Source organism: Escherichia sp. KTE31, assembly GCF_000407925.1.
Taxonomy (GTDB): domain Bacteria; phylum Pseudomonadota; class Gammaproteobacteria; order Enterobacterales; family Enterobacteriaceae; genus Escherichia; species Escherichia ruysiae.
This window is the reverse complement of record NZ_KE136726.1, coordinates 1014493-1057316: the sequence shown is the minus strand read 5'-3', so window position 1 is coordinate 1057316 and position 42824 is coordinate 1014493. Positions and strand designations below refer to the sequence as shown.

Annotated in this window: 41 protein-coding genes and 1 pseudogene (1 of these 42 running past the window's edge); 22 read left to right on the top strand and 20 right to left on the bottom strand. The window is 51.9% G+C overall.

Translation table 11 applies throughout. The features are described 5' to 3' along the window. Positions 1 to 3399 (bottom strand): RHS element core protein (locus tag WES_RS00800; protein ID WP_016235263.1); only part of this gene is annotated, 3399 nt, incomplete at its 3' end. Between the two features lie 228 nt (positions 3400 to 3627). Between WES_RS00800 and WES_RS00805 the strand changes: the two genes are divergently transcribed. The 5 genes from WES_RS00805 to aldB all read left to right on the top strand — a co-directional run bounded on the left by WES_RS00805 (position 3628) and on the right by aldB (position 10609). Then, a complete protein-coding gene (locus WES_RS00805; protein ID WP_016158845.1) occupies positions 3628 to 4236 on the top strand; it encodes a glutathione S-transferase in 609 nt (202 codons plus the stop codon). A gap of 97 nt (positions 4237 to 4333) precedes the next feature. Further along, positions 4334 to 5725: an L-seryl-tRNA(Sec) selenium transferase gene (gene selA / locus WES_RS00810; protein ID WP_000206250.1), complete on the top strand. Its 1392-nt coding sequence runs from the start codon at positions 4334 to 4336 to the stop codon at positions 5723 to 5725. Next, positions 5722 to 7566, top strand: coding sequence for a selenocysteine-specific translation elongation factor (selB, locus tag WES_RS00815; protein WP_016235262.1), 1845 nt, complete (start codon positions 5722 to 5724; stop codon positions 7564 to 7566). The genes selA and selB overlap by 4 nt, the downstream gene beginning before the upstream one ends. Positions 7567 to 7754: 188 nt before the next feature. Further along, the gene (gene yiaY, locus WES_RS00820; protein WP_000741515.1) at positions 7755 to 8906 is read left to right on the top strand and encodes an L-threonine dehydrogenase; all 1152 of its coding nucleotides are present in this window, start codon (positions 7755 to 7757) and stop codon (positions 8904 to 8906) included. A gap of 164 nt (positions 8907 to 9070) precedes the next feature. Further along, the gene (gene aldB, locus WES_RS00825; protein ID WP_016158842.1) at positions 9071 to 10609 is read left to right on the top strand and encodes an aldehyde dehydrogenase AldB; all 1539 of its coding nucleotides are present in this window, start codon (positions 9071 to 9073) and stop codon (positions 10607 to 10609) included. 40 nt (positions 10610 to 10649) lie between these two features. Here aldB and WES_RS00830 read toward each other — a convergent pair whose 3' ends face one another. Beyond that, a complete protein-coding gene (locus WES_RS00830; RefSeq protein ID WP_016158841.1) occupies positions 10650 to 11729 on the bottom strand; it encodes a type I restriction endonuclease in 1080 nt (359 codons plus the stop codon). A gap of 481 nt (positions 11730 to 12210) precedes the next feature. Here WES_RS00830 and WES_RS00835 point away from each other — a divergent pair, with 481 nt between their 5' ends. From WES_RS00835 to WES_RS24220, 3 genes and pseudogenes are all read left to right on the top strand, one after another. Then, entirely contained in the window at positions 12211 to 12396 is a 186-nt protein-coding gene (locus tag WES_RS00835) for a type II toxin-antitoxin system HicA family toxin (protein WP_000833473.1), read from the top strand. A gap of 16 nt (positions 12397 to 12412) precedes the next feature. After that, entirely contained in the window at positions 12413 to 12823 is a 411-nt protein-coding gene (locus WES_RS00840; RefSeq protein ID WP_016158840.1) for a type II toxin-antitoxin system HicB family antitoxin, read from the top strand. A gap of 6 nt (positions 12824 to 12829) precedes the next feature. Further along, positions 12830 to 12943 (top strand): annotated as a pseudogene (locus WES_RS24220) (MipA/OmpV family protein); the annotation flags it as partial. 94 nt (positions 12944 to 13037) lie between these two features. On the opposite strand, the gene rhaM reads toward WES_RS24220, so the two are convergent. The 5 genes from rhaM to rhaB all read right to left on the bottom strand — a co-directional run bounded on the left by rhaM (position 13038) and on the right by rhaB (position 18201). Next, complete coding sequence (rhaM, locus tag WES_RS00845) at positions 13038 to 13352, bottom strand: L-rhamnose mutarotase (RefSeq protein ID WP_016158839.1); 315 nt, start codon at positions 13350 to 13352, stop codon at positions 13038 to 13040. Beyond that, positions 13349 to 14497, bottom strand: a complete 1149-nt coding sequence (gene fucO, locus WES_RS00850; protein WP_016158838.1) for a lactaldehyde reductase — start codon at positions 14495 to 14497, stop codon at positions 13349 to 13351. The genes rhaM and fucO overlap by 4 nt, the downstream gene beginning before the upstream one ends. 71 nt (positions 14498 to 14568) lie before the next feature. Then, positions 14569 to 15393, bottom strand: coding sequence for a rhamnulose-1-phosphate aldolase (gene rhaD, locus WES_RS00855; protein ID WP_016158837.1), 825 nt, complete (start codon positions 15391 to 15393; stop codon positions 14569 to 14571). A gap of 82 nt (positions 15394 to 15475) precedes the next feature. Further along, positions 15476 to 16735: an L-rhamnose isomerase gene (rhaA, locus tag WES_RS00860; RefSeq protein ID WP_016158836.1), complete on the bottom strand. Its 1260-nt coding sequence runs from the start codon at positions 16733 to 16735 to the stop codon at positions 15476 to 15478. Further along, on the bottom strand, positions 16732 to 18201 hold the full coding sequence (gene rhaB, locus WES_RS00865; protein WP_016158835.1) for a rhamnulokinase: 1470 nt from the start codon (positions 18199 to 18201) through the stop codon (positions 16732 to 16734). Before rhaB ends, rhaA begins: the two co-directional genes overlap by 4 nt. Before the next feature lie 287 nt (positions 18202 to 18488). Between rhaB and rhaS the strand changes: the two genes are divergently transcribed. Both rhaS and rhaR read left to right on the top strand, forming a co-directional pair. Further along, the gene (gene rhaS, locus WES_RS00870) at positions 18489 to 19325 is read left to right on the top strand and encodes an HTH-type transcriptional activator RhaS (RefSeq protein ID WP_000382765.1); all 837 of its coding nucleotides are present in this window, start codon (positions 18489 to 18491) and stop codon (positions 19323 to 19325) included. A 72-nt stretch (positions 19326 to 19397) separates the two neighbouring features. Continuing rightward, entirely contained in the window at positions 19398 to 20246 is an 849-nt protein-coding gene (gene rhaR, locus WES_RS00875; protein ID WP_016158834.1) for an HTH-type transcriptional activator RhaR, read from the top strand. On the opposite strand, the gene rhaT is transcribed toward rhaR, so the two are convergent. Then, positions 20243 to 21277 carry an L-rhamnose/proton symporter RhaT gene (rhaT, locus tag WES_RS00880; protein ID WP_000063528.1) on the bottom strand — a complete coding sequence of 345 codons (1035 nt, stop codon included), beginning with the start codon at positions 21275 to 21277 and terminating at the stop codon, positions 20243 to 20245. The genes rhaR and rhaT overlap by 4 nt on opposite strands. Positions 21278 to 21561: 284 nt before the next feature. Between rhaT and sodA the strand changes: the two genes are divergently transcribed. After that, positions 21562 to 22182 (top strand): superoxide dismutase [Mn], encoded by a 621-nt coding sequence (gene sodA, locus WES_RS00885; RefSeq protein ID WP_016158833.1) that lies wholly within the window; start codon positions 21562 to 21564, stop codon positions 22180 to 22182. A 259-nt stretch (positions 22183 to 22441) separates the two neighbouring features. Beyond that, positions 22442 to 23425: a 2-keto-3-deoxygluconate transporter gene (kdgT, locus tag WES_RS00890; protein WP_024191187.1), complete on the top strand. Its 984-nt coding sequence runs from the start codon at positions 22442 to 22444 to the stop codon at positions 23423 to 23425. A gap of 56 nt (positions 23426 to 23481) precedes the next feature. On the opposite strand, the gene WES_RS00895 is transcribed toward kdgT, so the two are convergent. Beyond that, positions 23482 to 24372: a dihydrodipicolinate synthase family protein gene (locus tag WES_RS00895; protein ID WP_016158831.1), complete on the bottom strand. Its 891-nt coding sequence runs from the start codon at positions 24370 to 24372 to the stop codon at positions 23482 to 23484. A gap of 152 nt (positions 24373 to 24524) precedes the next feature. Between WES_RS00895 and yiiM the strand changes: the two genes are divergently transcribed. Next, on the top strand, positions 24525 to 25199 hold the full coding sequence (gene yiiM / locus WES_RS00900; RefSeq protein WP_001270282.1) for a 6-hydroxyaminopurine reductase: 675 nt from the start codon (positions 24525 to 24527) through the stop codon (positions 25197 to 25199). Between the two features lie 101 nt (positions 25200 to 25300). Here yiiM and cpxA read toward each other — a convergent pair whose 3' ends face one another. Both cpxA and cpxR read right to left on the bottom strand, forming a co-directional pair. Beyond that, a complete protein-coding gene (gene cpxA / locus WES_RS00905) occupies positions 25301 to 26674 on the bottom strand; it encodes an envelope stress sensor histidine kinase CpxA (RefSeq protein ID WP_000580416.1) in 1374 nt (457 codons plus the stop codon). Further along, a complete protein-coding gene (cpxR, locus tag WES_RS00910; RefSeq protein ID WP_001033722.1) occupies positions 26671 to 27369 on the bottom strand; it encodes an envelope stress response regulator transcription factor CpxR in 699 nt (232 codons plus the stop codon). The genes cpxA and cpxR overlap by 4 nt, the downstream gene beginning before the upstream one ends. 149 nt (positions 27370 to 27518) lie before the next feature. On the opposite strand from cpxR, the gene cpxP reads away from it, so the two are divergent. From cpxP to cdh, 5 genes are all read left to right on the top strand, one after another. Continuing rightward, the gene (cpxP, locus tag WES_RS00915) at positions 27519 to 28019 is read left to right on the top strand and encodes a cell-envelope stress modulator CpxP (protein ID WP_016158830.1); all 501 of its coding nucleotides are present in this window, start codon (positions 27519 to 27521) and stop codon (positions 28017 to 28019) included. 148 nt (positions 28020 to 28167) lie between these two features. Then, positions 28168 to 29070: a CDF family cation-efflux transporter FieF gene (gene fieF, locus WES_RS00920; RefSeq protein WP_001076752.1), complete on the top strand. Its 903-nt coding sequence runs from the start codon at positions 28168 to 28170 to the stop codon at positions 29068 to 29070. Positions 29071 to 29250: 180 nt separating this feature from the next. Next, the gene (gene pfkA, locus WES_RS00925) at positions 29251 to 30213 is read left to right on the top strand and encodes a 6-phosphofructokinase (RefSeq protein ID WP_001355350.1); all 963 of its coding nucleotides are present in this window, start codon (positions 29251 to 29253) and stop codon (positions 30211 to 30213) included. 312 nt (positions 30214 to 30525) lie between these two features. Continuing rightward, positions 30526 to 31515, top strand: coding sequence for a sulfate/thiosulfate ABC transporter substrate-binding protein Sbp (gene sbp / locus WES_RS00930; protein ID WP_001045694.1), 990 nt, complete (start codon positions 30526 to 30528; stop codon positions 31513 to 31515). A gap of 104 nt (positions 31516 to 31619) precedes the next feature. Next, the gene (gene cdh, locus WES_RS00935) at positions 31620 to 32369 is read left to right on the top strand and encodes a CDP-diacylglycerol diphosphatase (RefSeq protein ID WP_010349502.1); all 750 of its coding nucleotides are present in this window, start codon (positions 31620 to 31622) and stop codon (positions 32367 to 32369) included. Positions 32370 to 32424: 55 nt separating this feature from the next. Here the strand turns inward: cdh and tpiA are convergent, their stop codons facing one another. Next, the gene (gene tpiA / locus WES_RS00940; protein ID WP_016158829.1) at positions 32425 to 33192 is read right to left on the bottom strand and encodes a triose-phosphate isomerase; all 768 of its coding nucleotides are present in this window, start codon (positions 33190 to 33192) and stop codon (positions 32425 to 32427) included. A gap of 107 nt (positions 33193 to 33299) precedes the next feature. Then, entirely contained in the window at positions 33300 to 33899 is a 600-nt protein-coding gene (locus WES_RS00945; protein WP_016158828.1) for a YiiQ family protein, read from the bottom strand. 100 nt (positions 33900 to 33999) lie between these two features. On the opposite strand from WES_RS00945, the gene WES_RS00950 reads away from it, so the two are divergent. The 3 genes from WES_RS00950 (at position 34000) to uspD (ending at position 35391) form a co-directional block, all read left to right on the top strand. Continuing rightward, positions 34000 to 34440, top strand: coding sequence for a DUF805 domain-containing protein (locus tag WES_RS00950; protein ID WP_000155270.1), 441 nt, complete (start codon positions 34000 to 34002; stop codon positions 34438 to 34440). Positions 34441 to 34651: 211 nt separating this feature from the next. Further along, on the top strand, positions 34652 to 34951 hold the full coding sequence (locus tag WES_RS00955) for a DUF406 domain-containing protein (RefSeq protein WP_000655995.1): 300 nt from the start codon (positions 34652 to 34654) through the stop codon (positions 34949 to 34951). A gap of 11 nt (positions 34952 to 34962) precedes the next feature. Continuing rightward, entirely contained in the window at positions 34963 to 35391 is a 429-nt protein-coding gene (gene uspD, locus WES_RS00960; RefSeq protein WP_000323549.1) for a universal stress protein UspD, read from the top strand. A 4-nt stretch (positions 35392 to 35395) separates the two neighbouring features. Here uspD and fpr read toward each other — a convergent pair whose 3' ends face one another. The 4 genes from fpr to glpF all read right to left on the bottom strand — a co-directional run bounded on the left by fpr (position 35396) and on the right by glpF (position 39822). Next, positions 35396 to 36142, bottom strand: coding sequence for a ferredoxin--NADP(+) reductase (fpr, locus tag WES_RS00965; RefSeq protein WP_016158827.1), 747 nt, complete (start codon positions 36140 to 36142; stop codon positions 35396 to 35398). 96 nt (positions 36143 to 36238) lie between these two features. Further along, positions 36239 to 37249, bottom strand: coding sequence for a class II fructose-bisphosphatase (gene glpX / locus WES_RS00970; RefSeq protein WP_001250634.1), 1011 nt, complete (start codon positions 37247 to 37249; stop codon positions 36239 to 36241). Positions 37250 to 37445: 196 nt separating this feature from the next. Continuing rightward, complete coding sequence (gene glpK / locus WES_RS00975; protein WP_016158826.1) at positions 37446 to 38954, bottom strand: glycerol kinase GlpK; 1509 nt, start codon at positions 38952 to 38954, stop codon at positions 37446 to 37448. Positions 38955 to 38976: 22 nt separating this feature from the next. Then, positions 38977 to 39822, bottom strand: a complete 846-nt coding sequence (gene glpF, locus WES_RS00980; RefSeq protein WP_000084276.1) for a glycerol uptake facilitator protein GlpF — start codon at positions 39820 to 39822, stop codon at positions 38977 to 38979. A 424-nt stretch (positions 39823 to 40246) separates the two neighbouring features. Between glpF and zapB the strand changes: the two genes are divergently transcribed. Continuing rightward, positions 40247 to 40492, top strand: a complete 246-nt coding sequence (gene zapB, locus WES_RS00985; RefSeq protein ID WP_001296623.1) for a septal ring assembly protein ZapB — start codon at positions 40247 to 40249, stop codon at positions 40490 to 40492. 187 nt (positions 40493 to 40679) lie between these two features. Here the strand turns inward: zapB and rraA are convergent, their stop codons facing one another. The 3 genes from rraA to hslU form a co-directional block, all read right to left on the bottom strand. Continuing rightward, positions 40680 to 41165, bottom strand: a complete 486-nt coding sequence (gene rraA / locus WES_RS00990) for a ribonuclease E activity regulator RraA (RefSeq protein WP_000872908.1) — start codon at positions 41163 to 41165, stop codon at positions 40680 to 40682. A gap of 92 nt (positions 41166 to 41257) precedes the next feature. Continuing rightward, entirely contained in the window at positions 41258 to 42184 is a 927-nt protein-coding gene (menA, locus tag WES_RS00995; protein WP_010349503.1) for a 1,4-dihydroxy-2-naphthoate polyprenyltransferase, read from the bottom strand. 66 nt (positions 42185 to 42250) lie between these two features. Further along, positions 42251 to 42824: the 3' portion of an HslU--HslV peptidase ATPase subunit gene (gene hslU, locus WES_RS01000; protein ID WP_001293348.1), read on the bottom strand. 758 nt of this gene lie beyond the right edge of the window; the window shows 574 of its 1332 coding nt (coding positions 759–1332); its start codon lies beyond the right edge, outside the window; its stop codon occupies positions 42251 to 42253.

Here is a 42824-nt window from a genome sequence, read left to right as displayed (position 1 = left end):
CATCTGGTTTTGCATCTGCTCCACGGTCAGGCCGCACGATGCCAGCCAGCGGCGGCTTTCCTCGCTCACCCGGTCAGTAAGGATTTCACTTTCCAGCCGGTCGAGCATCTGCACCAGCGCCGGCGGGAACACCACATTGCCACCGTCTTCACCGCCGGACTGCTGAAGGGCGTCCGCCAGGCTGCGGCGCTGCGTTTTCGCCAGCTCACCGGTGGCAGTTTCAACTCTGATGAGTGGCGTGAAGCTTCCCGGCAGGTATACCGTCTGGATGCGGCTCCTGTCGTTCTGTATCGTGGTCAGCCGGTCGCCGTCCCAGCCGTACCAGGTCACTTCCGGTTTCCGTGACAGCGACATCCGGCCCGTCAGGTCCCGTTCACGCCGCCATACCCGTTTCGCCACCCTGCAGCCCAGCGGGTCGTAAAGATAACGGCTTTCGACCAGCGGCTCTTCGTATTGTGTCCGCGTGTAGTGCACCAGCCGGTGCTGACCGTCGTAATGGTACCGGTGAGTCCGCTCATCATCCGTGCGGATAACCCCTTCCGGGATGAGGTCGGTTTTCTCCGTCAGCCTGCCGTGACGGTCATACCGGTAAAGATAGTGAGCGTCACGGGCGATACGGTTATCCGGCCACATGCTGAGGGTGCTGTCCGGGTGCAGCTCCGGGTCGGGCAGGCGGTTACCTGCCGGGTCCGTGGCATACGGGATGCGGATATCCAGATTCGAGGCCGTGGTGTGGACGCCGGTCAGCCTGCCCGAGGCGCTGTAGCTGTAACCCCGCGTCTGGCGCGGGCTGCTGATGCGGATGAGTTCGCCGTTGTCGTTCCAGGTGTAATCGCGGTCAGACAGCAGGCTGTTCAGGTGCTGGCTCTGTAGCTGCCCGGTGAGGGTGTAAGCGGTGGTGAGTTCATAACGGCCGAAGGTGCGCAGCGTTTCCCGGTGCAGGCGGTCGCGGGTGAAATCCACCAGCGGTGTGTCGCCGAGTTTCATGCCTGCCAGCCAGCCGCTGCCGTAGGTCAGCCATTCCACGGCGGGCAGGCTGTCCGGTATACAGCGGTTTGCCAGCCCCTGCGCGTTGTACGCATGTCCGGTCTCATGCTGCCAGAGCAGTTCATTCGTCTGCGGGTGATGCACCGTCTGGCGCTCACCGGTCAGGCGGCCTTTCTCATCATACCCGTAATGCACCGCCACCCGGTGCCCTTCGCTGATATGGCTGATGTCTGTCAGCCAGCCGCGTTCGTCATACTGCCACTGCTCTGCGGTTTCACCATTCACCGTTCGCTGCGTGAGGCGGTCAGCATCATCGTAGTGCCGGAGGGTGACCAGCTCCTCGTCCTCGCTGCGGATAAGTTTACCGGTCAGGTCGTGGTGATAACGCTGTGTCCGGCCGTCAAAGCCGGTTTCCTGTATCAGCCGGTCGCGGACATCGTAACTGAAGGTGGTGTGGCTGCCGTTTTCACTGGTCAGGCGGATGACCCGTCCGGCAGCATCGTATTCCATACTGCGCGTCAGCCCGCCCTGCGTGGTGCGGACGGCCTTTCCCCACGCATCGTACTGTGTCTCGTTTCTGCTGCCGTCCGGGGCGATGACGGCGGTCAGGTCACCGGCGGTGTTGTATTCATACCGCGTTTCATGGCCCAGCGTGTCTTTCACCGCAATTAACTGTCCACGGCTGTCGTATGCGCGGTACTGGCTCAGGCCTTCCTCGCGGTGCACCGCCGTCACCTGCCCGAAGCGGTCATGGTCATAACGGGTTACATAACCGGAACAGTCGGTGACGGTCAGCAACTGACCGTAACGGCTCCACGTCATGGTTTTCCGGCTGCCGGTGGCATCTTCCGTTGCGCAGGGTAAGTCACTGTGTGGATTATCATAACGGTGGCGGGTGATATCGCCGTCAGGGGCTGTTTCCTGAATCAGACGTCCGTATTCATCATATTTGCGGCGCATTTCCAGTCCGTCAGGCCCGGTGGCTGACGTTAACTGGTTGTGGTGGTTATAGTAAAACACCCATTCTCTGCCATCCGGCGTGGTGATGTCTGTGACAAGCCCCGTCACCACATCCGGGCTGTACTCTGTCGTCCGGCCTGCGGCATCCGTCTGTGCCTTAAGCCTGCCCACCGCATCAAACCGGCTCTGCGTGACGCTGCCGTCAGCGAGCTCCTTTTTCACCACCCGCTTCAGACCGACTTCGCCTGCGGTATGCAGGACTTCACGGCGGTTCAGGCTGTCGGTGACGGTGATACGGTCTTTCTCATACTGATACGTGTAGCTTAAGCCCGCCGGGTTAAGCTGCTCCGTCACCCGCCCGTCGCTGTCGTAACGGTAACGGATTTCCGGTCGGCCTGCGTGACGGTGCGCCACCATCCGGCCCCGGTATTTATCATCGTAAGTAAAGCTGCGCACCTGTGTGCCGCTGCGGTCATACACCGCCGCCAGTTCGCCGCGCGGCGTCCAGCCATAGCGCACCAGCGGTGCGGCAGGTAAATTCTCCGGATATTCCGGGTCGTGCGTCAGCCACACGGCGGACAGGCGGATACCGTTATCCCGGCCATATTCGGTGCAGCCCGGCAGGGTGTCAGGAAAAGCGGCCTGTTCCGTCCCGCCGGAAGTAGACTGCTTTCTGGCCTCTTCTGCCCGCTGCGCCTGCGTGGTCAGTACCAGCCGGAAGTGACGGCCTGCGCCATCGGTCACGCCGGTGATTTCGCCGCTGAATTCACCGGCGGCTTCGCGGTGGAACGTCTGTGTACGCCCGAAGCGGTCCACCATCCCGGTCAGCACCCGGTACGGCGGCAGCGGCGCGGGCAGCACCTCATCCGCCTCCGGCACCCGTTCACACCAGCCGAGCAGCCACCACGGCCCCTGCGGGCTGTTCGTCGCCAGATAACTGTGCGGACTCAGGCGAAGCTCTTCCGGCAGCGCCTGCCAGAGTGCGGCCAGCCGGTGACCTTCATCCAGTCTCAGGACGCCGCCGCGCACCAGCCAGAGTGACTCGCTGCGGCTGTAACCATCCTCACCGGGGAACAGCGGCTCAAAATAAAGGCTCCTGCCGCCGTTATCACTGAGTATCAGTGTGTTATCGCGCAGCTGTAAGCGGATATCCGCAGGCATTTTCCAGCCGGGGCCGAGAATCCCCACCGGTGCGGGCGTTTTTGTCCGGTAACTGCTGTAGGTGCGGGAAAGAATGAACGGCAGCGGGCCGGGCAGGGCAAGGTCGGTTTCGCCGGGAAGGACTTTTGCACCGAGCAGCGGATTGACCGGATGACCGGACGTCACCCCGCCGGGGCACACCGAACAGGCCACACCGGTGGGGGCACCGATGCGCACCCCGGCTGAACCCTGAACAATGCCACCGCCATACTGCGTTATGTCGCCCTGACGCGCCGCCGGTTTTCCGCTCATCTGCTCATCCTTGTTTTATCGGGTTAGTTGTCTGCTTCCAGGCAAAACCCTACAGATTTATAAGAAAGCCTTAAGTGAGATATCCGTCAGATCACAGCAATTAGGAAAATATTTATATCACTATGATAAATATGCGTTTTCCTTAAAAATAACAAAATATCAACATTCCCTGCCTTTTTTCCCATCGCCAGGCCATACTGATATTTTTCCTCGCACAAAGGACATGGCATGAAACTTATCGGTAGCTACACCAGCCCGTTTGTACGCAAACTTTCTATTCTGTTGTTAGAAAAGGGCATAACTTTCGAATTTATTAATGAACTGCCCTATAACGCGGACAACGGCGTGGCGCAATTTAACCCGTTAGGGAAAGTGCCGGTGCTGGTGACCGAAGAGGGCGAATGCTGGTTTGATTCGCCAATCATTGCCGAATATATTGAATTAATGAATGTCGCTCCGGCGATGTTGCCACGCGATCCGCTGGAGTCGTTGCGAGTGCGTAAAATTGAGGCGCTGGCAGATGGCATTATGGATGCCGGGCTGGTGTCGGTGCGCGAACAGGCTCGTCCTGCGGCGCAGCAGTCTGAAGATGAATTGTTACGCCAGCGAGAGAAAATCAACCGTAGCCTGGATGTGCTGGAAGGATATCTGGTCGATGGCACGCTCAAAGTCGATACGGTCAATCTGGCGACTATCGCCATTGCCTGTGCCGTTGGATATCTCAATTTCCGCCGTGTTGCGCCGGGCTGGTGTGTCGACCGCCCACACTTAGTCAAACTGGTCGAAAACCTGTTTAGCCGCGAAAGTTTTGCCCGCACCGAACCACCAAAGGCTTGATGCGCGATATGTCCTCCTGACCCATCTCACGTTACAATCCGTGGTTATGTTAAACGCCCTTCTCCGTGTGAGAGGGCCTTGATCAGCCAGGTTTCCTATGACAACCGAAACGCGTTCCCTCTATAGTCAACTTCCGGCTATTGATCGCTTATTGCGCGATAGCTCCTTCCTTTCTTTGCGTGATACTTATGGTCACACCCGCGTGGTGGAATTGCTGCGTCAGATGCTTGATGAAGCGCGAGAAGTGATTCGTGACAGCCAGACGCTGCCCGCGTGGTGTGAGAACTGGGCGCAAGAAGTCGATGCCCGGCTGACGAAAGAGGCGCAGAGCGCGCTGCGTCCGGTGATCAACCTGACGGGAACCGTGCTGCATACCAACCTTGGGCGAGCTTTACAGGCGGAAGCAGCGGTGGAAGCCGTTGCGCAGGCTATGCGTTCGCCGGTGACGCTGGAGTACGATCTGGACGACGCCGGACGCGGGCATCGCGATCGCGCGCTGGCGCAACTGCTGTGCCGCATTACCGGCGCAGAAGATGCCTGTATCGTCAATAACAATGCGGCGGCGGTGCTGCTGATGTTGGCAGCCACTGCCAGCGGTAAAGAGGTGGTGGTGTCTCGTGGCGAACTGGTGGAGATTGGCGGCGCGTTTCGTATTCCTGACGTAATGCGTCAGGCAGGCTGCACCCTGCACGAAGTGGGGACGACCAACCGTACCCACGCCAGTGATTATCGTCAGGCAGTAAATGAAAATACCGCGCTGTTGATGAAAGTACATACCAGTAACTACAGCATTCAGGGATTCACCAAAGCGATAGACGAAGCGGAACTGGTGGCGCTCGGCAAAGAGCTGGATGTTCCCGTGGTGACTGATTTAGGCAGTGGTTCGCTGGTCGATCTTAGCCAGTACGGTTTGCCGAAAGAGCCGATGCCGCAGGAGTTGATTGCGGCGGGCGTCAGTCTGGTGAGCTTCTCCGGCGACAAGTTGTTAGGCGGGCCGCAGGCAGGGATCATCGTTGGTAAGAAAGAGATGATTTCCCGCCTGCAAAGCCATCCGCTGAAACGTGCATTACGCGCGGATAAAATGACCCTCGCGGCGCTGGAAGCGACGCTGCGTCTCTATCTGCACCCCGAAGCACTGAGCGAAAAATTACCGACCCTGCGTCTGCTTACTCGCAGTGCAGAGGTTATTCAAATCCAGGCGCAACGTTTACAGGCTCCCCTTGCCGCACATTACGGTGCGGAGTTTGCGGTACAGGTTATGCCGTGTCTTTCGCAGATTGGCAGTGGTTCGCTGCCGGTTGATCGCCTGCCGAGCGCGGCATTAACGTTTACACCCCATGACGGACGCGGTAGCCACCTTGAAGCATTAGCCGCCCGCTGGCGTGAATTGCCGGTGCCGGTGATTGGACGTATCTACGACGGACGATTGTGGCTGGATTTACGCTGCCTTGAAGATGAGCAACGGTTTATGGAGATGTTGTTGAAATGATTATTGCGACTGCCGGACACGTTGACCACGGCAAAACAACCTTATTGCAGGCGATTACTGGCGTAAATGCCGACCGTCTGCCGGAAGAAAAAAAGCGCGGTATGACCATCGATCTCGGCTATGCCTACTGGCCGCAGCCGGATGGTCGCGTGCCTGGTTTTATCGACGTTCCCGGTCATGAAAAGTTTCTTTCCAACATGCTGGCGGGTGTGGGTGGTATCGATCATGCGCTGCTGGTGGTGGCTTGCGATGACGGTGTGATGGCGCAGACCCGTGAGCATCTGGCGATTTTGCAACTTACCGGTAACCCGATGCTGACAGTGGCACTGACCAAAGCCGATCGCGTGGACGAAGCGCGTGTTGATGAGGTTGAAAGCCAGGTAAAGCAGGTGCTGCGGGAATACGGTTTTGCTGAAGCAAAACTGTTTGTCACCGCAGCAACCGAAGGTCGGGGAATTGATGCCCTGCGCGAACATCTGCTTCAGTTGCCTGAACGTGAACACGCCAGCCAACATAGTTTCCGCCTCGCTATCGACCGCGCTTTTACCGTAAAAGGTGCCGGGCTGGTGGTCACTGGTACGGCGTTAAGCGGGGAAGTGAAGGTTGGTGATTCACTATGGCTGACAGGTGTAAATAAGCCGATGCGCGTGCGTACGCTCCATGCGCAAAATCAGCCAACAGAAACCGCCCATGCCGGGCAACGTATTGCGCTTAATATCGCCGGTGATGCGGAAAAAGAACAGATTAACCGTGGCGACTGGCTGCTTGCCGATGCGCCGCCAGAGCCGTTCACGCGGGTAATTGTCGAGCTACAAACTCACGTACCGTTGACCCAGTGGCAGCCGCTACATATTCACCACGCTGCCAGCCACGTTACGGGGCGCGTTTCGCTGCTCGAAGATAACCTTGCCGAGCTGGTGTTCGACACGCCGCTGTGGCTGGCGGATAACGATCGCTTAGTGCTGCGCGATATCTCGGCTCGCAACACGCTGGCGGGGGCGCGCGTGGTGATGCTCAACCCGCCACGTCGCGGTAAACGTAAGCCGGAATATCTGCAATGGCTGGCTTCACTGGCACGTACACAAAGCGATGCCGACGCACTGACCGTTCATCTGGAACGCGGAGCGGTGAATCTTGCCGATTTCGCCTGGGCGAGACAGCTCAACGGCGAAGGGATGCGCGAACTGCTGCAACAGCCAGGCTATATTCAGGCTGGTTATAGCTTGTTGAATGCGCCGGTTGCCGCCCGCTGGCAGCGAAAAATCCTCGACACATTAGCGGCTTATCATGAGCAACATCGCGATGAACCTGGACCGGGGCGCGAGCGCCTGCGGCGCATGGCGTTGCCGATGGAAGATGAAGCTCTGGTTCTGTTGCTGATTGAAAAGATGCGCGAAAGCGGCGATATCCACAGCCACCACGGCTGGCTGCATCTGCCAGATCACAAAGCGGGCTTCAGCGAAGAGCAGCAGGCCATCTGGCAAAAAGCAGAGCCGCTATTTGGCGACGAGCCGTGGTGGGTGCGTGACCTGGCAAAAGAGACGGGAACCGACGAGCAGGCAATGCGCCTGACGCTACGCCAGGCGGCGCAGCAGGGGATAATTACGGCGATCGTCAAAGATCGTTATTACCGTAATGATCGGATTGTCGAATTTGCCAATATGATCCGCGATCTCGATCAGGAATGTGGTTCAACCTGCGCGGCGGATTTCCGCGATCGCTTAGGTGTAGGCCGAAAGCTGGCAATTCAAATTCTGGAATATTTTGACCGCATTGGCTTTACGCGGCGTCGTGGAAATGATCATTTATTGCGCGATGCATTATTATTTCCCGAAAGATAAGGAAATGATTAATTCATAATAAATATGAATTAATACAAAATTCTTATTAATATTAAGGAAGCACGTTATTTGATGAATGTAACGTGCTTTTTATTAAAAATATTTTAATAAACGGTAATGTCGATCATATTTCCGAATGAAAATACTTTGTAATCTGCCAGCCCTTTTTACTCTTCCAGGAGTGTGTTATGGCAGCTTCAACGTTCTTTATTCCTTCTGTGAATGTCATCGGCGCTGATTCATTGACTGATGCAATGAATATGATGGCAGATTATGGATTTACCCGTACCTTAATTGTCACTGACAATATTTTAACGAAATTAGGTATGGCGGGCGATGTGCAAAAAGCACTGGAAGAACGCAATATTTTTAGCGTTATTTATGATGGCACCCAGCCTAACCCAACTACGGAAAACGTCGCCGCAGGCCTCAAACTGCTGAAAGAAAATAATTGCGATAGCGTAATTTCCTTAGGTGGTGGTTCTCCGCACGACTGTGCGAAAGGCATTGCGCTGGTGGCTGCCAACGGCGGTGATATTCGCGATTACGAAGGCGTTGACCGCTCTGCAAAACCGCAGTTGCCGATGATCGCTATCAATACCACGGCGGGTACTGCGTCTGAAATGACCCGTTTCTGCATTATCACTGACGAAGCGCGCCACATCAAAATGGCAATTGTGGATAAACACGTGACTCCGCTGCTTTCTGTCAATGACTCCTCTCTGATGATCGGTATGCCGAAGTCACTGACCGCCGCAACGGGTATGGATGCCTTAACACACGCTATCGAAGCGTATGTGTCTATTGCCGCCACGCCGATCACCGACGCTTGCGCACTGAAAGCCGTGACCATGATTGCCGAAAACCTGCCGTTAGCCGTAGAAGATGGCAGCAATGCGAAAGCGCGTGAAGCGATGGCTTATGCCCAGTTCCTCGCCGGTATGGCGTTCAACAATGCGTCTTTGGGTTATGTTCATGCGATGGCGCACCAGTTAGGCGGTTTCTACAATCTGCCGCACGGTGTATGTAACGCCGTTCTGCTGCCGCACGTTCAGGTATTCAACAGCAAAGTAGCCGCTGCACGTCTGCGTGACTGCGCTGCTGCAATGGGTGTGAACGTGACAGGTAAAAACGACGCGGAAGGTGCAGAAGCCTGCATTAACGCTATCCGTGAACTGGCGAAAAAAGTCGATATTCCGGCAGGTCTGCGCGATCTGAACGTGAAAGAAGAAGATTTCGCGGTACTGGCGACCAATGCTCTGAAAGATGCCTGCGGATTTACTAACCCGATTCAGGCAACTCACGAAGAAATTGTGGCGATTTATCGCGCTGCGATGTAATCATCATTCCCACAACGGCTGGCAAATTGTCAGCCGCTTTTTCAACTATCTCTGTAATCCTTGCCCGTAAATTCGTGATTGCTGTCGTAAAGCTGTCACCGGCTGGCGAAGATTTCGCCAGTCACGTCTACCCTTGTTATACCTCACACCGCAAGGAGACTACCATGACCAACAATCCCCCTTCAGCACAGATTAAGCCCGGCGAGTATGGTTTCCCCCTCAAGTTAAAAGCTCGCTATGACAACTTTATCGGCGGCGAATGGGTAGCACCCGCCGACGGCGAGTATTACCAGAACCTGACGCCGGTGACCGGGCAGCTACTGTGCGAAGTGGCGTCTTCGGACAAACGCGACATCGATCTGGCGCTGGATGCCGCGCATAAAGTGAAAGACAAATGGGCGCATACCTCGGTGCAGGATCGCGCGGCGATTCTGTTTAAGATTGCGGATCGAATGGAACAAAACCTAGAACTGTTAGCGACGGCAGAAACCTGGGATAACGGCAAGCCCATCCGCGAAACCAGTGCTGCCGATGTGCCGCTGGCGATTGACCATTTCCGCTATTTCGCCTCGTGTATTCGGGCGCAGGAAGGTGGGATCAGTGAAGTCGATAGCGAAACTGTGGCTTATCACTTCCACGAACCGTTAGGCGTGGTGGGGCAGATTATCCCGTGGAACTTCCCGTTGTTGATGGCGAGCTGGAAAATGGCTCCCGCGCTGGCGGCGGGCAACTGCGTGGTGCTAAAACCCGCACGACTTACCCCGCTTTCAGTACTGCTGCTAATGGAAATCGTCGGTGATTTACTGCCGCCAGGTGTGGTGAACGTGGTCAACGGCGCGGGCGGCGAAATCGGTGAATATCTGGCGACCTCAAAACGCATCGCCAAAGTGGCGTTTACCGGCTCAACGGAAGTCGGCCAGCAGATTATGCAGTACGCCACGCAGAACATTATTCCGGTGACGCTGGAGTTGGGCGGTAAGTCGCCAAATATCTTCTTTGCTGATGTGATGGATGAAGAAGATGCTTTCTTCGATAAGGCGCTGGAGGGCTTTGCATTGTTCGCCTTCAACCAGGGCGAAGTCTGTACCTGTCCGAGCCGTGCTTTAGTGCAGGAGTCTATCTACGAACGCTTTATGGAACGTGCTATCCGCCGAGTTGAAAGCATTCGTAGCGGTAACCCGCTCGACAGCGTGACGCAAATGGGTGCGCAGGTTTCTCACGGGCAACTGGAAACCATCCTCAATTACATTGATATCGGTAAAAAAGAGGGCGCAGACGTACTCACCGGCGGGCGGCGTAAGCTGCTGGAAGGGGAACTGAAAGACGGTTATTACCTCGAACCGACGATTCTGTTTGGTCAGAACAATATGCGTGTGTTCCAGGAGGAGATTTTTGGCCCGGTGCTGGCGGTAACCACCTTCAAAACGATGGACGAGGCGCTGGAGCTGGCGAACGACACGCAATATGGCCTGGGCGCGGGTGTCTGGAGCCGCAACGGTAATCTGGCCTATAAGATGGGGCGTGGCATTCAGGCAGGGCGCGTATGGACCAACTGTTATCACGCTTACCCGGCACACGCAGCGTTTGGCGGCTACAAACAATCAGGCATTGGCCGCGAAACCCACAAAATGATGCTTGAGCATTACCAGCAAACCAAGTGCCTGCTGGTGAGTTACTCGGATAAACCGTTGGGGCTGTTCTGATATTTTAGGCAGGCAACATTAATTGTTGCCTGCTTATTTTTTAGTTGTATAAAGCGGCAGTTGCTTTTAACTCATCGCTAAAAGAATAAATATCATCGAGAGATTCAATAGGATGGCGGGTTTCGTTTTTCTCTAAGTCAAATAGGCCAATATACTTTTGGTTTCGATTGAAATGCAATCTGCAGAGTGGTTTTCTATTATTGTCATCTACAAGTATACCAAAATAGCTTTTTGTATCTCTGTGAACTATTCTTGGAGCATCAAGTACTACGCGAACTATAGCTTTAACAATATGAAATCCTTCAAGTTCTTCCATGGTAGTGGCAATGTCGGTTTCTTCTTTATTAATACTTTCTACTTCTTCATTTTGTGATGACGAATTAATTATAGATAATGAGCCACCACCTATTGCTGATTTCAATCTTTCGTTTATTTGAGCGTTAATATATTGACTGGCAGCTTTCTTTGTCAATTTGGCAAATGTATCTTTTACTTTTTGTGTTAACATACCTTCATAGATTCTTGCTGCGAAGAACTTTACAAAATCCTCTTCAGGATTGTTCATTTGTACATGGAGAACTTTTTTAATTAAACTAACATATTTTAATTCACCTGCAGCATTAATTATTGATTCCAAATCAAATGCTGATTTAGTAAGCTTCTTTATCTCGGGAACAACTGTTTCATCTAAGTCCAGTAGATCTATCTCAAGAAATGGTTTTTCATCCATTTTATTAGGAGCTTCTAAGTCAGTAAAAAATTTATAAACTTGTCCATTGGTTAGAATAGATATTCTTGCATTTGTTACATGAAAGTAACGAAAAAGCTGTGAAGCATGATTTATATTTAGAGGATCGCCAATTTTTTTGCATTCAATGAGAATTTGAACCTCACCATTTTTTAAGATCGCATAGTCAATCTTTTCACCTTTCTTCGTTCCAATATCGCATACAAACTCTGGGATAACTTCAGTAGGATCAAAAACATCATAACCTAACACATTGTTAATAAAAGGCATTACGAAAGCATTTTTGGTGGCTTCCTCCGTTTCAATGACTCCGGCTTGTTGTTTTATTTTTGAGGATAATGAATTCAGTTTATCTATAAATTCCATAGACATAATAACTCCTTTTATATAATTAATAAAAATACGTTTTATAAAAAATATAGGAAATATTTATATGTTAACGTTTTGCTATTGGTCATAGTTAATGTATAACACACAAAAAATGATGTGTGCATATTGTAAATGCAATGGTGAAACAAGCTTGATATTTATCAAGAAAATAAAACAATGTATGTTATTTTTTATTAGTTGCTTTAAATGTTCTATGAATACGAGCTGGATCTATAGCAAGACTAGCTTCGATATCGCATGGATAATCTAATACAAGGTTTTTTAACACCTAATACTATGAGTTATATGTAAATTGCGAGCCTCCTCGCATCTTTTCTACAAATTACTGCACACCGTTATTCTTCTTCCGAGCGACATTCCTGAGTCAACTTTATCCACCTGACGGCCTATATAAAACGCGCTATCGTGATTGCTATCGCTAATTGTATGTGTGTCGTGTGTATAATCATGGAAGGACAGGGATGTGAAAAGTGCAGACGTGATTGCCATTCTGAAACAGCATGGCTGGGAGCATATTCGCACCCGTGGTAGTCATCATCAGTTCCGCCACCCTGTTCATCCGGGTCTGGTGACGGTTCCGCATCCTAAAAAAGATATTAAGCCCGGTACGCTGGCACAAATTGGGCGTCAGGCTGGTTTAACGTTTTAAAATTTCAGGAGGCAATATGTTTTATCCCGCCTATATCCATAGCGATCCCGACGGCAGCGCCAGCGGCTTTTTCCCTGATGTTCCAGGCTGTTATTTTGCTGGTGATACACTTGATGACGCATTCCAGGATGCGCGAAGCGCATTGACTGCGCACTTTGAAACCTTGTGCGAAATGAATGAAGAGTTGCCACTTCCTGGCTCTGTGGAAAAACATCTGGCTCAGCGGGCGCAGGACTTTATTGGCGGGCAATGGCTGCTGGTGGATATCAATATGAACCAGTTCGAAGGTCGGGCTGAACGCATTAATATCACTATGCCGAAAAGGTTACTGAACAAGATTGATACCTACGTGCGCAATAACCCAGACTATGCTAACAGAAGTGCGTTTCTGGCAGAAGCTGCCCGCCGTGTGCTGTCAGGCGTTTAATCTCGCGTATTGATGGCGAGCGCCGGATACAGCGGGCTGCCGGACGAGATTACCGGCAGCCCAATGTTCGATCGTAATGAGAGTTTTACGTTTGTCACTGGTATGAACTGGCATTATTAATTGACCAGGGCGATGTTGGATAAATTGCGTTAGCAAAATCTATATTAATCAGCTGTCATTGCGGTGTCGGAGGGGTATCCGACACCGCAGTGGATTACGGCAGGTAAAACACTTCTTGTAGCTCGCTGCTGACCGGGCTGTTATCCTGATTAGCGGGCATAACGTCGGTCATATATTTCCACCAACGTTGGCAAACGTCAGTGCTGGCAACCGCATTCCAGCGTTCTTCAGATTCAATTTCTACTGTGGCAAACAGCAAATTTCGCGCTTTATCGAGATAGATGGCGTAGTTATGCGCACCGTGAGATTTCAATACCGCTTCCAGTTCCGGCCAGATCGGGTTGTGCCGACGCTGATACTCTTCATGGGCGCCGGGGTTTACCTGCATAACAAACGATTTGCGGATCATAACGCCTCCAGATAAAGCTCACGCACTTCGTCGCGACTTGCGGTACGTGGGTTACATGGTGCGCATGGGTCGGCCAGGGCTTTATCTAACCAGCCTTCGATATCCTCTTTACTGATGCCAAGCTGACTAAATCCCGCAGGTATGCCTACGCGATGGCTCAAGGCTCGAATGGCATTAATTGCTTCCAGACTTGCCGCTTCATCACTCATCCCGCGCGTATCGACCCCCATCGCCTGGGCGATACGGGCAAAGCGTGCGATGGCATTCGGGCGGTTAAAGTTTTCGATTACTGGCAACAAGATGGCATTACACACCCCGTGTGGCAGGTTGTGGGTAGCACCGGGCTGATGCGCCAGTGCGTGAACCAGCCCCAGTCCCGCGCTGTTAAAAGCCATACCCGCCAGATATTGCCCGAAAGCCATCTGTTCGCGAGCTTCCAGATTATGACCATCTTCTACCGCTTTCGGCAGCCACAGCGAAATCAAGCGGATAGCCTCCAGCGCGTTGGCATCAGTTAGCGGATGGGCGCCAACGGAAACATAGGCTTCTATGGCATGGGTTAGTGCGTCCATACCAGTGGCAGCGGTAACGGAGGCAGGGATCTCCAGCATTACACTGGCATCATCCACGGCGATATCAGGAATAATATTCGAATCGATGATGACTTCTTTCACTTGCCGCGCAGTGTCGATGATCACCGCATTGCTGGTCATCTCAGCGGCGGTTCCGGCAGTCGTGTTGATCGCCACCAGCGGCACGCCTGGGTTTTTTACTTTGCCAATGCCAGAGTAAGCAGTAGAAGGGCCTGGATTAGCGGTAAGGATTTTCACGGCTTTTGCGGTATCAATTGGGCTACCGCCACCGAAAGCAATAATGTAGTTACATGCGGCGTCCTGAAATGCAGCGTAGCCTTTTTGCACCAGTTCTTCGGTGGGGTTTGGAAAGACCTCATCGAATAGGTGGTAAGACATTTCGTGTTGATCCAGCGCGGTGAACAGACTGTCCAGCAATCCCAACTTAACCAGTTGCCCATCGGTAACGATCAGTGCTTTTCCCCACTGCTTATTCGCAACCAGGTTTACCATATCGCCAATTGCCCCAGCGCCATGCAGGCTGATTTTCGGTAATGCCAACATAAAACTCATGATTATTCTCCTTAAGATCAAATCCTTCTGTCCGGCGGCATAACCCGCGCCGCCAGATGCGAAACGGGGTGTTAAAGCGCCAGTGCGTTTGCCAGTGGGGTGACGCCGAAACGTTTGCCCAGGGCTATCAACTCTTCACGGCTGATGGTCTGTTTCATGCCGCCCATCGAATACACTTTCACCAACACTTCCGCCGATTTTTCTGCGGTATCGATCAGGCCAAACGCTTCGTCCAGCGTCGGACCACTGCCGAAGACGCCGTGGAAAGGCCAGAGAACCAGTGAATGTTTTTGCATTTCCTGCGCGGTGGCCAGGCCGATTTCGTCCGTGCCGGGCACCATCCACGGCAAAATGCCAACGCCATCCGGGAATACCACCAGGCACTCGGTGCTGCCTTCCCACAGTTGGCGAGTGAAGACCGCCGTGTCGTTTTCCAGTACATAGGTGAGGGCGATCAGGTTGGTGGCATGGCAGTGCATGATCACCCGATCTTTACCGTTGGTGGCTTTAATACGTTCGCAATGGGAGAGAAAGTGCGCCGGAAGTTCAGAGGTTGGGACGGCTTCGTGGGTTAGCCCCCAGAGAATATGGTAGCCCGCACCGTCGCTGTCGACCTTCACGACGCCTAAATTTGCAGCGGGATCGAGCTGGACGTTGCGGAAGAATTTGCCGGAGCCGGTGACGATAAACGGTGTGTTTGCCAGTAAAGGCATTGGCTGGCTGAGCGGAATATAGCGCGGTTGTGGGTGGAAATTGTCGTTATACGGCGCGATGTCAGCGTCATCCAGGCGCAGCGTCAGGTTACCGCCGTTGCGCTCGTCCCAGCCTTTCAGCCAGGCGTCGGTGGTGGCTTTGATCATTCCCTGGACAAACCAGGACTGGGTAATGTTTTGCATGTTCTGTGTTCCTGTAAATTCAGTGTTGTCGGATGCACGATCCGTAGGGCGGATAAGGCGTTCGCGCCGCATCCGGCGGTGTTTACCCACGCTGACGCAAAATCTTATTCTCATAAGCCCGCACGCTTTCCAGCCATTCGCTACCCGCTGGCGTATCGTGACGCTGGCAATACATTTCCCACACCGCCTGCCACGGCAACGATTTCTGCTCTTCCAGCAGCGCCAGTCGTGCGGTGTAATCCCCTGCCGCTTCCAGCTTGCGCAGTTCGGCTGTCGGTTCTAACAACGCACGTAGCAGGGCTTTTTTCATATTGCGCGTACCAATGACCCACGCGGCAATGCGGTTGATGGAGGCATCGAAGAAGTCGAGACCAATGTGTACCCGGTCGAACAGATCGTGACGGACAATCTCACTGGCAATTGCCTGGGTTTCATCATCCAGCAGCACCACGTGATCGCTGTCCCAGCGAACCGGGCGGCTGACGTGCAGCAGCAACTGCGGCACATACAGCATGGCGGCGGAAATCTTGTCGGAAATCACTTCAGTCGGGTGGAAATGTCCGGCGTCCAGACACAAAGCGGTCTGGCGGCTGGTGGCATACCCCATGTAAAACTCATTGGAGCCAACCGTGTAGCTCTCCGCGCCAATACCAAACAATTTGCTCTCTACCGCGTCGATATGGTGTGCCGGGTTCAGCTTTTCGCTGATTACCTCATCCAGAGCTGCCAGCAAACGCTGACGCGGGGCGAGACGGTCAACGGTGATATCTTTCATGCCATCCGGGATCCAGATGTTCATCACCGACGGTGTGCCGAGTTGCTCGCCAAAATAGGCCGAAACGCGACGGCTGGCCTTGCAGTGGTCAATCCAGAACTGGCGAATGCGGTCGTCGGCATGGGAGAGCGTAAAGCCATCGGCACTTAGCGGATGCGAAAAACAGGAGGGGTTAAAGTCCAGACCGAGGTGATTGGCTTTTGCCCATTCAACCCAGTTTTTGAAGTGCTCTGGTTTGATTTGGTCGCGCGAGACGGGCGTGTCTGATTCCAGATAAATCGCATGTAAATTAAGCCGTTTCGGCCCCGGAATCAGCCGCATAGCCTGTTCCAGATCGGCACGTAGCTCTTCGGCATTGCGCGCTTTGCCCGGATAATTACCTGTGGCCTGAATCCCACCAGTCAACGAACCTTCCGGGTTTTCAAAACCAGAAACATCATCGCCCTGCCAGCAGTGCATTGAAACGGGTAAGCGATCAAGTTGGCGCAGCGCCTCCTCGACATCAATCCCTACCGCCGCGAAACGCTGTTTCGCCAGTTCCCAGGCCTGTTCCAGTTGTGTGGTCATGCGCAAAGCTCCTTTGTCTGTCGTGTAGAGTGAATCCGCGCCACATAGTGGGCAATTTCACTGTCAGGATTAGGGGTAAAGGTGGTCAGATTCGCGGTGGCGCCTACGACCTGACGGAAATCATCCACATTGTTGAGTTCATCCAGCGTCATTAACTGGATGCCGATATTGCCGAGTGTTGAGGCTTCAACTGGCCCGGCGATCACCCGAATACCGCAGGCATCGGCACACAACTGGTTGAGCAGCGCGTTCTGGCTGCCGCCGCCGACAATATGCAGTTGCGAGAAATCTTCACCGCGTAGCTGCGCCAGTTCGTGCAGTACGTCGGCATACAGCAGCGCCAGACTGTCGAAAATACAGCGCGCCAGTTCAGCATCACTTTCCGGGATCGGTTGCGCCGTTTCCCGACACGCAGCCTGAATTTCGCTGCACATCTCGTCAGGATTAATAAAGCGATCGTCATTTGGATTGATGATGAAGCGGCAAGCCGGGAGTGCCAGTGTCGCGGCGATAAGCGTCGGGAGATCGTTGATTTGTCGCTCCTGAAGTACCCGCTGGAGCAGCCATAAACCCATGATATTTTTCAGCACCCGATAGCGACCTTCCGCACCGCCTTCATTGGTGATGTTGGCTGCCAGCGCCGCATCATCGGTGAATGGCGTCTGGCTTTCGAAGCCCATCAATGACCAGGTGCCGGAGGAGAGATAAGCGGCGCGGGAACCGTTTAACGGCGAGGCGATAACCGCGCTGGCGGTATCATGGCTGGCAACGGCGACCACCGGAATTTCATTACCCTGCGGGCAAATCCAGTGACCTATGACATTACCCGGATGCGTCGGGCGACCAAACCAGGCTTTGTTGGCACCGCTCCACGCCAGCAGGGACTCGTCCCAGTCGTCGCTATTGATATTGACCAGTTGCGTGGTTGTGGCGTTGGTGTACTCCCAGTTCATCTTGCCGGTCAGGCGATAACTGAAGTAATCCGGCATCAGCAGAGCGTGAGCGATTTGTGGAATAAGTTCAGGTTGTTGCGCCGTCAGCGCACGTAGCTGATAGATCGTATTGAAGGGCAGAAACTGGATGCCGCTACGCTGATAAATGTCGCGTTTGCCAATTTGCTGCTGTGCCAATGTCATCAGTCCGTTAGTGCGGCTATCACGATAGGCAATCGGTAAACCGACGCGCTGACCGTGTTGATCCAGCAGCACATAGTCTACGCCCCAGGTATCAATGCCGATGCTATCGATACGAATCCCTTCCTCGCACACCTTGTTTAACCCAAGGCGAATGGCGTTTTCCAGACTATCGACATCCCAGGTGGCATAACCGCTCTGGTAATACAGCCCATTAGTAAAACGATGGATTTCACGCAGCGTCAGGCTGCGACATTCACGGTGGTAACGCGCCAGCATTACGCGCCCACTGGATGCGCCGAGATCAACAGCGACGCAGTAGCGAAAGGTCATAATGAGATCCTTCTAAGTTTCATTACGCCCAGTCTAAGAAGCGCCCGACTTCGCTACCTTCTCGTTACTGACAGGAAAATAGACCGCTGGCAACCAGGGAAAGATGAACGTGATGGCGTTCACAATTTTCAGAAATGTGGTGGTGTGATGTTTGCCGCATTTTCTGAAAAATCACGCTTTATCTTGAAAAATCGACATTTTTTACGTGTTTTGCTGTCGAAAATTTAAGGTAAGAACCAAACCGCTTGATTACTATTCCGCCATGTTGACGGCATCAGGAGGCTTATATGGACGTATTACATTGTGTGGATTTTTTTCCGTCTGGTAACGTGTCTGTGGCAATAGAACCCCGGCTTCCTCAGGTGGATTTTCCTGAACATCACCATGATTTCCATGAGATTGTGATTGTCGAACATGGCACGGGTATCCACATTTTCAATGGGCAGCCTTATACCATCTCCGGTGGAACAATCTGTTTCGTGCGCGATCATGATCGGCATTTATACGAACATACGGACAATCTGTATTTGACCAATGTGCTGTATCGCTCCCCGGATAGATTTCAGTTTCTTGCCGGGCTGCATCAGCTTCTGCCGCAAGAGCAAGACGGGCAATATCCGTCCCATTGGCGCGTGAGCCACAGCATATTGCAGCAGGTACGGCAGCTGGTTTCGCAACTGGAACAGCAGGACAGAACGAATGATTTACCCTCGAAAGCTAGCGGTGAGATCTTGTTTATGCAATTACTGCTCTTGCTGCGTAAAAACAGTTTGCAGGAGAGCATGGAAAGTCGCGAATCGCGCCTGAACTTGTTGTTGGCCTGGCTGGAAGAACATTTTGCCGACGAGGTGAATTGGGAAATGATGGCGGATCAATTTTCTCTGTCACTACGCACGTTGCATCGTCAGCTAAAACAGCAAACCGGTTTGACGCCCCAGCGTTACCTTAACCGTTTACGGTTGGTGAAGGCGCGTCATCTGTTACGTCATAGCGAGGACAGCGTGACCGAAATCGCATATCGCTGCGGATTCAGCGACAGTAACCACTTTTCGACGCTGTTTCGCCGTGAGTTTAACTGGTCACCACGCGATATTCGCCAGCGGCGGGATGGCTTTCTGCAATAACGCGAATCTTCTCAACGTATTTCCACGCCAGTTTATGAATAATCAAATGCGTCTTCTGGCTGAGGTGGCACGGTGGTTCATCAGTTTGTCCTTCGTAAAAAAGATTTTTTTGCCAGCGAACAGCAGGCGGTCGCGGTTGCTGATCGTTATCCGCAGGATGTCTTTGCCGAGCATACACATGATTTTTGTGAACTGGTGATCGTCTGGCGCGGTAACGGTTTGCATGTGCTTAACGATCGTCCTCATCGTATTACCCGTGGCGATCTCTTTTATATCCACGCAGACGATAAACACTCCTACGCTTCCGTTAACGATCTGGTTTTGCAGAACGTTATTTATTGCCCGGAGCGGCTGACGCTTAATCTCGACTGGCAGGGGGCGATTCCGGGATTTAACGCCAGCGCAGAACAACCACACTGGCGTTTAGGTAGTGTGGGCATGGCGCAAGTGCGGCAGGTTATCGGGCAGCTTGAGCACGAAAGCAGTCAGCCCGCGCCGTTTGCCAACGAAATGGCAGAGTTGCTGTTCGGGCAGTTGGTGATGCTTTTGCAACGCCATCGCTACACCAGTGATTCATTACCGCCAACATCCAGTGAAACGTTGCTGGATAAGCTGATTACCCGGCTGGCGGCCAGCCTGAAAAGTCCCTTTGCGCTGGATAAATTTTGTGATGAGGCGTCTTGCAGTGAACGCGTCTTGCGCCAGCAATTTCGCCAGCAGACCGGGATGACTATCAATCAATATCTGCGGCAGGTCAGAGTGTGTCATGCGCAATATCTTCTCCAGCATAGCCGCCTGTTAATCAGTGATATTTCGACAGAATGTGGCTTTGAAGACAGTAACTATTTTTCGGTGGTGTTTACCCGGGAAACCGGGATGACGCCCAGCCAGTGGCGTCATCGCAATTCCCGGAAAGATTAACTCGCCATGCCCATGCCGACGATGTTGGCAGCGACAATAATCACCACACAACCGAGGCTCAACACGGTAACCGGACGGCGTCCCGCATTGTTCCACTCTTTCAGCACCAGCCCGACGATACCGCCGCACAATACATAGAAGCTCATATGCAGCATCCAACTGATGTAGTCATACTGCGCCGGAATGCGGGCGTGGCCCCAGGCATAGAAAAAGAATTGCAGATACCACATCAACCCGCCCAGTGCTGAGAGTAATACATTGTGAATGATCAGCGGTTTTGCCAGCGAAAAGTCGGCTTTTAGCGACAAATCTTTCACTTTTGCCAGACGAATAAAACAGAAACCGAGGTTGATGATCGCACCGCCACCCATGATGACAACATAGCTTGGCAGAGCGACATACAGTGGATCAACGCCCAGCGCGGCAGCCGCTTCATGCATCGGTTTTGCGGCGTTCATCGCAAAAGACATCCCGGCAGAAAAAATGCCGCACATTACCGCCAGCACCAGCCCTTTTTTCAGGTTGAACTCTTCGGCTTTAATGCCCATTTTGCGCTCTTTCAACTGCCCGGCGCGAGTCACAATCCCCACGCCAATCAGCGCCACCAGTACGCCGAGCAACGTCATGCGCCCACCGTCGGTGTTAATCAGCACATCGAAATTGCCGTTGATAATTGGCGTCATCAGCGTACCGACGATCAACGTAATGCCAATGGCGATACCTATCCCCATCGACATGCCGAGATAACGCATGGTCAGGCCGTAGTTGATATTACCAATCCCCCACATAGCGCCGAACAGAAAAACAGGCAGCAGGGTAGAGAGGCTGAACGAGCTGTAATATGCCCAGAAATCAGGTAGTAGCATGGCGCTGATGGCCCACGGCAGAATAATCCACGAAACAATCCCACCGACTGACCACATGGTTTCCCATGACCACTTTTTTACTTTTTTGAACGGAGCGTAAAAACAGGCTGCACTGGCCGCGCCGATCAAATGCCAAAATATCCCCATCGTAATCGCGTTACTCATCTTCTTATCCTCATCATTTTTCGTCGCGTCACATCTCCGACGAGATGAGTGTAAAAATCGTGCTGTCGATTAACCTTTCGCCTGTTGCCGCCGTTGCCGATTTACTGGCAATCACGGCATTAAGTGGGTGATTTGGTTCACATCTCGGACATTTCCCTGCAAAACCATTCCCCTATGAAAAGTACGGCATTGATAATCATTTTCAATATCATTTAATTAACTATAATGAACCAACTGCTTACGCGGCATTAACAATCGGCCGCCCGACAATACTGGAGATGAATATGAGCTATACCCTGCCATCCCTGCCGTATGCTTACGATGCCCTGGAACCGCACTTCGATAAGCAGACCATGGAAATCCACCACACCAAACACCATCAGGCCTACGTCAACAACGCCAATGCGGCGCTGGAAAGCCTGCCAGAATTCGCCAACCTGCCGGTTGAAGAGCTGATCACCAAACTGGACCAGCTGCCAGCAGACAAAAAAACCGTGCTGCGCAACAACGCTGGTGGTCACGCCAACCACAGCCTGTTCTGGAAAGGCCTGAAAAAAGGCACGACTTTGCAGGGCGACCTGAAAGCGGCTATCGAACGTGATTTCGGTTCCGTTGATAATTTCAAAGCAGAATTTGAGAAAGCGGCAGCTTCCCGCTTTGGTTCCGGCTGGGCATGGCTGGTGCTGAAAGGCGATAAACTGGCGGTGGTTTCTACTGCTAATCAGGACTCCCCGCTGATGGGCGAAGCCATTTCTGGCGCTTCCGGATCCCCTGTTCTGGGTCTGGATGTGTGGGAACACGCTTACTACCTGAAATTCCAGAACCGCCGTCCGGACTACATCAAAGAGTTCTGGAACGTGGTGAACTGGGACGAAGCTGCAGCACGTTTTGCGGCGAAAAAATAATCGCATATTGCCTGCTGCAATGAGGCGTTTACGCCGTTTTTCAGCATAAAAAACAAACCATCGCACATAGCGGTGGTTTTTTTGTGATCAATTTCAAAATAAAAACAATGATCCTATAAAAATAAAACAACGTTTCAATTGATGTGGTTTTGATCACTTTTATTGCTCTGTTGAATGTCTATCTTCATTTCCATCAACACTGATGCATCGTGAAGGACTTATGCATCAGCCTATAAAAATATGCCGATAGGTGATGAAAATGCAGATAAAACACACGATAGAGAAAATCCCAGGAGGGATGATGCTCGTCCCGCTGTTCCTTGGCGCACTGTGTCACACTTTCTCGCCAGGGGCGGGAAAATACTTTGGTTCATTCACAAATGGAATGATTACCGGCACGGTGCCGATTCTGGCGGTGTGGTTTTTCTGCATGGGGGCATCGATAAAATTAAGTGCGACGGGAACGGTATTGCGTAAATCCGGTACGCTGGTGGTAACCAAAATTGCTGTGGCGTGGGTGGTTGCGGCAATTGCTTCACGCATTATTCCTGAACATGGTGTTGAAGTTGGATTCTTTGCCGGACTTTCAACGCTTGCGCTGGTGGCGGCGATGGATATGACCAACGGCGGACTTTACGCTTCGATCATGCAGCAGTATGGCACTAAAGAAGAGGCCGGAGCGTTTGTATTAATGTCGCTGGAATCCGGGCCGCTTATGACGATGATTATTCTGGGGACTGCCGGGATTGCATCGTTTGAACCGCATGTTTTCGTCGGTGCGGTATTACCGTTCCTTGTCGGCTTTGCGTTAGGGAACCTTGACCCTGAGCTGAGAGAATTTTTCAGCAAAGCGGTACAGACGTTGATCCCGTTCTTTGCCTTTGCGCTGGGCAATACCATTGATTTAACCGTGATTGCTCAGACCGGTTTGCTGGGGATTTTGCTGGGTGTGGCGGTGATCGTCGTGACCGGTATTCCGTTGATTATTGCCGATAAATTGATTGGTGGTGGCGATGGTACAGCCGGAATCGCGGCTTCCAGTTCTGCCGGTGCTGCGGTGGCGACGCCGGTACTGATTGCTGAAATGATCCCCGCCTTTAAACCAATGGCGCCAGCGGCAACTTCGCTGGTGGCGACGTCAGTGATTGTGACCTCGATTCTGGTGCCAATTTTGACTTCTGTCTGGTCGCGCAAAGTTAAAGCCAGAGCGGCGAAAATCGAAATATTGGGTACGGTGAAGTAATCTCCATCCATATAAATCAAAAGGCCGGATGATTTGTAGTCATCCGGCCTTTTGCGTTATCTGACAAAGACTTCATCAATCGTTCGACATTCACTTTCGCTTAACTCACCACCCGCATTGCGTGATACGCCAGTGCAATAGCCAAACTTACGCGATACCACCGTCTTGATAGTAGTGACAAAATCCTCACCAATGGCGTAGATGGACATATAAGTGCCAATCTGTTGCTGAATCTCTTGTAAAGCCGCCAGGTCGCCGCGTTTGAAGGCTTCACGGGCTTCGACAAACAGCTCCGGCATAACGTTGTTCAGGCCGGATATTATTCCCGCGCCGCCGGCCAGCAGATTAGGAATGTAATACTCGTCATAGCCCGAAAGCACTGCAAAATCAGAACGAACTGCCTGGGTTGCCTGAATCATGCTGCGGGTGTGTGACTGGCAATCGACGGTATCTTTAATTCCGGCAAAGTCAGGAAATTCACTCGCCAGCGTGGCGACCAGGTCAGGGGTTAAATCACAACCGGTTCTTGCCGGGAAGTTATATGCGAACCATTTGCCCTGTAATTCGCGACCCAGATGGCGGAAATAGCTTAATAATTGCTTTGCCGTCTGACCGTAGTAGTAAGGCGGGAGGATCATCACTGCATCATAGCCTGTGCGATACGCTTCTTGCGCCATCAGCAATACATCGTGTGTGCAGGTGGAAGAAACGTTAGCGACCATTTTTAATGTGCTCATGGAACGCGCTTCGCGGATAAGCATGAGCCTCTCTTCGAGGGTGAAAGAGGCAAATTCACCAATGCTACCCATCAGCAATATCACATCAATATTGGCTTCTGTTAGCCGCTGCAGGTGCTTCTTCAGTCCGTTAAGATCCACATTACCGTCTTTATCCATTGGCGTAATGGAAGGGCACCAGACGCCAGAAAACTGTGTTTGCTCGGTCACGTTGTACACTCCTGATAATGAAATGGCGTTTCAAATTCATCTCATTGATAACATTTCTAAGACGTCGTCATGTGAACCGTGCTCTCATTTTGCGCGCCTGACGTAAAATAAATATGGTCTAATGGGGAAATTTCTCGGTGGAGAGGGAACAGATGCGATATCCGGTTGATGTATACACAGGCAAAATACAGGCTTATCCCGAAAGCAAACCCAGCGCGATTGCGAAAATCCAGGTCGATGGCGAGTTGATGTTGACAGAGCTGGGGCTGGAAGGTGACGAGCAGGCAGAGAAAATAGTTCACGGTGGGCCGGACAGGGCGCTGTGTCACTATCCTCGTGAGCATTATCTCTACTGGGCGCGGGAATTTCCTGAACAGGCAGATTTGTTTGTTGCGCCTGCGTTTGGTGAAAACCTCTCAACCGACGGCCTGACGGAAAGCAATGTTTATATTGGCGATATTTTCCGCTGGGGTGAGGCATTAATTCAGGTCACCCAGCCGCGCTCTCCGTGCTACAAACTCAATTATCATTTTGACATCAGCGATATGGCACAGTTGATGCAAAACGCCGGTAAAGTTGGCTGGCTGTATAGCGTGATTGCGCCGGGGCTGGTATCTGCGGATGCGCCGCTGGAGCTGGTTTCTCGCGTCAGCGATGTCACCGTGCAGGAGGCAATAGCTATCGCATGGCATATGCCGTTTGATGACGAGCAGTATCACCGTTTACTCTCCGCTGCCGGGCTGTCGAAAAGCTGGACGCGGACGATGCAGAAGCGCCGACTTAGCGGCAAGATTGAAGATAATTCGCGGCGTTTGTGGGGGAAATAAAAAACGGAGAGTAGGCCTGATAAGACGCGACCAGCGTCGCATCAGGCATCCTGCTCAAATGCCGGATGCGGCGTAAACGCCTTATCCGGTCTGCGCGGAGTTTAACTCCGCTTATACAGCGGCAGCCAAATCACCAGCCGTAAACCGCCCAGCGGGCTGTCTTCAGCTTTAACCCAACCACGGTGCTGCTGAATGGCAGTTTCGACAATCGCCAGCCCCAGACCCGTACCGCCAGATTCACGATCGCGTGCTTCGTCGGTGCGATAGAACGGACGGAAAATTTGCTCGCGATCTTCCGGGCTAACGCCAGGACCATCGTCGTCCACCGTAATGGTGATACCGTCTTTATCTACCGCAAAGCCCACTTCAATCTTCGTATGGGAATAACGCAGAGCATTACGAACAATGTTTTCCAGCGCACTTTCCAGGGCGTTCGGATTGCCGTACAGCGGCCACGGCCCAGGCGGGAAGTTAACGGTAAACGATTTGCCCATTTGCTCGGCTTCGAACGCCGCGTTATCCAGCACTTCACTCCACAACTGGTTGGCTTTGATGGTTTCGCTAACCAGCGCGTTTTTCTGCTGATTACGGGACATCACCAACAGATCGTTGATCATGCTGTCCAGACGTTGCGCTTCGGTTTCAATTCGCTCCAGTTCCTTACTTTCACCACTACGACGGCGCAGTAACGCCGTACCCAGTTGCAGACGCGTCAGCGGCGTGCGCAGCTCGTGAGAGATATCAGAAAGCAGGCGCTGCTGTGAGGTCATCATGCGCTCCAGCGCGGTGACCATCTGGTTAAAACTGGCACCTGCGGCAAGAAATTCCTGTGGCCCCGCTTCCAGTTCCGGATGCTGGCGTAAGTTTCCCTGGGCGACTTCATCGGCAGCGTTTTTCAGCTTACGCGCCGGTTTTGCCAGACTCCAGGCTAACCACAACAGCAGCGGCGTACTGACCAACATGGTGACAATCAGCAGTAATAGCGGACGGTCAAACAGTAAGTTAATGAAATCGGATTGAGAACTGCTGGCTGGACGAATCAGATACAGTTGGTAATTATCTTCGCCATCACGCACAGAGAACGGGCCGACCAGTTCCACGCGACCATACTTTTTCTTCTGCGGGTGATCGGCGTTATCGGCCTGGCCAATAAAGTTGCGAATGATCTGCATTTCGCTGCGTTCTGCGCCAATCACGCGGCCTTCGGTGGTCACCAGTAACAAACGCTGCCCCGGTGGTGCCCACTTATCAATGGCACGGAACAGACGGCGCCACCACATTAAATCGTTGGGTGGATCGTTCGCCAGTTCCGCTTCGACATGCTGCTCAATCATCAGCCCCTGACGCTGTTCGCTATCCAGAAGCTCGGTCATCTGGCGTGAATCGAGCTTGGGTAACATCAAAACCAACATCAACACCAGCGCCAGCGTCAGCCAGAAGATGGCGAAGATGCGCGCGGTTAAGCTGCCTATCATGAAGCGGAAACCATCAGATAGCCGCGACCACGCAAGGTTTTAAACCACGGGTGACCGTCTTTACGATCCGGCAGCTTACGACGCAGGTTGGAAATGTGCATATCGATAGCGCGGTCGAAAGGCGTCAGGCGTTTGCCCAGCACTTCCTGGCTTAAATGTTCACGAGAAACCACCTGACCCAGATGCTGTGCCAGTAAATAGAGCAGGGTAAATTCAGTACCGGTTAACTCCAGCGTTTGCCCATCGAAGCTGGCTTCCTGACGGCCTGGATTCAGCACTAAAGCATCAACTTCAAGCGTCGGTGAACCGTTGTCGTTGTTTTGCTGTTGCTCGCTCCAGTGCGAACGGCGCAGGATCGCGCGAATACGTGCCACCAGCTCACGATCATTAAACGGTTTCGGGAGATAGTCATCTGCGCCCAGCTCAAGGCCGAGAACGCGATCAAGTTCACTGCCGCGTGCCGTTAACATAATGACAGGCGTCTGGTGTGTCTGGCGAAGTGCCTTCAATGTGTCGATACCATTTTTCTTCGGCATCATGACATCAAGCAAAAGTAAATCAATGCTGTCGTCCAGAAGATCAAGCGCCTGCTCCCCATCGTGGGCAACAATTACGTTGAAGCCTTCCATCTCGAGCAGCTCCTTTAACAGGGAAGTCAGCTCTCGGTCATCATCAACTAACAGGATTTTATTCATTGTTTAAATACCTCCGAGGCAGAAATTACGTCATCAGACGTCGCTAATCCATGACTTTACGTTGTTTTACACCCCCTGACGCATGTTTGCAGCCTGAATCGTAAACTCTCTATCGTTGAATCGCGACAGAAAGATTTTGGGAGCAAATGATGCGCATAGTTACCGCTGCCGTCATGGCCTCAACGCTGGCAGTCAGTTCATTAAGCCACGCTGCTGAAGTCGGTTCAGGCGATAACTGGCATCCGGGCGAAGAACTTGCGCAGCGCAGTACGCAGAGCCATATGTTCGACGGCATAAGTTTAACCGAACATCAGCGTCAGCAGATGCGAGATCTTATGCAACAGGCCCGGCATGAACAGCCTCCTGTTAATGTTAGCGAAGTGGAGACAATGCATCGCCTTGTCACCGCAGAAAATTTTGATGAAAACGCTGTGCGCGCTCAGGCAGAAAAAATGGCGAAAGAACAGATCGCTCGCCAGGTTGAGATGGCTAAAGTCCGCAACCAAATGTATCACCTGTTAACGCCAGAGCAGCAAGCGGTTTTAAACGAGAAACATCAACAACGAATGGAGCAGTTGCGCGACGTGACGCAATGGCAAAAAAGTTCATCGTTGAAGCTATTGAGTAGTAGCAACTCACGTTCCCAGTAGTAAACCCTGTTTTCCTTGCCATAGACACCATCCCTGTCTTCCCCCACATGATGTGGGGGTTTTTTTTATCTTCAATTTGCCTGTTGCTTGATGCATTGCAGATGATTTGCTTCCGTTATACTACCGTCAGTTGATAGCGGGAGTATTTATGAATCAATCTTATGGACGGCTGGTCAGCCGGGCGGCGATTGCTGCGACGGCGATGGCTTCGCTGCTATTGCTGATTAAAATTTTTGCATGGTGGTATACCGGTTCGGTGAGTATTCTTGCCGCGCTGGTGGATTCGTTGGTGGATATTGGCGCGTCGTTGACGAATTTACTGGTGGTACGTTACTCGCTGCAACCTGCCGACGACAATCACTCGTTTGGTCACGGTAAAGCCGAGTCCCTCGCGGCGCTGGCGCAAAGTATGTTTATCTCCGGTTCGGCGCTGTTCCTGTTTTTGACTGGTATTCAGCATTTGGTTTCTCCGACGCCAATGACAGACCCAGGCGTCGGGGTTCTCGTGACTATTGTGGCGCTAATTTGTACGATTATCCTTGTTTCGTTTCAGCGTTGGGTCGTGCGCAGGACGCAGAGCCAGGCGGTGCGGGCAGATATGCTACATTATCAGTCCGATGTTATGATGAACGGTGCGATTCTGCTGGCGCTGGGGTTGTCCTGGTATGGCTGGCACCGTGCTGATGCCCTGTTTGCATTGGGAATCGGCATCTATATTTTATATAGCGCGTTACGCATGGGGTATGAGGCGGTACAGTCATTACTGGATCGCGCGCTGCCTGATGAGGAACGGCAAGAAATTATTGATATCGTGACTTCCTGGCCGGGAGTTAGCGGCGCTCACGATCTTCGTACGCGGCAGTCAGGGCCGACCCGCTTTATTCAGATTCATTTGGAAATGGAAGACTCTCTGCCTTTGGTTCAGGCGCATATGGTGGCGGATCAGGTAGAGCAGGCTATTTTACGGCGTTTTCCGGGATCGGATGTGATTATTCATCAGGACCCCTGTTCCGTCGTACCCAGGGAGGGTAAACGGTCTATGCTTTCATAATCAGTATAAAAGAGAGCCAGACCCGCATTTTGTGTATAAAATACCGCCATTTGGCCTGACCTGAATCAATTCAGCAGGAAGTGATTGTTATACTATTTGCACATTCGTTGGATCACTTCGATGTGCAAGAAGACTTCCGGCAACAGATTTCATTTTGCATTCCAAAGTTCAGAGGTAGTCATGATTAAGAAAATCGGTGTGTTGACAAGCGGCGGTGATGCGCCAGGCATGAACGCCGCAATTCGCGGGGTTGTTCGTTCTGCGCTGACAGAAGGTCTGGAAGTAATGGGCATTTATGACGGCTATCTGGGTCTGTATGAAGACCGTATGGTACAGCTAGACCGTTACAGCGTGTCTGACATGATCAACCGTGGCGGTACGTTCCTCGGTTCTGCGCGCTTCCCGGAATTCCGCGACGAGAACATCCGCGCCGTGGCTATCGAAAACCTGAAAAAACGTGGTATCGACGCGCTGGTGGTTATCGGCGGTGACGGTTCCTACATGGGTGCAATGCGTCTGACCGAAATGGGCTTCCCGTGCATCGGCCTGCCGGGCACCATCGACAACGACATCAAAGGCACTGACTACACTATCGGTTTCTTCACTGCGCTGAGCACCGTTGTAGAAGCCATCGACCGTCTGCGTGACACCTCTTCTTCTCACCAGCGTATTTCCGTGGTGGAAGTGATGGGTCGTTACTGTGGCGATCTGACGCTGGCTGCGGCCATTGCCGGTGGTTGTGAATTTGTTGTGGTTCCGGAGGTTGAATTCAGCCGCGATGACCTGGTAAATGAAATCAAAGCGGGTATCGCGAAAGGTAAAAAACACGCAATTGTGGCGATTACCGAACACATGTGTGATGTTGATGAACTGGCGCATTTCATCGAGAAAGAAACCGGTCGTGAAACCCGCGCAACCGTGCTGGGCCACATCCAGCGTGGTGGTTCTCCGGTGCCTTACGACCGTATTCTGGCTTCCCGTATGGGCGCTTACGCTATTGAACTGCTACTGGCAGGTTACGGCGGTCGTTGCGTAGGTATTCAGAACGAACAACTGGTTCACCATGACATCATCGACGCTATCGAAAACATGAAGCGTCCGTTCAAAGGTGACTGGCTGGACTGCGCGAAAAAGCTGTATTAATGATTTCGGGCAGATTTCTTTCGCCTGCAACCGATGACAGAAGCAAAAATGCCTGATGCGCTTCGCTTATCAGGCCTACATGAATTCTGCAATCTATTGAGTTTGCAAGTTTTTGTAGGCCGATAAGGCGTTCACGCCGCATCCGGCATGAACAAAGCGCACTTTGTCAGCAATATGAGGCGGATTTCTTCCGCCTTTTTAACTCCCCAACATATACCCGCAAGTTATAGCCAATCTTTTTTTATTCTTTAATGTTTGGTTCACCTTCTGGCACGCTTTGCTTATCACAACACAACGTAAGAGAGCCAGGCGATGAACAAGTGGGGCGTAGGGTTAACATTTTTGCTGGCAGCGACCAGCGTGATGGCAAAGGATATTCAGTTACTTAACGTTTCGTATGATCCAACGCGCGAGTTATACGAACAATACAACAAAGCCTTCAGCGCCCACTGGAAACAGCAAACCGGCGATAACGTGGTGATTCGTCAGTCGCACGGTGGTTCAGGGAAACAGGCAACATCGGTAATCAACGGGATAGAAGCTGACGTTGTTACGCTGGCGCTGGCTTACGACGTAGATGCGATTGCTGAACGTGGTCGAATTGATAAAGAGTGGATCAAACGTCTGCCGGATAACTCCGCGCCGTATACTTCCACCATTGTCTTCCTGGTACGTAAGGGCAATCCGAAGCAAATCCATGACTGGAACGACCTGGTTAAACCGGGTGTTTCGGTGATCACGCCTAACCCGAAAAGCTCCGGCGGCGCTCGCTGGAACTATCTGGCGGCGTGGGGATATGCGCTGCACCACAACAATAACGATCAGGCAAAAGCACAGGATTTTGTGCAATCGTTGTATAAAAACGTTGAAGTGCTGGACTCCGGTGCGCGTGGTTCAACAAATACTTTCGTCGAGCGCGGGATTGGTGACGTGCTGATCGCCTGGGAAAACGAAGCACTGCTGGCAACGAATGAACTGGGGAAAGATAAGTTCGAAATCGTCACGCCGAGTGAGTCTATTCTCGCGGAGCCGACGGTGTCGGTTGTCGATAAGGTGGTGGAGAAAAAAGGCACCAAAGAGGTGGCAGAAGCCTATCTGAAATATCTCTACTCGCCAGAAGGTCAGGAGATTGCAGCCAAAAACTATTACCGTCCGCGCGATCCTGACGTGGCGAAAAAGTATGAAAATGCTTTTCCGAAGCTGAAGTTATTCACCATTGATGAAGAGTTCGGCGGCTGGACGAAAGCGCAAAAAGAGCATTTCTCTAACGGCGGTACGTTTGACCAAATCAGCAAACGTTAATTTTGTTGACGATAACCAGACCCGGTGGCATCTCGCGACCGGGTTTTTTATTTGTCGCGATTTTGCGTTACCCTTGCATCTCTTTGAGGTACAGGGAAAAAACGATGAAAAAAACGGTTATTCTCATTTTGGTGATGATAGTTATCGCCGTTGCTGCGGGTATCGGCTACTGGAAATTTACCGGTGATTCGGATGTGTTACGTAAGATTGTCCTTGAGCAATGTTTGCCCAACCAGCAGCAAAACCAAAATCCTTCGCCATGTGTGGAAGTAAAACCCAATGCCGGATATGTGGTTTTAAAAGACATTAACGGTCCACTGCAATATCTGTTGATGCCAACATATCGTATTAACGGTACTGAAAGCCCTTTGTTGACCGATCCTTCAACGCCGAACTTCTTTTGGCTGGCCTGGCAGGCGCGTGATTTTATGAGTAAAAAATACGGTAAGCCGGTTCCCGATCGCGCGGTCTCGTTGGCGATAAACTCCCGCACGGGACGCACGCAAAACCATTTTCATATTCATATCTCTTGCATCCGTCCTGATGTGCGCGAACAACTGGATAATAACCTGGCGAACATCAGCAGTCGCTGGTTGCCGCTGCCGGGCGGATTACAGGGGCATGAATATCTGGCGCGCCGGGTAACGGAAAGCGAACTGGTTCAACGTAGTCCGTTTATGATGCTGGCGGAAGAAGTGCCAGGAGCGCGGGAACATATGGGAAGTTACGGGCTGGCGATGGTACGACAGAGTGATAACTCGTTTGTATTACTGGCGACGCAAAGAAATCTGCTGATGCTAAACCGTGCTTCAGCCGAGGAGATTCAGGATCATCAGTGTGAGATTTTGCGTTAAGGCGAGCAGTTAAGGAAAGTTAAGTGCCGGATGTGAAATCCGGCACCTGTCAGACTTAAGCCTGTTTAGCCGCTTCTGCAGCTTTAACGATCACCGCAAAGGCGTCAGCTTTCAGAGAAGCACCGCCAACCAGCGCACCGTCGATGTCCGGCTGAGCGAACAGTTCTGCAGCGTTAGACGCGTTTACAGAACCGCCGTACTGGATGATCACTTGTTCAGCGATGCCAGCGTCAACTTTAGCGATGTGATCACGGATGAATTTGTGAACAGCCTGTGCCTGCGCCGGAGTTGCAGATTTGCCAGTACCGATTGCCCATACTGGTTCGTAAGCGATAACCGCACCTTCGAATGCTGCCGCACCTTGAGTTTTCAGCACTGCGTCGATCTGACGTGCGCAAACTTCTTCAGTTTTGCCCGCTTCGTTCTCAGCTTCAGTTTCACCGATGCACAGAACCGGAGTCAGACCTTGCTCTTTCAGCACAGCGAATTTTTTCGCGATCAGTTCGTCAGACTCTTTGTGGTAAGTACGACGTTCAGAGTGACCGATGATGATGTACTGTGCGCCGATGTCTTTCAGCATAGCGGCAGAGGTTTCACCGGTGAATGCGCCGGACAGGTTCAGATCCACGTTCTGCGCACCCAACATGATGTGGCTGCCTTCAGCTTCACGCTTCGCCATATCGATGTACATTTCCGGTGGTGCGATTGCAACCGCACAGCCAGCAACACCTGCCAGCTCTTTACGCAGGTTAGAAACCAGCTCGTGAACCATGTGGCGGCTGCCGTTCAGTTTCCAGTTACCCATCACTAAAGGATGTCGCATTTTAATTCTCCACGCTTATAAGCGAATAAAGGAAGATGGCCGCCCCGCAGGGCAGCAGGTCTGTGAAACAGTATAGAGATTCATCGGCGCAAAGGCTTTGCTTTTTGTCATTTATTCAACCCTTCCAGCGTTTCAGATAGCGCCAGCTTAATCGGTTCAACAGCGAAGGTCAGTCCCTTTTCGCCGTTGTCCGCGACAACATAGCGCAACGCGCCTTCTGTCTCAGTGTAGTAACGTTTGTTTTTCCCCGCCGTAAGGAGTGACTGCAGCTTTTTCTGACTTTGTGTTTTGGTCATCAGCGGGGTGAGTGTGCGGATCATTGCTGCCATGTATTCCTGGGCTTTCGCTTTAGCGGCTTTTTGCTCTGGCCCCTGGATTGGCAGCCAGGTAATTTGAATGCTTTTGATTTTTAAGGTGCCGCGCTCAAGCGCCGTGGAAGCATACAAGTTCTCGTTAATTTTACTGGCGGCGCGAGTCAGGTTGGCTTTGTCGGGGCTGCTGTCGATGGCACGAAATTCGTTCAGTGGCAGATTGGGGTTCTGGCTGTTAAAGTCTTCTCGAAACTGGCTGATGGAGAGATCGAAAGTGGGGGCGCCAGCCAGCAGGTAGGGCGCTGTCGTTGCCGTGCCAGGCGATTGTGCGTGCACCGTTGCACTAACGGATAACACGGCAGATAAGAGAAAAAACACTGAACACCCTGACTTCATCGGCAGTACCTTTTGTTATGACTGGGTTCGATTAAAACGATATCTGTCGCCCTTGTCAAAAGGGTAGAATCCTGGAAAAGACAACCATCAAGGAACTTACATGACCATACAGCAATGGTTATTCTCGTTTAAAGGGCGTATTGGACGCCGCGATTTCTGGATTTGGATTGGCCTCTGGATCGTTGGCATGTTGGTGCTTTTCTCACTGGCGGCTAAAAAACTACTCGATATCCAGACCGCCGCGTTTTGCCTTGTGTGCCTGTTATGGCCGACAGCGGCAGTGACGGTGAAACGACTGCACGATCGTGGGCGTTCTGGCGCATGGGCATTTCTGATGATTGTAGCGTGGATGCTTCTGGCGGGTAACTGGGCGATTTTACCAGGCGTCTGGCAATGGGCGGTGGGGCGGTTTATTCCGACGTTGATTCTGGTGATGATGCTTATCGATCTTGGCGCATTTGTCGGCACCCAGGGCGAAAATAAATTTGGTAAAGACACCCTGGACGTAAAGTATAAGTCTGAGAATAAATCAAGCCATTAATCTGCAATATATCTCTTATTGCTATTTTTATCCGGTATCGTTATTTCCATATTGCAAATGACGATACCCGGAAAATCTCCCTCATTTCCTCATCTTAATCAATATCAAAAAAAATGGTAATCCATAAGATCATTACTTGTTTGTTCTTCCCTTAACGGCGCATTATTCTTAAGTGGCAATCGACAGAGAGGCGAATATACAGAGGTGCCCTATGAAAGATGTCGTAGATAAATGCAGTACTAAAGGATGTGCGATTGATATCGGTACGGTGATTGATAACGACAACTGTACCAGCAAACTTTCGCGCTTTTTTGCTACTCGCGAAGAAGCAGAGTCCTTTATGACCAAACTGAAAGAGCTTGCAGCCACTGCATCCTCTGCGGATGAAGGTGCCAGCGTGGCCTATAAGATTAAAGATCTGGAGGGGCAAGTCGAGCTTGATGCAGCTTTCACCTTCTCATGCCAGGCCGAGATGATTATTTTTGAGTTATCACTGCGTTCACTTGGTTAATGGAGTTAAACATGGCTTATAAACACATTGGCGTGGCAATTTCCGGGAATGAAGAAGATGCCCTACTGGTGAACAAAGCCCTGGATCTCGCCAGACATAATGACGCTCATCTGACGTTAATTCATATTGATGATGGCTTAAGTGAGTTGTATCCGGGTATCTACTTCCCCGCAACAGAAGATATTCTTCAACTGTTGAAAGATAAGTCGGATAACAAACTGTATAAGCTGACGAAAAATATTCAGTGGCCGAAAACGAAACTGCGCATTGAGCGCGGCGAAATGCCGGAAACACTGCTGGAAATTATGCAAAAAGAGCAGTGTGACCTCCTTGTCTGTGGTCATCACCACTCGTTTATCAACCGTTTGATGCCGGCATATCGCGGGATGATCAATAAGTTGAGTGCGGATCTCTTGATCGTACCGTTTATCGACAAGTAACCGCTTACCAGTAATGCTCCGCTGTCATGTGACCCGGTCGGCGACGTAAATGCTTCGTCATCTGCCGGGTCTCTTTCAGCAGTTGTTGCGTATCACGTACCATCTGCGGATTACCACACAGCATCACATGGCTGGTTTCTTTATTCATTGGTAGTCCAACCGCGTTTTCCAGCTCACCGCTTTCAATTAACGCCGGTATTCTCCCGGTGAGTGAGCCCTCTGCCGTTTCCCGACTGACAACCGTCTGAATGCGCAGTTTTCCTTCGTAGTGTTTTTCCAGTTCCTGCATCAGTGGCAAATAGCTTAAGTCGGCGGCGTAACGCGCGGCGTGAACCAGTACCAGATTTTTGAAGCGATCTAAATCCTTGCCTAATTGCAGAATCGACAAATAAGGGCCAATCGCTGTACCGGTTGCCAGCATCCATAGCGTTTCACAATCTGGTACTTCATCCAGTACAAAGAAGCCAGCCGCTTCGCTAACGACCTGCACTTCGTCACCCGGTTTTAGTGCCGCCAGTCGCGGGCTTAATTTACCATCGGGGACGGTGACCAGGTAAAACTCCAGGTCGGGATTGTCGGGCGAATTAACGTAAGAGTAGGCGCGCTGGACGCGTTCGCCGTCAATTTCAAGGCCAAGTTTGGTGAATTGCCCGGCGGTAAATGGATGCACAGGGGCGTGAACGGTGAGACTAAACAGGGCGTCGGTCCAGTTCTGCACTTTAGTGACTTTGCCTGTTACCCAATCAGCCATGTTTCTCTCCTGTTTTGATTGACTTGCCTTATCTTCGTTCTCCGGACAAAAAAATTCCAGTCCCGAAGGACTGGAAGGCTCAATCGATCAAATCAATCAGAGAATGTGCTCCTGCATTTCTGGGTCTTTACGATCCAGATAATGGATGGACTGAATACGGCGAATAGTGCGGGATTTGCCACGGATTAGCAGCGTTTCGGTCGTCGCAATATTGCCTTTGCGGCTAATCCCTTCCAGCAGATCGCCTTTGGTGATACCGGTGGCAGAGAAGATGACGTTATCGCTACGCGCCATATCGCCCAGACGCAGCACTTTACCCGCTTCGATGCCCATCGCTTTGCAGCGTGCCAGCTCCTGCTCGCCAATGCGACGATTCTCTTCGTTGTCGCCTTTGACGTCATGACGAGCCAGCAGACGACCATTCATATCGCCATCTAATGCGCGGATCACCGCCGCTGAAACCACGCCTTCTGGGGCGCCGCCAATACCGTACAGCACGTCAACTTCACTGTCTGGCATACAGGTAAGAATCGAGGCTGCGACATCGCCATCAGGAATGGCAAACACGCGCACGCCGAGTTGCTGCATTTCTGCGATAATTGCGTCGTGGCGCGGTTTCGCCAGAATAGTGACCGTCAGTTCGCTTAACGGTTTGCCGAGTGCCGCTGCAACATTGCGTAGGTTATCCGCCAGCGGCAGATTCAGGTCAATGGTGCCCTTAGCTCCCGGTCCGACGATCAGCTTTTCCATATACATATCCGGCGCATTAAGAAAGCAGCCCTTATCGCCGACAGCCAGCACCGCCAGCGCGTTAGCCTGACCCATCGCCGTCATGCGCGTGCCTTCAATCGGGTCAACAGCAATATCTACCGCATCGCCGCGACCAGTACCGACTTTTTCACCAATGTAGAGCATCGGTGCTTCGTCGATTTCGCCTTCACCAATGACGATGGTGCCGTCAATGTTGACCTGGTTGAGCATAATACGCATGGCGTTTACCGCCGCGCCGTCAGCGGTGTTTTTATCGCCGCGTCCTAACCATTTGTAGCCAGCCAGCGCCGCAGATTCGGTGACGCGGGAAAATTCGATGGCAAGTTCTCGTCTCATAGCAAACTCTAAGCAGTAAGGAATGGCGCGAAGTGTAGCACAGGGGAAGGGAGGGATTATTGATGTGTGCGGGGTTGCCCCCGCACGGTTTCAGAGTCTGCATGATGCCGGATATGTATCCGCCTCGTAGGCCTGATAAGACGCGTCAGCGTCGCATCAGACGATCAGCATCAGACAATCGTTCAGATGTCTGACATCACTCCTCGTGTTCTTCCCACGCCATCGCGCGTTTGACCGCTTTTTTCCAGCCTGCGTAACGGTAATTACGCTCAGTGGTTTCGATGCCTGGACGGAACTCGCGCTCAATCACCGCTTTCTCTTGCAGCTCGTCGAGGTTCTGCCAGAAACCGACCGCCAGACCAGCAAGATAGGCCGCACCCAACGCAGTCACTTCGCGAACTTCCGGACGCTCAACGCGGGTGCCGAGAATATCCGACTGGAACTGCATCAGGAAATTGTTCGCCACAGCACCGCCGTCCACGCGCAGCGCGTGCAGACGAATACCGGAGTCGACCTGCATCGCTTCCAGTACGTCACGCGTCTGATAAGCAATAGACTCCAGCGTCGCGCGGATGATGTGGTTAGCATTCACCCCACGAGTCAGACCGAAAATCGCCCCGCGCGCATACGGATCCCAGTACGGCGCGCCCAGACCGGTAAAGGCCGGAACGACATATACGCCGTTGGTATTTTGCACTTTGGTGGCAAAGTATTCGGAATCGTCGGCGTCGCTAATCAGCTTCATCTCATCGCGCAACCACTGAATCGATGCGCCCGCCATAAATACCGCGCCTTCCAGCGCATAGTTCACTTCGCCAGTCGGGCCACAGGCGATGGTCGTAAGCAGGCCGTTTTCTGATGTCACCGCTTTCTCACCGGTATTCATCAACATAAAGCAGCCTGTACCATAGGTATTCTTCGCCATCCCTTCTTTAACGCACAACTGACCGAATAGCGCCGCCTGCTGATCACCCGCGATCCCGGCGATCGGAATACGCGTGCCTCCTTTACCGCCGATGTTGGTCTGACCGTATACTTCCGAAGAGCGACGCACTTCTGGCAGCATCTCGCGCGGGATATCCAGTGCGTCGAGCATTTTGTCGTCCCAGTCCAGAGTATGGATGTTGAACAACATGGTGCGAGACGCGTTGGTGTAATCGGTCACGTGAACGCGACCTTGAGTCATTTTCCAGATAAGCCAGGTATCAACCGTACCAAACAGCAGTTCACCACGACGCGCACGCTCGCGGGAGCCTTCCACATGGTCGAGGATCCACTTCACTTTGGTGCCAGAGAAGTACGGGTCAATGACCAGACCGGTGTTATTACGAATGTACTCTTCCATGCCATCGCGTTTGAGATGCTCGCAGATCTCAGCGGTACGACGGCACTGCCAGACAATGGCGTTATAGATAGGCTTGCCGGTTTCTTTTTCCCAGACGATAGTGGTTTCTCGCTGGTTAGTAATCCCAATAGCTGCAATTTGATCGGAACTGATATCGGCTTTCGCCAGCACTTCTACCAGCGTAGAGCTTTGGGTGGCCCAGATTTCCATTGGGTCGTGTTCTACCCAGCCTGGTTTTGGGTAGATTTGCTCAAATTCGCGCTGTGACACGCTAATGATATTGGCATCGTGATCCATCACGACTGCGCGGGAGCTGGTGGTGCCCTGGTCGAGCGCAACGATATATTTTTTTTCAGTCATGTTTAATTGTCCCGTAGTCACATTACAGTGAAGCTTTTTGTTCTGAAGGAGTTGTGATCTCCTTTTCTTCCACAACACAGATATCGCAAGGCAAATGGCGGCCAATCAGTTTGCGGTAGGCAAATGCACCTACAATCGCGCCAACGATAGGGCCAAAAAGCGGCACAAGGAAGTAAGGAATGTCTCTGCCGCCGGTAAAGGCGACCTTGCCCCAGCCCGCCAGCCAGGCAAAGACTTTCGGACCGAAGTCACGCGCTGGGTTCATGGCAAAGCCTGTCAATGGACCCATAGATGCGCCGATGACCGCAATCAGTAGACCAATCAACAACGGTGCCAATGGCCCACGCGGTACACCGTTACCATCGTCCGTGAGCGCCAGGATCAGCCCCATCAGAATAGCGGTAATCACCATTTCAACTGCGAAAGCCTGCACAAAATTGATATGAGGGTTAGGGTAAGTAGAGAATGTGCCCGCCAGATCAACACTTTCGACGCTGCCGCGAACAATATGATGGGTCTGTTCGAAGTCGAGGAATAAATTGTAGTAAAGCCCGTAAACTAATGCCGCAGCGCAGAAAGCACCGGCAACTTGTGAAACGATAAAAGGAATAACTTTTCGCTTGTCGAAACAGGCAAACAGCCACAACGCAATAGTGACAGCGGGATTAAGATGCGCGCCGGAAACCCCTGCGGTCAGGTAGATGGCCATTGCTACCCCTAGTCCCCAAATGACACTGATTTCCCACTGACCAAAAGACGCACCAGCGACTTTAAGTGCTGCAACGCAACCCACACCGAAAAAAATCAACAACCCGGTCCCTAGGAATTCAGCAATGCACTGGCCTTTCAAGGTTGATGTTTGACTCATAATCGGATCCTGAAGAGTTAATGTTTGTTGTAAGCGTGAAAGTCACTGACGTTCACGATGCTTGTAGGCATCCTGTGAATTTATCGTTAACGAGCAAAAACGAGAAATATCGAAATCAAAATGTGTGTGCCGCGTCATAAAATGAGCGTTATCGCGCCATTTCTTTCATATTTTCTTACATGATGCACGTTTGTTAAATCATTCTCGCAACAAATTTTTTAACATTTTCGATTCGTGTGGATTATGTCACCAGGAGAAGGATGAAAAGTGTGGCAAACTGGAATCTGCAAGGCATGCTGCTGGACAGAGATAGCGCGGCTTCATACAATCGGAGCTAACGAAAACGCGCACGTATTTATTAAGGCATCACCGATAATCGGGACGAGGATTTATATCCATCAACGCCTTGCAATTCAGGAGAGGTATGACAATGTCATTAGAAGTGTTTGAGAAACTGGAAGCAAAAGTACAGCAGGCGATTGATACCATCACTCTGTTGCAGATGGAAATCGAAGAGCTGAAAGAAAAAAACAACTCACTGTCGCAGGAAGTTCAAAATGCCCAGCATCAGCGCGAAGAGCTGGAGCGTGAGAACAACCATCTGAAAGAACAGCAGAACGGCTGGCAGGAACGTCTGCAGGCTCTGCTGGGTCGCATGGAAGAGGTCTGATTACGCTTCATCTTTCGCACCGTAGCTGCGTTGGCTGCGCTCAGCTCCCCCAGTCACGTAGTTTACTACGCTCCAGGGGATATCTTCGTTTGCCAACTTGCTACAACACGAAATCTTTCGCGTAATTGATTTACTGTGTAGGCCAACAGGTAACGTAGAAAAAAGGCACCTTGCGGTGCCTTTTTTATCACTCAATATCCAGCGGATCTTCAGAAAGAATAATCCCGGTATTGTCGGCGTAGAGATGGTCGCCGGAGAAGAAGGTGACGCCGCCAAAGTTGACGCGGACATCGCTTTCGCCAATGCCTTCGCCAGCAGCACCGACCGGAATTGCCGCCATCGCCTGGATGCCGATATCTAACTCTTCCAGATCATCTACCTGACGCACTGCGCCGTAAATGACCAGCCCTTCCCATTCATTTTGTACTGCCAGACGCGCCAGTTCGGCATCGACCAGTGCGCGACGAACAGAACCACCGCCATCGACGACAAGAACACGACCACGACCATTCTGTTCGAGCAGATCATACAGCAACCCGTTGTCCTCGAAACATTTTACCGTGATGATTTGTCCGCCAAACGACGCCCGTCCACCAAAGTTGGAGAACAGCGGTTCCACGACGTTGACATCTTCTTGATAGATGTCACAAAGCTCGGAAGTATCGTATTTCATAGGCTTAACATTCAGTTGCTGCGAGAATTTTCAGTATATCGCGCTATGTGGGTTGTTGGCAAAATCATCAATTGTTAATTGATATTTGTCAGTTATGCTGCCCACTGGCTTAGGAATATCCCTAAAACAAACAGCAAGTTAGTCAGTAATGCGCCCTTGACAGTGCGTTCCAGCATTGGTCGCATCGCTACCGGATCCATTTCACGCATCACATAACGAGCCTGTTTCACCAATAACGGCGTTGCCAGCAGGAACAACCAGCCCCACAGGCTGTGCAGCGAAAAGAGATTAAACAGCGCCAGGCACACCAGTGAGCCCATCAGCAGGCAGGCATGGTAACGACGTGCGTTTACTGCACCTAAGCGCACCACCAGCGTGTTTTTGCCATTCTCGCGGTCGCTATTAATATCACGCAGGTTATTAATGTTTAGAACCGCTGTTGCCAGCAGGCCACAGGCGGTTGCCGGAAGGATCAATGCCGGAATCAACGTATGCGCCTGCAAATACCAGCTCCCCATCACGCTCAACCAGCCAAAGAAAACCAGTACGGAAATATCACCCAGACCGATATAACCATAAGGGCGATTGCCCACGGTGTAGGTGATAGCGGCGATGATCGACAAACCGCCCAGAATCAGGAAGCCGACAAAATCGGTCAGCGTATGGCACGCCACTGCGACCAGCGCCAGTCCGGAGAGACAGATGAGCACGACGGTAATGATGAGCGCCCGTTTCATCTCTTGCTGGGTAATAACCCCTTTTTGCATACCACGTAGCGGCCCGATACGGTCAGGTTTGTCGCTGCCTTTGACGGCATCGCCGTAATCATTGGCGAGGTTAGAAAGGATCTGTAATAGTCCGGCGGTAATCAGTGCCAGCAGGGCGACCAGTGGATCGAAGTGACCTTGCCACCATGCCAGTGCTGTCCCGACGATAATTGCAGCAAAGGCGAGGGGGAGGGTTTTAGGTCGTAAACTTTCCAGCCACGCCTGAGTTCGGCTAATTTGTTGTTCAGTCATAATACGCGCCAATAAAAATGGGGCCTTTCAGCCCCATCAAACAATGATGAAAATGATTGAACGCGATTATAGGATAAAACGGCTCAGATCTTCATCTGCCACCAACGCATCCAGATGTTTGCTCACATAATCTGCGTCAATGGTGATAGTTTGACCGCTTAAATCGCTGGCGTCGTAGGAAATCTCTTCCATCAAACGCTCCAGAACGGTATGTAAACGACGTGCACCGATGTTTTCGGTAGATTCGTTCACCTGCCATGCCGCTTCCGCGATACGCTTAATACCGGAATCCGTAAATTCGATATTCACGCCTTCAGTCGCCATCAGTGCTTTGTATTGCACGGTGATAGAGGCATTCGGCTCGGTCAGAATGCGCTCGAAGTCGCTGGTGGTCAGCGCCTGGAGTTCGACGCGGATCGGCAGACGACCTTGCAGTTCCGGGATCAGGTCAGACGGTTTCGCTACCTGGAATGCACCAGAAGCGATAAACAGAATGTGGTCAGTTTTGACCATCCCGTGTTTGGTAGAAACGGTGCAACCTTCTACCAGCGGCAGCAGGTCACGCTGAACGCCTTCACGAGAAACATCCGGACCAGAAGACTCGCCGCGCTTACAGATTTTGTCGATTTCGTCGATAAAC

Coding starts and splice junctions, on each gene's coding strand:
- WES_RS00950 (WP_000155270.1), top strand. CDS start 34,000: ATGACCATACAGCAATGGTTATTCTCGTTTAAAGGGCGTATTGGACGC.
- rhaA (WP_016158836.1), bottom strand. CDS start 16,735: ATGACCACACAACTGGAACAGGCCTGGGAACTGGCGAAACAGCGTTTC.
- rhaD (WP_016158837.1), bottom strand. CDS start 15,393: ATGCAAAACATTACCCAGTCCTGGTTTGTCCAGGGAATGATCAAAGCC.
- rhaS (WP_000382765.1), top strand. CDS start 18,489: ATGGACGTATTACATTGTGTGGATTTTTTTCCGTCTGGTAACGTGTCT.
- pfkA (WP_001355350.1), top strand. CDS start 29,251: ATGATTAAGAAAATCGGTGTGTTGACAAGCGGCGGTGATGCGCCAGGC.
- fieF (WP_001076752.1), top strand. CDS start 28,168: ATGAATCAATCTTATGGACGGCTGGTCAGCCGGGCGGCGATTGCTGCG.
- WES_RS00955 (WP_000655995.1), top strand. CDS start 34,652: ATGAAAGATGTCGTAGATAAATGCAGTACTAAAGGATGTGCGATTGAT.
- sodA (WP_016158833.1), top strand. CDS start 21,562: ATGAGCTATACCCTGCCATCCCTGCCGTATGCTTACGATGCCCTGGAA.
- cpxA (WP_000580416.1), bottom strand. CDS start 26,674: ATGATAGGCAGCTTAACCGCGCGCATCTTCGCCATCTTCTGGCTGACG.
- cdh (WP_010349502.1), top strand. CDS start 31,620: ATGAAAAAAACGGTTATTCTCATTTTGGTGATGATAGTTATCGCCGTT.
- yiaY (WP_000741515.1), top strand. CDS start 7,755: ATGGCAGCTTCAACGTTCTTTATTCCTTCTGTGAATGTCATCGGCGCT.
- rhaB (WP_016158835.1), bottom strand. CDS start 18,201: ATGACCTTTCGCTACTGCGTCGCTGTTGATCTCGGCGCATCCAGTGGG.
- glpK (WP_016158826.1), bottom strand. CDS start 38,954: ATGACTGAAAAAAAATATATCGTTGCGCTCGACCAGGGCACCACCAGC.
- cpxP (WP_016158830.1), top strand. CDS start 27,519: ATGCGCATAGTTACCGCTGCCGTCATGGCCTCAACGCTGGCAGTCAGT.
- aldB (WP_016158842.1), top strand. CDS start 9,071: ATGACCAACAATCCCCCTTCAGCACAGATTAAGCCCGGCGAGTATGGT.
- rhaM (WP_016158839.1), bottom strand. CDS start 13,352: ATGATCCGCAAATCGTTTGTTATGCAGGTAAACCCCGGCGCCCATGAA.
- cpxR (WP_001033722.1), bottom strand. CDS start 27,369: ATGAATAAAATCCTGTTAGTTGATGATGACCGAGAGCTGACTTCCCTG.
- fpr (WP_016158827.1), bottom strand. CDS start 36,142: ATGGCTGATTGGGTAACAGGCAAAGTCACTAAAGTGCAGAACTGGACC.
- selB (WP_016235262.1), top strand. CDS start 5,722: ATGATTATTGCGACTGCCGGACACGTTGACCACGGCAAAACAACCTTA.
- WES_RS00945 (WP_016158828.1), bottom strand. CDS start 33,899: ATGAAGTCAGGGTGTTCAGTGTTTTTTCTCTTATCTGCCGTGTTATCC.
- rhaT (WP_000063528.1), bottom strand. CDS start 21,277: ATGAGTAACGCGATTACGATGGGGATATTTTGGCATTTGATCGGCGCG.
- rraA (WP_000872908.1), bottom strand. CDS start 41,165: ATGAAATACGATACTTCCGAGCTTTGTGACATCTATCAAGAAGATGTC.
- sbp (WP_001045694.1), top strand. CDS start 30,526: ATGAACAAGTGGGGCGTAGGGTTAACATTTTTGCTGGCAGCGACCAGC.
- kdgT (WP_024191187.1), top strand. CDS start 22,442: ATGCAGATAAAACACACGATAGAGAAAATCCCAGGAGGGATGATGCTC.
- glpF (WP_000084276.1), bottom strand. CDS start 39,822: ATGAGTCAAACATCAACCTTGAAAGGCCAGTGCATTGCTGAATTCCTA.
- WES_RS00830 (WP_016158841.1), bottom strand. CDS start 11,729: ATGTCTATGGAATTTATAGATAAACTGAATTCATTATCCTCAAAAATA.
- fucO (WP_016158838.1), bottom strand. CDS start 14,497: ATGAGTTTTATGTTGGCATTACCGAAAATCAGCCTGCATGGCGCTGGG.
- menA (WP_010349503.1), bottom strand. CDS start 42,184: ATGACTGAACAACAAATTAGCCGAACTCAGGCGTGGCTGGAAAGTTTA.
- WES_RS00805 (WP_016158845.1), top strand. CDS start 3,628: ATGAAACTTATCGGTAGCTACACCAGCCCGTTTGTACGCAAACTTTCT.
- tpiA (WP_016158829.1), bottom strand. CDS start 33,192: ATGCGACATCCTTTAGTGATGGGTAACTGGAAACTGAACGGCAGCCGC.
- yiiM (WP_001270282.1), top strand. CDS start 24,525: ATGCGATATCCGGTTGATGTATACACAGGCAAAATACAGGCTTATCCC.
- glpX (WP_001250634.1), bottom strand. CDS start 37,249: ATGAGACGAGAACTTGCCATCGAATTTTCCCGCGTCACCGAATCTGCG.
- selA (WP_000206250.1), top strand. CDS start 4,334: ATGACAACCGAAACGCGTTCCCTCTATAGTCAACTTCCGGCTATTGAT.
- uspD (WP_000323549.1), top strand. CDS start 34,963: ATGGCTTATAAACACATTGGCGTGGCAATTTCCGGGAATGAAGAAGAT.
- zapB (WP_001296623.1), top strand. CDS start 40,247: ATGACAATGTCATTAGAAGTGTTTGAGAAACTGGAAGCAAAAGTACAG.
- WES_RS00840 (WP_016158840.1), top strand. CDS start 12,413: ATGTTTTATCCCGCCTATATCCATAGCGATCCCGACGGCAGCGCCAGC.